General features: G+C 72.4%; 52 protein-coding genes and 5 tRNA genes (1 of these 57 running past the window's edge). 44 read left to right on the top strand and 13 right to left on the bottom strand.

The window, feature by feature from the left end:
• Positions 1–25 precede the first annotated feature (25 nt).
• The 3 genes from ACIQOW_RS22250 to ACIQOW_RS22240 all read right to left on the bottom strand — a co-directional run bounded on the left by ACIQOW_RS22250 (position 26) and on the right by ACIQOW_RS22240 (position 318).
• Positions 26–97: transfer RNA gene (locus tag ACIQOW_RS22250), tRNA-Val, on the bottom strand.
• A 34-nt stretch (positions 98–131) separates the two neighbouring features.
• Positions 132–205: transfer RNA gene (locus ACIQOW_RS22245), tRNA-Cys, on the bottom strand.
• Between the two features lie 40 nt (positions 206–245).
• A tRNA-Gly gene (locus tag ACIQOW_RS22240) sits at positions 246–318 on the bottom strand.
• Between the two features lie 316 nt (positions 319–634).
• Here ACIQOW_RS22240 and ACIQOW_RS22235 point away from each other — a divergent pair.
• The 3 genes from ACIQOW_RS22235 to ACIQOW_RS22225 all read left to right on the top strand — a co-directional run bounded on the left by ACIQOW_RS22235 (position 635) and on the right by ACIQOW_RS22225 (position 3,503).
• A complete protein-coding gene (locus tag ACIQOW_RS22235) occupies positions 635–1,720 on the top strand; it encodes a chorismate-binding protein (RefSeq protein WP_401087535.1) in 1,086 nt (361 codons plus the stop codon).
• A gap of 26 nt (positions 1,721–1,746) precedes the next feature.
• Entirely contained in the window at positions 1,747–2,577 is an 831-nt protein-coding gene (locus ACIQOW_RS22230; protein ID WP_401087533.1) for an aminotransferase class IV, read from the top strand.
• Positions 2,578–2,660: 83 nt separating this feature from the next.
• Entirely contained in the window at positions 2,661–3,503 is an 843-nt protein-coding gene (locus ACIQOW_RS22225) for a GNAT family N-acetyltransferase (RefSeq protein ID WP_401087532.1), read from the top strand.
• 12 nt (positions 3,504–3,515) lie between these two features.
• Here ACIQOW_RS22225 and ACIQOW_RS22220 read toward each other — a convergent pair whose 3' ends face one another.
• Positions 3,516–4,016, bottom strand: coding sequence for a DsbA family protein (locus tag ACIQOW_RS22220; RefSeq protein WP_401087530.1), 501 nt, complete (start codon positions 4,014–4,016; stop codon positions 3,516–3,518).
• A 110-nt stretch (positions 4,017–4,126) separates the two neighbouring features.
• Between ACIQOW_RS22220 and ACIQOW_RS22215 the strand changes: the two genes are divergently transcribed.
• Entirely contained in the window at positions 4,127–4,588 is a 462-nt protein-coding gene (locus ACIQOW_RS22215; protein ID WP_401087528.1) for a hypothetical protein, read from the top strand.
• A 30-nt stretch (positions 4,589–4,618) separates the two neighbouring features.
• Here ACIQOW_RS22215 and ACIQOW_RS22210 read toward each other — a convergent pair whose 3' ends face one another.
• Both ACIQOW_RS22210 and ACIQOW_RS22205 read right to left on the bottom strand, forming a co-directional pair.
• Complete coding sequence (locus ACIQOW_RS22210; protein WP_188301499.1) at positions 4,619–5,188, bottom strand: CGNR zinc finger domain-containing protein; 570 nt, start codon at positions 5,186–5,188, stop codon at positions 4,619–4,621.
• Positions 5,189–5,615: 427 nt separating this feature from the next.
• Complete coding sequence (locus tag ACIQOW_RS22205; RefSeq protein ID WP_030056266.1) at positions 5,616–6,029, bottom strand: SsgA family sporulation/cell division regulator; 414 nt, start codon at positions 6,027–6,029, stop codon at positions 5,616–5,618.
• 195 nt (positions 6,030–6,224) lie between these two features.
• Here ACIQOW_RS22205 and ACIQOW_RS22200 point away from each other — a divergent pair, with 195 nt between their 5' ends.
• The 3 genes from ACIQOW_RS22200 (at position 6,225) to ACIQOW_RS22190 (ending at position 7,124) form a co-directional block, all read left to right on the top strand.
• Positions 6,225–6,683, top strand: a complete 459-nt coding sequence (locus ACIQOW_RS22200) for a TIGR02611 family protein (protein WP_401087525.1) — start codon at positions 6,225–6,227, stop codon at positions 6,681–6,683.
• A gap of 78 nt (positions 6,684–6,761) precedes the next feature.
• A tRNA-Val gene (locus ACIQOW_RS22195) sits at positions 6,762–6,833 on the top strand.
• A 219-nt stretch (positions 6,834–7,052) separates the two neighbouring features.
• Positions 7,053–7,124: transfer RNA gene (locus tag ACIQOW_RS22190), tRNA-Val, on the top strand.
• Positions 7,125–7,201: 77 nt separating this feature from the next.
• Here ACIQOW_RS22190 and ACIQOW_RS22185 read toward each other — a convergent pair.
• Positions 7,202–7,969, bottom strand: coding sequence for an exonuclease domain-containing protein (locus ACIQOW_RS22185; protein ID WP_401087523.1), 768 nt, complete (start codon positions 7,967–7,969; stop codon positions 7,202–7,204).
• 165 nt (positions 7,970–8,134) lie between these two features.
• Here ACIQOW_RS22185 and ACIQOW_RS22180 point away from each other — a divergent pair, with 165 nt between their 5' ends.
• From ACIQOW_RS22180 to ACIQOW_RS22165, 4 genes are all read left to right on the top strand, one after another.
• The gene (locus ACIQOW_RS22180; RefSeq protein WP_401087521.1) at positions 8,135–8,689 is read left to right on the top strand and encodes a DUF4365 domain-containing protein; all 555 of its coding nucleotides are present in this window, start codon (positions 8,135–8,137) and stop codon (positions 8,687–8,689) included.
• 32 nt (positions 8,690–8,721) lie between these two features.
• Complete coding sequence (locus ACIQOW_RS22175) at positions 8,722–9,885, top strand: hypothetical protein (protein WP_401087519.1); 1,164 nt, start codon at positions 8,722–8,724, stop codon at positions 9,883–9,885.
• Positions 9,886–9,973: 88 nt separating this feature from the next.
• Positions 9,974–11,953 carry a threonine--tRNA ligase gene (gene thrS / locus ACIQOW_RS22170; protein WP_401087517.1) on the top strand — a complete coding sequence of 660 codons (1,980 nt, stop codon included), beginning with the start codon at positions 9,974–9,976 and terminating at the stop codon, positions 11,951–11,953.
• A gap of 86 nt (positions 11,954–12,039) precedes the next feature.
• Positions 12,040–12,600, top strand: coding sequence for an HIT domain-containing protein (locus tag ACIQOW_RS22165; RefSeq protein WP_224278767.1), 561 nt, complete (start codon positions 12,040–12,042; stop codon positions 12,598–12,600).
• A 75-nt stretch (positions 12,601–12,675) separates the two neighbouring features.
• Here the strand turns inward: ACIQOW_RS22165 and ACIQOW_RS22160 are convergent, their stop codons facing one another.
• A complete protein-coding gene (locus ACIQOW_RS22160) occupies positions 12,676–14,322 on the bottom strand; it encodes a hypothetical protein (protein WP_401087514.1) in 1,647 nt (548 codons plus the stop codon).
• A gap of 162 nt (positions 14,323–14,484) precedes the next feature.
• Between ACIQOW_RS22160 and ACIQOW_RS22155 the strand changes: the two genes are divergently transcribed.
• A complete protein-coding gene (locus tag ACIQOW_RS22155) occupies positions 14,485–14,949 on the top strand; it encodes a thiol-disulfide oxidoreductase DCC family protein (RefSeq protein WP_401087512.1) in 465 nt (154 codons plus the stop codon).
• Between the two features lie 4 nt (positions 14,950–14,953).
• On the opposite strand, the gene ACIQOW_RS22150 is transcribed toward ACIQOW_RS22155, so the two are convergent.
• Positions 14,954–17,002: an elongation factor G-like protein EF-G2 gene (locus tag ACIQOW_RS22150; protein WP_401087510.1), complete on the bottom strand. Its 2,049-nt coding sequence runs from the start codon at positions 17,000–17,002 to the stop codon at positions 14,954–14,956.
• A gap of 443 nt (positions 17,003–17,445) precedes the next feature.
• On the opposite strand from ACIQOW_RS22150, the gene pgsA reads away from it, so the two are divergent.
• The 16 genes from pgsA (at position 17,446) to ACIQOW_RS22070 (ending at position 33,361) form a co-directional block, all read left to right on the top strand.
• Positions 17,446–18,093, top strand: a complete 648-nt coding sequence (pgsA, locus tag ACIQOW_RS22145; RefSeq protein ID WP_401087508.1) for a phosphatidylinositol phosphate synthase — start codon at positions 17,446–17,448, stop codon at positions 18,091–18,093.
• A 16-nt stretch (positions 18,094–18,109) separates the two neighbouring features.
• Positions 18,110–19,093 (top strand): phosphatidylinositol mannoside acyltransferase, encoded by a 984-nt coding sequence (locus tag ACIQOW_RS22140; protein ID WP_401087506.1) that lies wholly within the window; start codon positions 18,110–18,112, stop codon positions 19,091–19,093.
• Between the two features lie 66 nt (positions 19,094–19,159).
• Positions 19,160–20,344 (top strand): glycosyltransferase family 4 protein, encoded by a 1,185-nt coding sequence (locus tag ACIQOW_RS22135; RefSeq protein ID WP_401087504.1) that lies wholly within the window; start codon positions 19,160–19,162, stop codon positions 20,342–20,344.
• A 95-nt stretch (positions 20,345–20,439) separates the two neighbouring features.
• Positions 20,440–20,808 carry a 5-carboxymethyl-2-hydroxymuconate Delta-isomerase gene (locus ACIQOW_RS22130; protein ID WP_401087502.1) on the top strand — a complete coding sequence of 123 codons (369 nt, stop codon included), beginning with the start codon at positions 20,440–20,442 and terminating at the stop codon, positions 20,806–20,808.
• Between the two features lie 29 nt (positions 20,809–20,837).
• Complete coding sequence (locus ACIQOW_RS22125; protein ID WP_401087501.1) at positions 20,838–21,383, top strand: hypothetical protein; 546 nt, start codon at positions 20,838–20,840, stop codon at positions 21,381–21,383.
• A gap of 128 nt (positions 21,384–21,511) precedes the next feature.
• Positions 21,512–22,423 (top strand): pyridoxal 5'-phosphate synthase lyase subunit PdxS, encoded by a 912-nt coding sequence (pdxS, locus tag ACIQOW_RS22120; protein WP_401087499.1) that lies wholly within the window; start codon positions 21,512–21,514, stop codon positions 22,421–22,423.
• Positions 22,424–22,516: 93 nt separating this feature from the next.
• Positions 22,517–23,140: a pyridoxal 5'-phosphate synthase glutaminase subunit PdxT gene (gene pdxT, locus ACIQOW_RS22115; RefSeq protein ID WP_188301513.1), complete on the top strand. Its 624-nt coding sequence runs from the start codon at positions 22,517–22,519 to the stop codon at positions 23,138–23,140.
• A gap of 98 nt (positions 23,141–23,238) precedes the next feature.
• On the top strand, positions 23,239–23,997 hold the full coding sequence (locus ACIQOW_RS22110) for a YebC/PmpR family DNA-binding transcriptional regulator (RefSeq protein WP_401087496.1): 759 nt from the start codon (positions 23,239–23,241) through the stop codon (positions 23,995–23,997).
• A gap of 151 nt (positions 23,998–24,148) precedes the next feature.
• Positions 24,149–24,715: a crossover junction endodeoxyribonuclease RuvC gene (gene ruvC, locus ACIQOW_RS22105; RefSeq protein WP_401087740.1), complete on the top strand. Its 567-nt coding sequence runs from the start codon at positions 24,149–24,151 to the stop codon at positions 24,713–24,715.
• A complete protein-coding gene (ruvA, locus tag ACIQOW_RS22100) occupies positions 24,712–25,323 on the top strand; it encodes a Holliday junction branch migration protein RuvA (protein WP_401087494.1) in 612 nt (203 codons plus the stop codon). Before ruvC ends, ruvA begins: the two co-directional genes overlap by 4 nt.
• A gap of 54 nt (positions 25,324–25,377) precedes the next feature.
• Complete coding sequence (gene ruvB / locus ACIQOW_RS22095; RefSeq protein WP_401087492.1) at positions 25,378–26,463, top strand: Holliday junction branch migration DNA helicase RuvB; 1,086 nt, start codon at positions 25,378–25,380, stop codon at positions 26,461–26,463.
• Positions 26,464–26,723: 260 nt separating this feature from the next.
• Entirely contained in the window at positions 26,724–27,140 is a 417-nt protein-coding gene (yajC, locus tag ACIQOW_RS22090; RefSeq protein ID WP_401087490.1) for a preprotein translocase subunit YajC, read from the top strand.
• 147 nt (positions 27,141–27,287) lie between these two features.
• Positions 27,288–29,063 (top strand): protein translocase subunit SecD, encoded by a 1,776-nt coding sequence (gene secD, locus ACIQOW_RS22085; protein ID WP_401087489.1) that lies wholly within the window; start codon positions 27,288–27,290, stop codon positions 29,061–29,063.
• 4 nt (positions 29,064–29,067) lie between these two features.
• Entirely contained in the window at positions 29,068–30,156 is a 1,089-nt protein-coding gene (gene secF, locus ACIQOW_RS22080) for a protein translocase subunit SecF (protein ID WP_401087487.1), read from the top strand.
• A gap of 32 nt (positions 30,157–30,188) precedes the next feature.
• A complete protein-coding gene (locus ACIQOW_RS22075) occupies positions 30,189–30,755 on the top strand; it encodes an adenine phosphoribosyltransferase (RefSeq protein ID WP_401087485.1) in 567 nt (188 codons plus the stop codon).
• A gap of 158 nt (positions 30,756–30,913) precedes the next feature.
• Positions 30,914–33,361, top strand: coding sequence for a RelA/SpoT family protein (locus ACIQOW_RS22070; RefSeq protein ID WP_401087483.1), 2,448 nt, complete (start codon positions 30,914–30,916; stop codon positions 33,359–33,361).
• A gap of 85 nt (positions 33,362–33,446) precedes the next feature.
• Here ACIQOW_RS22070 and ACIQOW_RS22065 read toward each other — a convergent pair whose 3' ends face one another.
• Both ACIQOW_RS22065 and ACIQOW_RS22060 read right to left on the bottom strand, forming a co-directional pair.
• A complete protein-coding gene (locus tag ACIQOW_RS22065) occupies positions 33,447–34,676 on the bottom strand; it encodes a DUF349 domain-containing protein (RefSeq protein WP_401087482.1) in 1,230 nt (409 codons plus the stop codon).
• Between the two features lie 265 nt (positions 34,677–34,941).
• Entirely contained in the window at positions 34,942–35,790 is an 849-nt protein-coding gene (locus ACIQOW_RS22060) for a peptidylprolyl isomerase (protein ID WP_401087480.1), read from the bottom strand.
• Positions 35,791–36,039: 249 nt separating this feature from the next.
• Here ACIQOW_RS22060 and ACIQOW_RS22055 point away from each other — a divergent pair, with 249 nt between their 5' ends.
• The 7 genes from ACIQOW_RS22055 (at position 36,040) to rpsD (ending at position 43,789) form a co-directional block, all read left to right on the top strand.
• Positions 36,040–36,747: an MBL fold metallo-hydrolase gene (locus tag ACIQOW_RS22055; RefSeq protein ID WP_188296894.1), complete on the top strand. Its 708-nt coding sequence runs from the start codon at positions 36,040–36,042 to the stop codon at positions 36,745–36,747.
• Between the two features lie 11 nt (positions 36,748–36,758).
• Positions 36,759–38,021, top strand: coding sequence for a histidine--tRNA ligase (gene hisS, locus ACIQOW_RS22050; protein ID WP_401087478.1), 1,263 nt, complete (start codon positions 36,759–36,761; stop codon positions 38,019–38,021).
• Positions 38,018–39,808 carry an aspartate--tRNA ligase gene (gene aspS, locus ACIQOW_RS22045; protein WP_401087476.1) on the top strand — a complete coding sequence of 597 codons (1,791 nt, stop codon included), beginning with the start codon at positions 38,018–38,020 and terminating at the stop codon, positions 39,806–39,808. Before hisS ends, aspS begins: the two co-directional genes overlap by 4 nt.
• Positions 39,809–39,903: 95 nt before the next feature.
• On the top strand, positions 39,904–40,410 hold the full coding sequence (locus ACIQOW_RS22040; RefSeq protein WP_188296891.1) for a GNAT family N-acetyltransferase: 507 nt from the start codon (positions 39,904–39,906) through the stop codon (positions 40,408–40,410).
• Positions 40,411–40,574: 164 nt separating this feature from the next.
• Positions 40,575–41,393 (top strand): polyphosphate kinase 2, encoded by an 819-nt coding sequence (ppk2, locus tag ACIQOW_RS22035; protein WP_401087474.1) that lies wholly within the window; start codon positions 40,575–40,577, stop codon positions 41,391–41,393.
• Between the two features lie 38 nt (positions 41,394–41,431).
• Positions 41,432–42,862 carry a replication-associated recombination protein A gene (locus tag ACIQOW_RS22030; protein ID WP_401087472.1) on the top strand — a complete coding sequence of 477 codons (1,431 nt, stop codon included), beginning with the start codon at positions 41,432–41,434 and terminating at the stop codon, positions 42,860–42,862.
• Between the two features lie 312 nt (positions 42,863–43,174).
• Entirely contained in the window at positions 43,175–43,789 is a 615-nt protein-coding gene (gene rpsD / locus ACIQOW_RS22025) for a 30S ribosomal protein S4 (protein WP_063346792.1), read from the top strand.
• 93 nt (positions 43,790–43,882) lie between these two features.
• Here rpsD and ACIQOW_RS22020 read toward each other — a convergent pair whose 3' ends face one another.
• The gene (locus ACIQOW_RS22020) at positions 43,883–44,209 is read right to left on the bottom strand and encodes a tetratricopeptide repeat protein (protein ID WP_401087470.1); all 327 of its coding nucleotides are present in this window, start codon (positions 44,207–44,209) and stop codon (positions 43,883–43,885) included.
• A gap of 49 nt (positions 44,210–44,258) precedes the next feature.
• Positions 44,259–46,487: an ATP-binding protein gene (locus ACIQOW_RS22015; protein WP_401087468.1), complete on the bottom strand. Its 2,229-nt coding sequence runs from the start codon at positions 46,485–46,487 to the stop codon at positions 44,259–44,261.
• A gap of 219 nt (positions 46,488–46,706) precedes the next feature.
• On the opposite strand from ACIQOW_RS22015, the gene ACIQOW_RS22010 reads away from it, so the two are divergent.
• The 9 genes from ACIQOW_RS22010 to ACIQOW_RS21970 form a co-directional block, all read left to right on the top strand.
• On the top strand, positions 46,707–47,186 hold the full coding sequence (locus ACIQOW_RS22010; RefSeq protein WP_188297207.1) for a DUF948 domain-containing protein: 480 nt from the start codon (positions 46,707–46,709) through the stop codon (positions 47,184–47,186).
• A gap of 4 nt (positions 47,187–47,190) precedes the next feature.
• The gene (locus ACIQOW_RS22005) at positions 47,191–47,667 is read left to right on the top strand and encodes a DUF6167 family protein (RefSeq protein ID WP_401087466.1); all 477 of its coding nucleotides are present in this window, start codon (positions 47,191–47,193) and stop codon (positions 47,665–47,667) included.
• Entirely contained in the window at positions 47,667–50,336 is a 2,670-nt protein-coding gene (gene alaS / locus ACIQOW_RS22000; protein WP_401087464.1) for an alanine--tRNA ligase, read from the top strand. Before ACIQOW_RS22005 ends, alaS begins: the two co-directional genes overlap by 1 nt.
• Entirely contained in the window at positions 50,336–50,815 is a 480-nt protein-coding gene (gene ruvX / locus ACIQOW_RS21995) for a Holliday junction resolvase RuvX (protein ID WP_401087462.1), read from the top strand. Before alaS ends, ruvX begins: the two co-directional genes overlap by 1 nt.
• Before the next feature lie 138 nt (positions 50,816–50,953).
• Positions 50,954–52,201, top strand: coding sequence for an endolytic transglycosylase MltG (gene mltG, locus ACIQOW_RS21990; RefSeq protein ID WP_401087460.1), 1,248 nt, complete (start codon positions 50,954–50,956; stop codon positions 52,199–52,201).
• Between the two features lie 188 nt (positions 52,202–52,389).
• Entirely contained in the window at positions 52,390–54,282 is a 1,893-nt protein-coding gene (gene mltG / locus ACIQOW_RS21985) for an endolytic transglycosylase MltG (RefSeq protein WP_401087458.1), read from the top strand.
• Positions 54,283–54,316: 34 nt separating this feature from the next.
• Positions 54,317–55,147 carry a shikimate dehydrogenase gene (locus ACIQOW_RS21980; protein ID WP_401087457.1) on the top strand — a complete coding sequence of 277 codons (831 nt, stop codon included), beginning with the start codon at positions 54,317–54,319 and terminating at the stop codon, positions 55,145–55,147.
• A 194-nt stretch (positions 55,148–55,341) separates the two neighbouring features.
• A complete protein-coding gene (aroC, locus tag ACIQOW_RS21975) occupies positions 55,342–56,526 on the top strand; it encodes a chorismate synthase (RefSeq protein ID WP_401087455.1) in 1,185 nt (394 codons plus the stop codon).
• Positions 56,523–56,868: the 5' portion of a shikimate kinase gene (locus ACIQOW_RS21970; protein WP_401087453.1), read on the top strand. Its footprint extends 176 nt past the window's final position; the window shows 346 of its 522 coding nt (coding positions 1–346); the start codon lies at positions 56,523–56,525; its stop codon lies off the right edge, out of view. Before aroC ends, ACIQOW_RS21970 begins: the two co-directional genes overlap by 4 nt.

Below are 56,868 nucleotides of genomic sequence, written 5' to 3'. Positions count from 1 at the left end.
GCAGCAGGCCTCGAAGGGCCTGACGTGCGCGATACTGGGATTGAACCAGTGACCCCTACCGTGTCAAGGTAGTGCTCTCCCGCTGAGCTAATCGCGCGGGGAGGCCTCCCGGGCGAACCGGGGGAACCTCTTGGAGGTGGAGACGGGATTTGAACCCGTGTACACGGCTTTGCAGGCCGTTGCCTCGCCTCTCGGCCACTCCACCAGGCAACACATGAAGAACGATCTTACACTGTTCTCCACCGAGCGGACGACGAGATTCGAACTCGCGACCATCACCTTGGCAAGGTGATGCTCTACCAACTGAGCCACGTCCGCCTGTCTCCCGGGGACCTTCACCGCTTTTCTGCGGCTGCGCTCCCTGGCGACGTGTTGAACTCTAGCGGATTCCCGGGCCAGCTAAAAATCCGTTCCCGCAGCATGCCGAGGGAATGGCCGGTGAGTGCCGTCCCGTCAGCCCTCCCGGGTCACCCGCCACCACCTGCGGCGCTCCCGGACGATCATCCGCAGGTCACCCGGCGCACACCCGCGCGACGCACACAGCTGCTCGCGCGCGGGGGCGTGAGCCGACCCCGACCCACGCCCCCCGACCTACACTTCAGGCACCGCCCCAGCGCCACCGAGCAGGAGAACCGTGTCCGGCCACCCCGACCCCCGCACCCCGCTCGCCCGCTTCGGCGGCCGCCTGGCCACCGGACTGCGTGACGTCACCTCGGACCCGGCCGCCCTGGACTCCGCCGGCCACTGGGCCGTCGCCCACGACTTCGAGGGCCGCCTCACCTGCGCCCGCTTCGACGAGGTCCGCCCGGCCCCCGCCCCGCCCTCCGGCGCCGGCTGGCGCGGGCCGGACGCCGGCAGCTGGCACAGCTCCCTCGACCGTGCCGCCTACACCGCGGGCGTACGCCGCATCCGCGAGCACATAGCCGCCGGCGAGGTCTACCAGGCCAACCTCTGCCGGGTGCTGTCCGCGCCGCTGCCCGACCCGGACCGCAGTGACATCGACGCCCTCACCGGCATGCTCGCCCGCGGCAACCCCGCCCCCTACGCCGGCACCATCCGGCTGCCCGGGCACGGCGTCGAGATCGCCACCGCCTCGCCCGAGCTCTACCTGCGCCGCGCCGGCCGCACCGTCTCCTCGGGACCGATCAAGGGCACCGGCCGCACCGAGGACGACCTCCTCGACAAGGACCACGCCGAGAACGTGATGATCGTCGACCTGGTCCGCAACGACCTCGGCCGGGTCTGCGGGACCGGCAGCGTCACCGTCCCCGACCTCTGCGCCGTCGAGAAGCACCCCGGCCTGGTCCACCTGGTCTCCACCGTCGAGGGCACCCTGCGCGAGGGCGCCGGCTGGCCCGAACTCCTCGCCGCCACCTTCCCGCCCGGCTCCGTCACCGGCGCCCCCAAGTCCAGCGCCCTGCGGATCATCGAAGCCCTGGAGACCGCCCCGCGCGGCCCGTACTGCGGAGCCGTCGGCTGGGTCGACGCCGACCGCGGCGAGGCCGAACTCGCCGTCGGCATCCGCACGTTCTGGATCGACCGGGAGGACCTCGGCGCTCCGGTCCTGCGCTTCGGCACCGGCGCCGGCATCACCTGGGGCTCCGACCCCGAGCGGGAGTGGGCCGAGACCGAGCTGAAGGCGGCCCGCCTGGTCGCGATAGCGTCGGGCAGCGAAACCGGCAGCGAACCCGGCAGCGATTTCGACCCGACCGGGGCCTGAGCCCCACCGCCTAGGAGCAGTACTCGATGCACACCAGCAGCACGAGCTGGGTCAACGGCGCCCTCGTCGACTCGGCCGATGCGGCCGTCTCCGTCCTCGACCACGGCCTCACCACCGGCGACGGCGTCTTCGAGACCCTGAAGACGGTCGACGGCCGGGCCTTCGCGGTCACCCGCCACCTCGACCGGCTCACCCGCTCCGCCCGCGGCCTCGGCCTGGCCGACCCCGACCACGACCTGGTCCGCGAGGCCTGCGCCCGGGTCCTCGCGGCCAACCCCGCGCCGCTCGGCCGGCTGCGCGTCACCTACACCGGCGGCGACAGCCCGCTGGGCTCCGAGCGCGGCACCGCCGGCCCCACCCTGGTCGTCGCCTTCGGCGCGATCGGCCGCCGCCCCGACGAGACCGCCGTCGCCGTCGTCCCCTGGCGCCGCAACGAGCACAGCGCCGTCGCGGGCCTCAAGACCACCTCGTACGCCGAGAACGTCGTCGCCCTGGCCGCCGCCCACCGGGCCGGCGCCTCCGAGGCCCTGTTCGCCAACACCGCCGGCCTGCTCTGCGAGGGCACCGGTTCCAACGTCTTCGTGGTCGTCGGCGGACGCCTGCTCACCCCCACCCTCGCCTCCGGCTGCCTGGCCGGCATCACCCGGCGGCTCGTCGTCGACTGGTGCGGCGCCGAGGAGGCCGACCTCCCGCTCGACGTGCTCCGGAGCGCCGAGGAGGTCTTCCTGACCTCCACCACCCGCGACGTCCAGGCCGTCACCCGCGTCGACGACCGCGAACTGCCCGGCACCGGCCCGGTCACCGCCAAGGCCATGGCCGTCTTCGCCGAGCGCGGCGGCGACGACCTCGACCCCTGATCCCCCTCCGGGCGGGCCCCGGCCGGGAGAGAGCGCGCCGGCCACGTGGATAACCCTCCGAGCGGCAGGGAAGGGAGCACCACATGACCACCACGCTGCGCCCCGAGGGCCCGGAGACACCCACCGCGGCCGGCGGCCGCACCAGACGCTGGCTGATCCTCTCGAACGGCCGCCAGGTGGGCGCGCTGCGCACCACTGCCGAACCGCAGGCCGACCAACTCTGGGGCGAGATATCCGAGTTGGAGATCACCGAGGGGCGAGGGCGGGGCCGGGGCACGTTCGGCGGGCTGGCTGCCGAGGAGGTGCTGCGCGACTGGGGCTGCGCCCGGGTCGACGTCGGCGTCCCCGAACGGGCCGGGACGGCCCGCGGGCTCGCCGTCGCCCTCGGCTACACCGAGCGGGCCCTGCTGATGTCCAAGCGGCTGGCCGCCGTCGCGGACCTGCCCGCCGGGGTGAGCGTGCGCCCGTTCGACCCGGCGGACTTCGACGGCTGGCTCGCCCGTTCCACGGAGGACTACCGCCGCTCGCTGGTCGAGTCCGGGCTCACCGAGGAGCAGGCCCGCGCCAGGGCCGGCGGCGGCCGGCCGGCCTCGGTCCCGCAGGGCGCCGAGACCCCCGGTGTGGTCATACGCAGGCTGTACGGCGCCGAGGGCGAAGGCCCGTACGGATCGGTCTGGGTGCAGCTGCGCCTGTACGACCTGCCGGACGGCGAACCGCTCGCCTGGGTGTGCGGCGTCGAGGTGTCCCCGGCCCACCGGGGCCGGGGACACGGACGCACGCTGATGCTGGTCGCCGAACGCGAGTGCCTGGCCGCCGGGGTCCGTAACCTCGGCCTCAACGTCTTCGCCCGCAACGAGGTCGCCGCCCGGCTCTACGCCTCGCTGGGCTACGAGGTCACCGAGCGCCGCTACGGCAAGCCGCTGTGATCCGACGTGTCGTCAGGAACCCTTCGCCGCCTCGATGGCGGCCGTGATCTCCGCGCGCAGCCCGTCCTGGCTCCGGCCACCGTCGAGGCGCCTGCCGCCGATCACGTACGTCGGCGTGCCCGTGACGCCGATCGCCTTGCCCTCGGCCTGGTCGGCGTCGACGGTCAGCATGTGCCGGCCGTCGATCAGCGCGGTGTCCACCTCGTCGACGTCGGCCCCGACCTCCCCGGCCACGTCCAGCAGCACCTGCTGTCCGCGGGTGCCCAGCTCCTCGGTGCGGGCCAGCAGCGCCTCCACGAACGGCCAGCCCAGCCCCTGCGCGAACGCCTCCTCGGCCGCTTCCGCGGCGGCGTAGGCGTGCTTGTGCTTCTCCAGCGGGAAGTGCCGCAGCTCCACGGACAGCGCGTCGCCGTACCGCGCGCGCAGCGCCCGTACGTCGTCCAGCGCGGCGTGGCAGTCCGGGCACTGGAGGTCGCACCAGAACTCGAGGCGGGGGAGGGAACCATCGATCATTCCCCCAGTGTTCCACTAGTGGGCGCCCGCTCCGGCCGGAGGTGCGCCCGAGGGCGGACCGAGAGGAAGAGACCGATGACGAGAACGACCGGACACGAAGGAGCGGCCCCGTGCTGAGCGCGGCGATCAGCTTCATCCTCACGGCGGGCGGGGTGGCCTTCGCGGGGCTGCGGGCCTACCGGCGGCGCTTCCTGTCGGCGACCCGCTGGTTCGCGGTGGCCCTGCTGCCCGCCGGGATCTACCTGACCGGACTCTTCCCGCTGGCGAGCACGATCGCACGGGAGTTCGCGGACTGGGCGACCAAGCTGGTCCTCGACCCCCGGGTGTGGACCGGTATCGCGCTGCTGGGCGTCTCGGCGGTCCTGCTGGTCACCACCCGCTGGGTGAGTCGTCGCGGCACCCCGGTGGAGGGCGCTCAGGAGCGCCCGGCGGCCGCGGCCGCGGCGCCCGAGCGTCCGGCGGTGACGCCGACGCCCAAGGCCGCCCCGAAGAAGCCGGCCGGGGGCAAGCGGGAGGACGCCCTCGGTGACTTCGCCGATGTCGAGGAGATCCTCCGCAAGCGCGGCATCTGAGCCGGCGGTCCGGCGGATCGACCCGGCGGGTCAGGCGGAGGGGACGGCCTCCGCCGACCGCTGGCGCGCCCGGTAGGCGGCGACGTGCAGCCGGTTGCCGCAGGTGCGGCTGTCGCAGTAGCGCCGGGACCGGTTCCGGGAGAGGTCCACGAAGACCCGCGCGCAGTCCGGTGCCTCGCACCGGCGCAGCCGCTCCCGCTCGCCCGCCATCAGGATCAGGGCCAGCGCCATGCCCAGCTCGGCCGCCAGGTGGTCGTCGAGCGCGGCGTGCGGCGCGAAGTAGTGGATGTGCCAGTCGTGGCCGTCGTGGTCGGTCAGCCGGGGCGTCGTCCCGGCGGCCGCGACGATCGAGTTGACCAGCTCGGCGGCCTCCGCGGTGGACTCCGTCCCGAACACCTCGCGCAGCCGGGTGCGCAGGTCGTGCACCCGGCGCAGGTCGTCCTCGGTCAGCGAGTCGATCTCGCTGATCTCCTGGCGGACCACGAAGGCGTCGAGCGCGGCGACGTCCGGCAGCCGCTCGGCGCCGCAGACGTCGGGCGCGGTGTTGAGCAGTTCCACGAGGATGCTCAGCGCGCACTCGGTGTCATGGGTGATCAGCACGGTGGGGGCTCCTCGCGCAGGGGGACTCCGGTGCCCCGCGTCCACGGTCACCCCAGACCATACCGGGCCTGGTGCCGGTAGGGCGGTGCCTTCTTTCGAATACGTGTGCGCAGTCCGGCAAGGCCTCCCAAACCGGGCACCGCCCCCGGCGCACCGGCCTCCGAACCGGCTGGGGCCGAGGCGGGTGCGGCCGCCGGAAGCCGTCGGCGCCCGGCGCCGAGGCCGGTCACCCGTTCGGATGACCGGCCTCGGCGCCGGGCGCCTGTGGTGCTGTGGACCCGTTCCGGTGGGAGCGGTCCGCCCGCCGGCCCCGAGGCCGCGTGGTGCGCGGCTGAGTCCGCTGCCGTGCCCCCGAGTAGGACGGCTGCGATGACGGCAGGAGTTACGGCCCCGCCGACGGCGGGGCGTGACCTCCTCCCGGTCGGGGTCAGCTTTCGGCGAGGATGTGGGACAGCTCCCGGTCGAGGTCGAAGTGACGGTGTTCGGTGCCGGGGGGCACCGCGGCGTCCGTCCGCTTGAGGAACGACTCAAGCGCCCGGGCCGGGGCCTCCAGCAGGGCTTCTCCTTCCGGAGAGCTCAGCGCGATGCAGACCACCCCTTGCCCGTGGCTGCGCGACGGCCACACCCGGACGTCGCCGGTACCGGTGGGTCGGTGCAGCCCCTCCGCGAGGAGATCTCGGGCGAACACCCACTCCACGGTCTCGTCGGCGCCCGTGTGGAACGTGGCGTGCACGGCGTAGGGGTCGGCGGTGTCGTAGCGCAGGCCTGCGGGGACAGGCAGTGAGGACTCGCTGGACACGATGAGGCGCAGGTGCAGCTCGCAGCTGACCGTGGTGTTCATAAGCGCCATGGCCTTTCGCTCAGTGTGCGCTCGGGGAATCGCACGTCGGCGAACGGACCATCCCACCCCCACGACCGATGTAAACCCCTCTGTCCCGATTCGGGCGCGAGTCGTACCCCTTACGGCGCATTGCGGAATCGCCTCGGGGCAGCCGGGCCGGGCATTACCCGGGTACTTCTTGGTTAGTTTCCTGGCATGACTGTGCGAAACGACAAGGCGGGCGGGAACACGGGAACGGGTGAAGCGGCCGGGGAGGTTGACGCGGCCGTCGACGGCGGCAGGGCGGTCGGTTCGCGGGCCCCGGCCTTCGTCCGCCGCTCGCGGACGCTGCACCGGGCCTGGCAGGTGGCGATCTTCCTGGCCGGGCTCGCCGTGGTCGTGCTCGGACTGGTCATGCTGCCACTGCCCGGCCCCGGCTGGCTGGTGATCTTCCTCGGCATGGGGGTCTGGGCCACCGAGTTCGGCTGGGCCCAGCTGGCCCTGCGCCGGACCCGCCGCAAGGTCGCCGAGGCCGCCCAGCGGGCCATGGACCCGCGGGTGCGCCGCCGCAACCTCACCCTCACCGTGATCGGCCTGGCCGCGATCGCCGGGGCGGGCGGCTGGTACTTCGCCCGCTACGGCCTGGCCGTCCCCTGGTGGCCGGACGGGAGCTGACCTGCCCGGGCGCGCGGCCGAGGGCGGCGACGGTGTTCGGAGCACCCCCCGGGATGCGGTAATGTTTTCCCTGCACCCGGGCGATTAGCTCAGCGGGAGAGCACTTCGTTCACACCGAAGGGGTCACTGGTTCGATCCCAGTATCGCCCACCGGAATGCATTGTGATATGTGAGGCCCAGTCGATTATCGGCTGGGCCTCACATGTATTTCCGGAATCCGCCCGAAGAGCCGTCGGTAATCGGCTGAGGCACAGTCACCTTCCGCGCGGAGCGGGAGTTCTGCGGAGGCGTCGGCGGTGCCCGGAAGTACCCGGAACGGACGAGTTGTACGACCACCCGTGAATGGTGCTAGAGTTCATCTCGTTGCCCGGGCGATTAGCTCAGCGGGAGAGCACTTCGTTCACACCGAAGGGGTCACTGGTTCGATCCCAGTATCGCCCACCGGACAGCACGCAGGCCCTGACCAGGAAACCGGTCAGGGCCTGCGGCGCGTTCGGGACCGAATGCCGGGCCGGCCGCTACGCCGCCGCCTCGCAGCCGTGCTCGGGCTCCAGCCGGCGCCCGCAGCCGCACCGGGCCGGCCGCAGCGGCCAGGACGGGTCCACCCGCTCCGGCGTCCCCGAGCGGTCGAACCAGCGCTGCAGCCCTCGGGCCTGCGCCGCGTGCCAGACCGCCTGCCGCAGGTGCAGCTCCGCCGCCGTCAGCCCGCCGATCGCGGCCGGGTAACGGGTGCCCATCCGCCGGGTCAGCTCCAGTGCCGCCGTCGCGTCCGCCGCCGCGTCGTGCGCTCCGGCCAGCTCCACGCCGTAGTGGGCGCACAGGTCGGTCAGCGTCCGGCGGCCCTTGCGGTAGCGGTCCACGTGCTTGTCCAGCACCCGCGGATCCAGCACCACCAGCCCGGCCGCGGCCAGCCCGTCGGTCAGCGTCAGGCCGTGGTGACGGCGCGACTCCCGGTCCAGCAGCGTCAGGTCGTAGGGCGCGTTCATCACCACCACCGGACGCCCGGCCAGCGCCTCGGCCGCCAGCGCGCGGACGACCTCCGCCACCACCGTGCGGGCCGGGCGGCCGTGGGCGCGCACCTGCTCGTCGGTGATGCCGTGCACCGCGCGGGCGCCGTCCGGGATCGGCACGCCCGGATCGGCGAGCCAGGTGGTGGTCCGCACCGCTGCGCCCGGCGCGAGCTGGACGACCAGGGCGGCCGAGACGATCCGGTCGTGCTCCACGTCCACGCCGGTGGTCTCGGTGTCGAAGGAGGCGAGCGGGCCGGTGTACCAGAGCTGCTGCATGACTGCCCCTCAGACGAGCGTTGCGCCCGGTTGATACCCGGTCCTGACGCTCCTTCAACCCGTTTGGCCCAAGCCCGACCGGGGATCCTGCCCATGACCGTCCCGTTCGAATCGACTGGCCCGCCCGGACCGGGACGGGCCCGGAACCGGGGGAGGCCACGGGCGATGGCACTGACCCAGCCGCAGCCCGAGGGGGCGGCGGCCGTCCTGCGGGGGAACCTCGCGGTGACCGCCTGCATGGAGACCCTGCAGGTCGGCTACCTGCACGCGGTCGCCGCCGCGGCCGGCTGCTCGCTCTCCCAGCCGTTCCCGGACAACGGCATCGACTGGCACGTCAGCCACGGCTCCCGGACGCACGAGGTGGACGACGAGGTCACCGTCAAGATCCAGCTCAAGGCCACCCAGCAGGTCGCGCCCGACCCGGCCGGGCCGTTCTTCAGCTTCACCCTGGACAACGACCACCTGCGCAAGCTCGCCCGGCCCAGGGTCGCCGTGCCGCGGATCCTGGTCGTGATGCTGCTGCCGCGCCGGGTCGACGACTGGCTGCGGGCCCGCCCGGACGCCCTGGAGCTGCGGCACTGCTGCTACTGGATCAACCTGGCCGGCCACCCGGTCACCGGACAGCGGCGTACCAACGTCAGGGTGCCCACCGGCGAGGTCTTCGACGACCGCGCGCTGTGCGCCATCATGGCCAGGGTCGGCGCGGGCGGCAGCCCGTGACGGCCCGGCCCCGGCAGGGAGGAAGCGGACCCATGACACCGCCGTACGGACCGGGCGAGCCGGCCAGGCCCCTGCCCGATCCGGCCGCCGTCGACCCGACGGTGCTGGCCACCCTGCTCGCCCGGCACGGCTGGGTCCGCCGCGGCGGACCCGCCGCCCGGTACGGACGCTGGACCCCGCCCGACGACGAGCCAGGCACCAGCCTGCTCGTGCCGGCCGGGGACGGCTTCGACGACGCCGTCGAGCTCCTCACCGACGCCGTCACCGCGCTCTCCCGCTCCCGCACCCCCTCCGCCCGCTCGATCCTGCTCGCCCTCGCCGTCCCCGGCGACGAGCTGCGCTGGCAGCGGGAACCGTCCGGCCCCGCCGGGGCCGCTCCCTGGGACGAGGCCGAGCGGCTGCGCCGGGCGGCGCGCGGGATGCTCGCCGCCGGCGCCAAGGCCTCCCGGGCGACGGCCGGCTACTTCGGCGCCCGGCTGGACGGCCTGGCCGGGGACTTCCTGGACCGCGTCCTGCTCGTCGAACAGGGCGCCACCCTCACCGCGTACACCCCCGCCCCGGAGGGCCGGGCCGCCGTCACCACCCTGGTCCGCGCCCTGGAGGCACTGCGCGACGCCGTCGACTACCGGCGGGTCAGCGGCGGGCCCGAGGCGCTCGGGAACGCCGTCCGGGCCGGGGTCAGCAGGGAGCTCGTCCGGTCCGTCGAGGACCTGGTGCGCGGCGCGACCGGCGCCCGGTTCGGCGTCGCCTGGTCGCCCGCCGCGGGGACGCCCGGCGGCTTCGGGGACCGCCGGATCGACCTCGACTTCTCGCCCGGCGACCTGCCCGCCCTGGCGGAGGCCGCCGACCTGCTGGAACGCAGTGAGCCCGCCGTAGCCGTCACCGTGGTCGGCGTGGTCACCCGGCTCAAGCGCGCCGACCCGACGGGCCGGGGCTCGGTACGGCTGCGGGTGCTGGCCGGCGCCGAGGTCCGCGAACTCAGGCTCCGCCTGCCCGACCCCGACTACCGGCTGGCCGCCGAGGCCCACCTCGCGGGCCTGCCGGTCCGGGTCCGCGGCCGGCTGGACCGGAACGACGGCTTCCGCCGACTGGCCGGCCCGCACGGACTGGAGTTCTGCGCCTGGGAGGAAGGGGACCGCGAGCGCCTGCTGAAGTCGCTCGGGGAGAAGGCGGAGGGAGAGCGGGGAGGGGCGTAGGTGGACGGCGGGGGCGGCGCTCTCGGTACCATCGTCACGCGCAGCGCAGTGTTGCGTCCTCTGAAATCCAGCACGTCAGGAGAGACCGGTGACGGACGTCCGGGTAATCATCAGCCGCGAACCCGATCGGGAAGAGCGCGTGGTGACGACGGGCACCACGGCCGCCGAGCTCTTCGCCGACGACCGCTCGATCATCGCCGCCCGCGTCGGCGGCCTGCTCAAGGACCTCGCGTACGCCGTCCAGGACGGCGACGAGGTCGAGCCGGTCGGGATCGGCAGCAAGGACGGCCTGGACATCCTGCGCCACTCCACCGCGCACGTCATGGCCCAGGCCGTGCAGCAGCTCTACCCCGAGGCCAAGCTGGGCATCGGCCCGCCGGTCAAGGACGGCTTCTACTACGACTTCGACGTCGAGAAGCCGTTCCACCCCGATGACCTCAAGGCCATCGAGAAGAAGATGCAGGAGATCATCAAGCGCGGGCAGAAGTTCTCCCGCCGGGTGGTCACCGACGAGGCCGCCGCCGAGGAGCTGGCCGCCGAGCCGTACAAGATCGAGCTGATCGGCCTCAAGGGCTCCGCCGCGACCGCCGGCGAGGGTGCCGACGTCGAGGTCGGCGCCGGCGAGCTCACCATCTACGACAACCTGGACGCCAAGACCGGCGACCAGTGCTGGGGCGACCTCTGCCGCGGCCCGCACCTGCCCAGCACCCGGCACATCCCGGCGTTCAAGCTGATGCGCAACGCGGCCGCCTACTGGCGCGGCAGCGAGAAGAACCCGATGTTGCAGCGCATCTACGGCACCGCCTGGCCGACCAAGGACGAGCTCAAGGCCCACCTCGACTTCCTCGTCGAGGCCGAGAAGCGCGACCACCGCAAGCTCGGCAACGAACTCGACCTCTTCTCCATCCCGGAGGAGATCGGCTCCGGCCTCGCCGTCTTCCACCCCAAGGGCGGCATCATCCGCCGGGCCATGGAGGACTACTCGCGCAAGCGGCACGAGGAGGAGGGCTACGAGTTCGTCTACACCCCGCACGCCACCAAGGGGAAGCTCTTCGAGAAGAGCGGCCACCTCGACTGGTACGCGGACGGTATGTACCCGCCCATGCAGCTCGACGAGGGCGTGGACTACTACCTCAAGCCGATGAACTGCCCGATGCACAACCTGATCTTCGACGCGCGCGGCCGCTCGTACCGTGAACTGCCGCTGCGCCTCTTCGAGTTCGGGACGGTGTACCGCTACGAGAAGTCCGGCGTGGTGCACGGCCTGACCCGGGCCCGCGGCTTCACGCAGGACGACGCGCACATCTACTGCACCCGCGAGCAGATGGCGGAGGAGCTCGACTCCACGCTGACCTTCGTGCTCAACCTGCTCCGCGACTACGGTCTGACCGACTTCTACCTGGAGCTGTCGACCAAGGACCCGGTGAAGTACGTCGGCAGCGACGAGACCTGGGAGGAGGCCACCGCCGTCCTGGCGAGCGTGGCCGAGAAGCAGGGCCTCCCGCTGGTGCCGGACCCGGGCGGCGCGGCCTTCTACGGCCCGAAGATCTCGGTGCAGGCGCGCGACGCCATCGGCCGGACGTGGCAGATGAGCACGATCCAGCTGGACTTCAACCTGCCCGAGCGCTTCGACCTGGAGTACACGGCGGCGGACGGCTCGCGTCAGCGTCCGGTCATGATCCACCGTGCGCTCTTCGGTTCGATCGAGCGGTTCTTCGCGGTGCTGCTGGAGCACTACGCGGGCGCCATGCCGCCGTGGCTGGCCCCGGTCACCGTGACCGGCATCCCGATCACCGACGAGCACGTGCCGTACCTGCTGGAGGTCGCGGCCAAGCTCAGGAAGCACGGGATCCGGGTCGAGGTGGACACCTCGGACGACCGCATGCAGAAGAAGATCAGGAACGCCCAGAAGACCAAGGTGCCGTTCATGCTGATCGCGGGCAACGACGACGTCGAGGCGGGCGCGGTGTCGTTCCGCTACCGCAACGGTGAGCAGAAGAACGGCGTGCCGGTCGACGAGGCCGTCGCCGAGATCGTGGACGCGGTGAAGAACCGGATCCAGGTGTGACGTAGCCCCCGCCCCGGCGGGGACCGCGCGGGGCAGCCTCTCGAAGAGTCTGCCCCGCGCGGCTTTGCAAGCACCGTCGGGCGAATATGCTGATCAGCATGACGACTGAGCCGGAACTTCAGCGGGGCGTCGGCGAGCCGGACGGCTTCCGCCGCCTGTGGACCCCTCATCGGATGGCCTACATCCAGGGTGAGAACAAGCCCACCGGTCCGGCTCCGGACGACGGTTGTCCCTTCTGCTCGATCCCGTCGCTGAGCGACGAGGACGGGCTGGTCATCGCCCGGGGGAGCGCCGTGTTCGCGGTGCTGAACCTGTACCCGTACAACGGCGGGCACCTGATGGTGGTGCCGTACCGGCACGTGGCCGACTACACCGACCTGGACGAGGCCGAGACGGCCGAGCTGGCGGACTTCACCAAGAAGGCCATGACGGCGCTGCGGGCGGCCTCCGGGGCGCACGGGTTCAACATCGGGATGAACCAGGGCGCGGCGGCCGGGGCCGGGATCGCGGCGCACCTGCACCAGCACGTGGTGCCGCGCTGGGGCGGGGACACCAACTTCATGCCGGTGGTCGGCCATACCAAGGTGCTGCCGCAGCTGCTGGCGGACACCCGGAAGATGCTGGCCGAGGCCTGGCCGCAGGGCTGACCCGGAGCACGCCGGGAGTACGGGGGAGGGCCCCGCCGAGGATCTCGGCGGGGCCCTCCCGTGCCGTTCGGGACATCAGCCGGCGCTGAACTCGTCCACGTTGTACGGGCGGGGGCTCTGCGCCTCGGACTTGATGATCGAGGTGCGGTTCTTGAAGAAGCGGTCGGCGTCCAGGTCGTGCTCCTGGAGGAACTCCAGGGTGGCGGCGTGGACCGCGGCGAGCACCGGGACGGCGGCGTTCTGGGCGTTGTCGACCATGGAGCGGTTCTCCCAGGCCCGGCCGGCCCAGATGTGCCGCAGCCCGAAGGGCTCGGGCAGGCCGAGCCCGCCGCCAAGCCAGCCGAGCAGGCCGGGCATCCGGTAGAAGGGGGCGCGGACGGCCTGGCGGACGACCTCGTCGTTGTCGATCAGGCGGAGCTTGACCGTGCGCTCCTCCCAGAACCTCACGGTCTTGGAGACCGACTTCTCCTTGTCCTTGGGCTTGTCGAAGAAGACGCCCTTGACCGGGCCGAGCGCGTAGCCGGACACCGTGATGTTCAGGACGTTGGCGAGCAGCGTCACGGTGACGGTGAAGGTGAGGACCAGCTTGCCGTCGTGGGTGATGAACTGGGTGGCGAGGTAGTGCCGGGGGCCGCCGGAGAAGGTCTGCTTGTCGGCGACGCTCTGCACGGCGAAGTCGCGCATCCGGTCGCCGTCCATGTCGGCGTTGCCGGGGCGGCTGATCTCGTCGGCGCCCTCGCCGATGTCGAAGACCACCCACTGCTTGATGGCGACGTTGGGCATGCCGCTGTTGGCGACGTGGCTGACGCCGAGCCCCTTGAGGTGGGCGGAGATCCGGCGGATCAGGTCCCAGGGGTGGAAGGCGCGGAAGTCGGCGTGGCCCTCGGCGGGGTGGAGCGTGTCGGCGAGGCGCCACTCGCCCCAGCGGCGGCCGGCACCGAGGATGCCCTTGGGACCGGCGTAGTGGTGGATGTTGGTCTCCTGCTCGGCGTCCAGGCGGCCGAGCTGGTCGCGCAGGTCGTTGGCCTTCTTGTCGAGGTCGTCGCGGGGGACGGCCTTGGCGACGGAGGCGGCCACGACGCTGCCCTCGACCAGCGCCTGCCAGCGGGTGCGCAGGTCCTTGGCGAAGCGCTCGACGATCCGGCGGGCGAGGTACCAGCCGATGATCGGGGCGAGCATGGTGATCCGCAGGTAGATCCCGAGGACGCCCGAGGCCGGCGGGCGCAGCGCGAAGAGGATCGCGAGGCCGGCCGTCAGGAGGAGCACGATGCCGCCGTAGACGTCCGCGTACTTCGGGCTGTCCCGCTTGAGCCAGGCGCGCAGCTGGAAGGCGCCGAGCCAGACCAGGGTGCCGGGCAGGAAGAGCAGCCCGGTGACCACGGAGACGACGCTGAGCCGGCGGTCGCGGGTGGTGCGCAGTTCCTCGGCGGCCAGGCAGTGCTCGACGACCTGGCGGGTGTCGACCCCGAAGGCCGGGACGAGGGGCTTGCGGCCGCCGCCCAGCGCGCGGGAGATCAGTGCCTTGCTGAACGCCTCGCCGAGGTTGGGGCGGAAGAGCGCGAAGCGGCCCTTCTTCTCCTTGGCGTCGGTGACGGCGTTGACGAAGCCCCCGATCTCGCCGTCGCGGTAGGCGGTCGAGGAGAGCCCCTGGGTGATGGCGGTCTGCGGACCGGCGTCGGTCCTGGGTATCTGCGCACCCGGGGTCATGTCGAGTGTGGTCACGGTGGCGTCCCCTCCTCCCCTTGTCAGCGGCAGGTTACCGTGCCGTGGCACCCCTGCGCGGATGATCGTCTGAAGTACCGTCACCGGAGGCCTGAGGGGCATGATGCCCAGCTTCGGACGGGTCGATACCCGTCGCGGTGCGCTTGGTGGCGGTGGGGCAGGATGGAGGGTGGAAGTACGGAGAGGGGAGCGGTCGTGAAGGATCCGGTGCTGGTCTTCGACGGGGACTGCGCGTTCTGCTCGTCCTGCGTGCGCTGGGCGGAGCGGTACCTGCGGCAGACGCTGGCGTCCGGGGGCTGGGAGGCGGTGGCGTTCCAGTGGGCGGACCTCTCGGGGCTGGACGGGCACGCGGGTGCCCGGGGTGAGGTCTCGGCGGAGCGGGCGGAGCGGGAGGTGCTCTGGGTGACGCCGTCCGGGCGGGTGTACGGGGGCGCGCAGGCGGTCGCGCGGTTGCTGATGCGCTCCGGCGGGGCGTGGGCGTACCTGGGCGCGGTGTTGACGGCGGCGCCGGTGCGTCCGCTGGCGGGGCTCGCCTACCGCTGGGTGGCGCGCAACCGGCACCGGCTGCCGGGGGGTACGGCGGCCTGCGCGCTGCCGGCCCGCAAGCCCGCCGTCCGGCCGGAGTAGCGCCTCAGTCGGTGTAGCGCTCGGCGAGGGCGGCGGGCATGGGTTCGTGGCGCAGGTAGGCGCGGGAGAACTCGGCGGTGCCGTGGGTGAGCGAGCGCAGGTCGGTCGGGTAGCGGACGAGTTCGAGTTCGGGGACCTCGGCGCGCAGCAGGGTGAGGCCGGCGGAGCCGGTCTCGGTGCCGAGGACGCGGCCGCGGCGGGCCGAGAGGTCGCCGAGGACGGCGCCGAGGTACTCGTCGGGCAGCAGGACGCTGACGGCGGCGACGGGTTCGAGCAGCCGGATGACGGCGTGACCGGCGGCGTCGCGCAGGGCGAGTGCGGCGGCGTTCTGGAAGGACGCGTCGGAGGAGTCGACGGAGTGCGCCTTGCCGTCGGTGAGGGTGACCCGGACGTCGACGAGCGGGTACCCGGTGGTGACGCCCTTGGCGAGCTGGGCGCGGACGCCCTTCTCGACGGAGGGGATGAAGTGCTTGGGGACGGAGCCGCCGACGACGTGTTCCCGGAACTCGAAGCCGGAGCCGGCCGGGAGCGGTTCGACCTCCAGGTCGCAGATGGCGTACTGGCCGTGGCCGCCGGACTGCTTGACGAGGCGGCCGTGCCCTGCGGCGGCGCTGCCGAAGGTCTCGCGCAGGGCGACCCGGGGCTCGACGGTGTCGACGTGGACGCCGTGGCGGGTGCGGAGGCGGTCGAGGACGACCTCGGCGTGGGCCTCGCCGGTGCACCAGAGGACGAGCTGGTGGGTGTCGGGGTTCTGTTCCAGGCGGAGCGCCGGGTCCTCGGCGGTGAGCCGGGCGAGGGCCTGGGAGAGCTTGTCGTCGTCGGCCTTGCTGTGGGCTTCGACGGCGATCGGGAGCAGGGGCTCGGGGAGGGGCCAGCCGTCGAGGGCGACGGGGTGGCCGGGGTCGTGGACGGTGTCGCCGGCCCGGGCGGTGGTGAGTTTGGCGGCGCAGACGAGGTCACCGGCGACGGCGTGCGGGACGGGGCGCTGGAGCTTGCCGAAGGGGCTGGTGAGGCCGGTGACCCGTTCGTCGCCGTTCTGGTCGGCGGTGTGGGCGGGGCCGGCGAGGTGGATCCTGCTGTCCGGGCGCAGGGTGCCGGCGTACAGGCGCAGCAGGCTGATCCGGCCGACGTAGGCGTCGCCGGTGACGCGGACGACCTGGGCGGCGAGCGGGGCGTCGGGGTCGCACGCGGGGCCGGGGCGGGTGCGTTCGGTGGGGTCGGGGAAGGTGTGGGCGATCAGGTCGAGGAGTTCGGTGGCGCCGAGGCCGTTGTCGCTGGTGGGGACGGCGGGGTGGAGGGCGCAGGCGAGGACTTCGCGGCGCAGTCCGGCTTCGAGGGAGTCGGTGTCGAGGGGGTCGCCGGAGAGGTAGCGCTCCATGAGGGTGTCGTCCTGGCCGGAGATGGCCTCGACGAGGCTGTCGTGGGCGGGGGCGGTGTCCGGCAGGGGTTCGGCGTCGCCGTAGGTGTCGCCGGTGAGGAGGTCGACGCTGCCGTCGGGGTGTCCGTCGTGGAGGACGGGCAGGAAGAGCGGGCGGAGGGTGTCCGGGCCCAGTTCGAAGGCGTCGTGGCAGGCGGCGAGGATGTCGTCGAAGCCGGTGCGGGCGAGGTCGAGCTTGGCGACGGCGATGGCGCGGGGGATGCCCTCGGCGGCGCACTCGCGCCACAGGGCGCGGGTGGGGGCGGTGACCGGGTCGGGGGCGGAGACGACGAACACGGCGGCGTCGGCGGCGTGCAGGGCGGCGCGCAGGTCGGCGGCGAAGTCGGGGTGGCCGGGCGGGTCGATCAGGTTGATCTTGACGCCCTTCCATTCGAGGGGGAGGAGCGCGAGCTGGACGGAGCGCTGCTGCTGGTGCTCGATGTCCTCGTGGTCGGAGACGGTGGTGCCGTCGGTGACGCGGCCGGCTCGGCCGGTGGCGCCGGCGGCGTGGGCGAGGGATTCGGCGAGGGTGGTCTTCCCCACACCGCTGGAACCGATGAGGACGACGTTGCGCAGGTCCTTCGGGCCGGTGACGGCGGGTGCCTGGCCGGCTCGTGCCGTGCTGCGGTCGGGCATCGGGGTCTCCTCCCGTGGCGCCGAGGCTGTCCTTGGCAGTCTAGGCGTGCCGCGCGGATGAGGCCGGATGAGGCTGCGGCGTTGGGGTGCGTGCATCGCAAGGCGGAGGTGGGGGCACCTCCCGGCCGAAGGCTGGGGGCGGAGTCACTGCGGAGCATTGGCGACTGACGACAACGCGGCGAGGTGCGTGCCCCAACGCCGCGGACCCGAGCTGATCCGCGCGGCACGCCTGAGGTCGGGTGTCGCGGTGGCGCGTGTCGTACGGCCGGTCGGTGACCGTACGTGTGCGTGCCGTGGCGGGGTGCCGTCCGGCGGTGCGTGCGCCGGAGCGTGTCCCAGGCGTGGCTACGATGGGAGCGCCGGGCGGGCTGATCCGTCCGGTCGTCTGTCGTGTGTGCTGCGCCAGTCGGGTACCCGGGAGATTCGGAGCGGCTGGGAAGGCCATGCTCAACAAATACGCGCGTGCCTTCTTCACACGTGTTCTGACCCCGTTCGCCGCGTTCCTGATCCGTCTGGGCGTGAGTCCGGACGCGGTGACGCTGATCGGTACCGCCGGTTCGGTGGCCGGTGCGCTGGTGTTCTTCCCGCGTGGGGAGTTCTTCTGGGGCACCATCACGATCACGCTGTTCATCTTCTCGGACCTGGTGGACGGCAACATGGCCCGCCAGCTGGGCCGCAGCTCCAAGTGGGGGGCGTTCCTCGACTCCACCCTGGACCGGGTCGCGGACGCCGCGATCTTCGGCGGCCTGGCGATGTGGTACGCCGGGAAGGGCGACAACGACCTGCTGTGCGCGGTGGCGATCTTCTGCCTGGCGAGCGGCCTGGTGGTCTCGTACACCAAGGCGCGGGCGGAGAGCCAGGGGCTGCCGTGTGACGTGTCGGGGCTGGTGGAGCGGGCCGAGCGGCTGGTGGCCGGCCTGGTGGCGGCCGGGGTCTCGGGTCTGCACAAGTTCGGTGTGCCGTACGTGGAGTGGCTGCTGCCGGTCGCGCTGTGGCTGGTGGCGGCGGGCAGCCTGGTGACGGTGTTCCAGCGGATGCTGACCGTGCGCCGGGAGGCGTTCGAGGCCGACCGAGCGGCGGCCGGGAGCTGATGGGGGGCGTCCTGCGGTGACGGACCGACTGGTGTACTGGGCGTACGCGCTGGGGTGGGGGCTGCTGAAGCACCTGCCGGAGCGGGCGGCCCGGGGGCTGTTCGATCGGCTGGCGGACTACGCGTGGCGCAGGCGCGGCAAGCGGGTGCTCCAGCTGGAGGCGAACCTGCGCCGGGTCCGTCCGGAGCTGGACGAGGCCGGGATGCGGGAGCTGTCCCGGGCCGGGATGCGCTCGTACCTGCGGTACTGGATGGAGTCGTTCCGGCTGCCGGTGTGGAGCCGGGAGCGGGTGGCCAGGGACGTCCGGGTGGAGGGCTTCGAGAACCTGCGGGCGCAGCTGGACGCCGGCCGCGGCGCGTTGATAGCGCTGCCGCACATGGGCAACTGGGACCTCGCGGGCACCTGGGTGGCACAGAAGGGCTACCCGTTCACGACGGTCGCGGAGCGGTTGAAGCCGGAGCGGCTGTTCGACCGGTTCGTGGAGTTCCGGGAGGGCCAGGGCATGGAGGTCCTGGCGCTGACCGGTGGGTCGGTGAACGTGATCGGCACGTTGGCGCGGCGGCTGCGCGAGGGCCGGATGGTCTGCCTGGTGGGGGACCGGGACCTGTCGGAGGCGGGCATCGAGGTGTCGTTCTTCGGTGAGCGGACCCGGATGCCGGCCGGTCCCGCGGCGCTGTGCCAGCGGACCGGGGCGGCGCTGATGCCGGTGACGCTCTGGTACGACGGCCCGGTGCTGCGCGGGATGATCCACCCCGAGGTGCCGGTGCCGGAGGAGGGCGACCGCAAGGAGCGCACCCGGGCGATGACCCAGGCGATGGCGGAGGTGTGGGAGCAGGGCATCCGCGAGCACCCGCAGGACTGGCACATGCTGCAGAAGTTCTGGCTGGCCGACCTGCCGGTCCGTGAGACGGTGAAGGCGGCGCCCGCGGAGCGTGCGGAGGCAGCCCCCGGGCACGGGCAGGCGGCTCCCGAACCCGCGGCCGAGGCCTCCGGGGCCTAGGGCCGGTGACCCGGGGCCCGTTCGGAGCCCGCCCGCACGACTTGTCCGAAGGAGCTTGAGGAACCCGTGAAGATCGGCATCGTCTGCCCGTACGACTGGGACGTCCCCGGTGGGGTGCAGTTCCACATCCGGGACCTGGCCGAGCACCTGATCAGCCTGGGGCACGAGGTGTCGGTGCTGGCGCCGGCCGAGGACGACGAGGCGCTGCCGCCGTACGTGGTCCCGGCGGGGCGGTCGGTGGCGGTGCCGTACAACGGGTCGGTGGCGCGGCTGAGCTTCGGGATCCTGTCGGCGGCGCGGGTGCGGCGGTGGCTGCACGACGGGCGCTTCGACATCCTGCACGTGCACGAGCCGGCCGCGCCGAGCCTGTCGATGCTCGCCGCGTGGTCGGCCACCGGGCCGATGGTGGGGACCTTCCACACCTCCAATCCGCGCTCGCGGGTGATGATCGCGGCCTCGCCGATCCTCCAGCCGGGCCTGGAGAAGATGCGGGCCAGGATCGCGGTGTCGGAGTACGCCCGGCGGACCCTCGTGGAGCACCTGGGCGGGGACGCGGTGGTGATCCCGAACGGCGTGGACGTCGGGTTCTTCGCGGGGGCCGAGCCGGACGAGCGCTGGATGGGCCACGCGGCGAAGGGGGAGCCGGGCACGATCGGCTTCATCGGCCGGATCAACGAGCCGCGCAAGGGCCTGCCGACACTGCTGGCGGCGCTGCCGGGGATCCTGGCGGAGCGCCCCGGGGTGCGGCTGCTGGTGGCGGGCAAGGGCGACGAGGAGGAGGCGGTCTCCGGTCTGGCGCCCGAGGTGCGCCGCCAGGTGGAGTTCCTCGGCATGGTGAGCGACCGGGAGAAGGCCAGGCTGCTGCGCAGCGTGGACCTGTACGTGGCGCCGAACACCGGTGGCGAGAGCTTCGGGATCATCCTGGTCGAGGCGATGTCGGCGGGTGCGCCGGTGCTGGCGAGCGATCTGGACGCGTTCAAGCAGGTGCTGGACGGTGGCGAGGCGGGCGAGCTGTTCCCGGTGGAGGACGCGGACGCGCTGGCCCGTACGGCGCTGCGGCTGCTGGGTGACCCGGTGCGGCTGGGGGAGCTGCGGGAGGCGGCCTCGCGGCACGTGCGGCGGTTCGACTGGTCGACGGTCGGCGCGGACATCCTCTCGGTGTACGAGACGGTGACGGCCGGCGAGGCGGCGGTGGTCGAGGAGGACGTCCGCAACGGGTGGCGCGGCCGGTTCGGCCTGGCCAGGGACTGATCCCCCCGGCGGCGGCCTCCGGGGGCCTGCGAGGTCAGGCGGCCGGCCGGGTTAGGGTCGGGCGACCGTACCGCTTCACCGCATGGGGGCCTCCGATGCCGCAGATTTCCGTCGACTACTCGGCCCGGCTGGCCGGCACCTTCGACCGCAGGGGCCTGGGCCTGGCGATCAACGAGCTGGCGGAGAGGACCATCGGCGCGAAGCCGGACTCCTGCCGGACGGTGTTCCGGCAGAGCGAGATGCTGCTGGTCGGCACCGGCGGGATCGCCGACGACGCCCAGGTGTACGTCGAGTTCCAGCTCTTCCCGGGCCGTACGCCGGAGGCGAAGGCGGCGCTGAGCGAGGGCGTGCTGGCGCTGCTGGCCGAGTACGTCCGGCCGGAGCCGGGGACCCGGCTGTTCACGGCGGTGAACATCGCGGACATCGACCGGGAGAGCTACCGGAACGCGACCGCCCGGGGCTGAACCGGTGACACCCGGTAACGTAGCGGCTCGTGACTACCTGGATCTGGGCCGGCGTGGCCGTGGTGCTGTTCGGCATGTACCTGAGTTGGACGGCAGGGCGCCTGGACCGGCTGCACGCCCGGATCGACGCCGCGCGGGCGGCGCTGGACGCGCAGCTGGTCCGCCGGGCCTCGGTGGCGATGGAGCTGGCGACGTCCTCGCTGCTGGATCCGGCGGCCTCGCTGCTGCTGCTGGACGCGGCACACGCGGCCCGGCAGGCCGAGGACGAACAGCGCGAGGTGGCGGAGAGCCAGCTGAGCCTGGCGCTGCGGGCGGTGTTCGAGGAGCCGGAGCAGGTGGCGGCGCTGGTGGCCGAGCCGGGCGGCGAGGACACGGTTCGTGATCTGACGGCCGCGGCGCGGCGGGTGCCGATGGCCCGCCGGTTCCACAACGACGCGGTCCGGGCGGCGCGGGCGGTGCGGGAGCACCGGCTGGTGCGTTACTTCCGGCTGGCGGGGAAGGCGCCGTTCCCGTTGGCGTTCGAGATGGACGATGCTCCGCCGCCCGCTCTTACGCCCGAGGGATCGCCTGCTTAGGGTGTCCCCCGGATACGGCCCGTTTGTCGTGTCCCGTCGTCCTGGCTGGACTTGGTGGCGCATGGAGGCGCGATCGGGTCTGCCTACCATAGGGCGATAGCACTGGTTCATTTCGAGTGAGGTCTCACGTGTCCACCACCCCCACCACCGCAGACCAGCCGCAGATCGGCACCGCCCGGGTCAAGCGGGGCATGGCCGAGCAGCTCAAGGGCGGTGTGATCATGGACGTGGTCAACGCCGAGCAGGCCAAGATCGCCGAGGATGCCGGAGCGGTGGCCGTCATGGCCCTGGAGCGGGTTCCGGCGGACATCCGCAAGGACGGCGGCGTGGCCCGCATGTCCGACCCGAACATGATCGAGGAGATCATCGAGGCGGTCTCCATCCCGGTGATGGCCAAGTCCCGCATCGGTCACTTCGTCGAGGCCCAGGTGCTCCAGTCGCTGGGTGTCGACTACATCGACGAGTCCGAGGTGCTGACCCCGGCCGACGAGGTCAACCACTCGGACAAGTGGGCGTTCACCACCCCCTTCGTCTGCGGCGCCACCAACCTGGGCGAGGCCCTGCGCCGCATCGCCGAGGGCGCGGCCATGATCCGCTCGAAGGGCGAGGCCGGCACCGGCAACGTCGTCGAGGCGGTCCGCCACCTGCGCCAGATCAAGAACGAGATCGGCAAGCTGCGCGTCCTGGACAACAACGAGCTGTTCGCCGCGGCCAAGGAGCTGCGCGCCCCGTACGAGCTCGTCAAGGAGGTCGCCGAGCTCGGCAAGCTGCCGGTGGTGCTGTTCTCCGCCGGTGGCGTGGCCACCCCGGCCGACGCCGCGCTGATGCGCCAGCTGGGTGCCGAGGGCGTCTTCGTCGGCTCCGGCATCTTCAAGTCGGGCGACCCGGCCAAGCGCGCGGCCGCCATCGTGAAGGCCACCACCTTCTTCGACGACCCGAAGATCATCGCGGACGCCTCCCGCAACCTGGGCGAGGCCATGGTCGGCATCAACTGCGACACCCTGCCGGAGACCGAGCGCTACGCCAACCGCGGCTGGTAGTCACCACCCCCTGAGCCGGCCCGCCGCAGCGCTTCGGCGCGCGGCGGGCCGCGCCACGTAGTCCGTCGTAACGATCGATTGAGGTTGAAGACCGTGAGCACTCCTGTCATCGGCGTCCTCGCCCTCCAGGGCGACGTCCGAGAGCACCTGGTGGCGCTGGCCGAGGCCGACGCGCTCGCCCGTCCGGTGCGCCGCGCCGAGGAGCTGGCCGAGGTCGACGCGCTGGTGATCCCCGGCGGGGAGTCCACCACGATGTCCAAGCTGGCGCTGCTGTTCGGCGTGATGGACCCGGTGCGCGAGCGGGTCGCGGCCGGGATGCCGGTCTACGGCACCTGCGCGGGCATGATCATGCTGGCGGACAAGATCCTGGACGGCCGCGACGACCAGGAGACCGTCGGCGGCATCGACATGACGGTGCGCCGCAACGCCTTCGGCCGCCAGAACGAGTCCTTCGAGTCCGGGGTCGAGTTCGCGGGCCTGGACGAGGAGCCGGTGCACGGCGTCTTCATCCGCGCCCCCTGGGTCGAGGCGGTCGGCGCCGGCGTCAAGGTGCTGGCCGAGCTGCCCGCCGCGGACGGCCCGGAGAGCCGGATCGTCGCGGTGCGTCAGGGAAACCTGCTGGCCACCTCGTTCCACCCGGAGCTGACCGGCGACCACCGGGTGCACGCGTACTTCGTGCGGATGGTCGAGGAGCACCTCGCCGGGGCCGCGCACTGACCGTGTCGGCCGCGCGCTGACTGTGTGCGCCCCACCGGTGACGACACCGGTAAGATCTCATCTGTTCATTTCCCTTTGGCGACGTAAAGGAGCTGGCGATGTCCGGCCACTCTAAGTGGGCTACCACCAAGCACAAGAAGGCCGTGATCGACGCCAAGCGCGGCAAGCTCTTCGCCAAGATGATCAAGAACATCGAGGTGGCTGCGCGCACCGGCGGTCCCGACCCGCAGGGAAACCCGACCCTCTACGACGCCATCCAGAAGGCGAAGAAGAGCTCGGTCCCGATCGACAACATCAACCGCGCCGTCAAGCGCGGTGGCGGCCTGGAGGCCGGCGGCGCCGACTACCAGACCATCATGTACGAGGGCTACGGCCCGAACGGCGTCGCGGTTCTGATCGAGTGCCTCACCGACAACCGCAACCGCGCCGCCTCCGACGTGCGCGTCGCGATGACCCGCAACGGCGGCTCGATGGCAGACCCGGGCTCGGTGTCGTACCTGTTCAACCGCAAGGGCGTCGTCGTCGTCCCCAAGTCCGACGGCGTGGACGAGGACAAGCTCTTCGAGGTCGTCCTGGACCAGGAGCCGGAGGAGATCAACGACCTCGGCGACTCGTTCGAGATCGTCTCCGAGGCCTCGAAGATGGTCGCCGTGCGCACCGCGCTGGTCGACGCCGGCGTCGACTACGACTCGGCCGAGGCGAACTTCCTCCCCAGCATGCAGGTCGAGCTGGACGTCGACGGCGCCCGCAAGATCCTCAAGCTGATCGACGCGCTGGAGGACAGCGACGACGTGCAGAACGTCTTCGCCAACTTCGACATCTCCGACGAGGTCGGCGCGCAGCTCGACGCCGAGTGACACGCCTTCGGTCGATCGACGGCGAGTGACCGTTCTCACTGCCCGGCCCGGTGGTCCCTGGACCACCGGGCCGGTGTCGTCGGTGGGGTTGTCGGACCCGGGCGGTAGCCTGCGGAGGTCCTTCGTGGCGAGCAGCAGGGAGACGGGACGAGTGGTACGGGTACTGGGCGTGGACCCGGGGCTGACCAGGTGCGGGGTCGGCGTGGTCGAGGGCGCGCCGGGCCGGCCGCTGCGGATGGCCGGGGTCGGCGTGGTGCGCACCCCCGCCGACGCCGGGATCGGGCAGCGGCTGCTGCTGGTCGAGCAGGGCATCGAGGCCTGGCTGGACGAGCACCGGCCCGACCTGGTCGCCGTCGAGCGGGTCTTCGCCCAGCACAACGTGCGCACCGTGATGGGCACCGCCCAGGCCAGCGCGGTCGCGATGCTCTGCGCCACCCGGCGCGGCATCCCCGTCACCCTGCACACCCCCAGTGAGGTCAAGGCCGCCGTCACCGGCTCGGGCCGGGCCGACAAGGCGCAGGTCACCGCCATGGTGCAGCGCCTGCTGCGGCTGGACGCACCGCCCAAGCCCGCCGACGCCGCCGACGCGCTGGCGCTGGCCATCTGCCACATCTGGCGCGGCGGGGCCACCAACCGGCTGGAGGCCGCGGTGCAGGCCGCCCGCACCACCTCCCGCACCAGCCCCCGTACCACTTCCGTGAGAGGCACCGTCCGATGATCGCCTTCGTGCAGGGGCCCGTGGCGGCCATCTCCTCCGGGCTCGCGGTGGTCGAGGTCGGCGGGGTCGGCATGGCCGTGCAGTGCACCCCGAACACCCTGGCCGGGCTGCGGCTGGGGGAGCCCGCCCGGCTGGCCACCTCGCTGGTGGTCAGGGAGGACTCGCTGACCCTGTTCGGCTTCGCGGACGACGACGAGCGCGCCGTGTTCGAAATCCTCCAGGCCGCGCCCGGCGTCGGCCCCAAGCTGGCGCAGGCGATCCTCGGCGTGCACAGCCCCGACGCGCTGCGCGCGGCGATCGCGGGCGGCGACGAGAAGGCACTGGTCGCCGTGCCGGGCATCGGCAAGGCGAAGGCGGCCAAGCTGCTGCTGGAGTACAAGGACAAGCTCGGCGCCCCGCACGGCGCCGTCCCGGCGCAGAAGCCGATCGCCGCCGGCCCGGCACCGTGGAGCGAGCAACTGCACTCCGCGCTGACCGGTCTCGGCTACGCCCCGCGCGAGGCGGACGAGGCGGTCGCCGCCGTCACCCCGGAGGCCGAGGCCCAGGCGGCGCCGGACGTCGGCGCCCTGCTCAGGCTCGCCCTGCGCGGCCTCAACCGCGCCCGCTGACCCATCTGACGATCTGTCCCTTTGTCGACACCGGAGACTCTGGAGCCCGCGACGATGTACGACCCGGAACCCGCCGACCGGCTGGTCACGGCTGCCGCCGACGGTGAGGACCAGGCGGTGGAGGCGGCGCTGCGCCCCAAGCTGCTGGACGAGTTCATCGGCCAGGAGCGGGTGCGCGAGCAGCTGTCGCTGGTGCTCCAGGCCGCCCGCAAGCGCGGCAGCGCGCCCGACCACGTGCTGCTGAGCGGGCCGCCCGGACTCGGCAAGACCACCCTCTCCATGATCATCGCCGCCGAGCTGGGCGCGCCGATCCGGATCACCTCGGGCCCGGCCATCCAGCACGCGGGGGACCTCGCGGCGATCCTCTCCTCGCTCACCGAGGGTGAGGTGCTCTTCCTCGACGAGATCCACCGGATGTCCCGGCCGGCCGAGGAGATGCTCTACATGGCGATGGAGGACTTCAGGGTCGACGTGATCGTCGGCAAGGGGCCGGGCGCCACCGCCATCCCGCTGGAGCTGCCGCCCTTCACCCTGGTCGGTGCCACCACCAGGGCCGGCCTGCTGCCGCCCCCGCTGCGCGACCGCTTCGGCTTCACCGGGCACATGGAGTTCTACGCCCCGGCCGAGCTCCAGCGGGTGGTGCACCGCTCGGCCGCGCTGCTGGACGTGGAGATAGACCCGGCCGGCGCGGCCGAGATCGCCGGGCGCTCGCGCGGCACGCCGCGCATCGCCAACCGGCTGCTGCGCCGGGTCCGGGACTACGCCCAGGTCAGGCACGACGGGGTGGTCACCGTGGAGATCGCCGCCCAGGCGCTGGACGTCTACGAGGTGGACGCCCGCGGTCTGGACCGGCTGGACCGCGCGGTGCTGGGCGCGCTGCTGCGGCTGTTCGGCGGCGGCCCGGTCGGTTTGTCGACACTCGCGGTCGCCGTGGGGGAGGAGTCCGAGACGGTCGAGGAGGTCGCCGAGCCGTTCCTGGTCCGCGAGGGCCTGCTCGCCAGGACCCCGCGCGGTCGGATCGCCACCGCCGCCGCCTGGCAGCACCTCGGCCTGACTCCACCGGCGCAGACCCACCCGGTCCAGACCACTCGGGGAGGCGTCCCGGCCCAGTCGGAGCTGTTCCCGGCAGACGAGAGTTGACCGCCATCGGCTGAACGGGTGACTCGGCCCGGTCGGTTCCCGCCCGGTGCTTCCCTGTCGGCACAGGGAGGAGCCCGGAACGAGGTCCGGGGAATCCGTGCAGGAGGAGGCTCGCCACTTTCGGCGGCATGATGCGATGCTTGGCGTTGTCCGATCGATTCGGGGTCGCCTAGACTCCGCCGGACCGCCCCTCTCACCTGACGGGCCGACCAATACCACACAGGCCGCCGGCCGGCGGCCCGTAAAGGACCCTGGCTGCAGTGAACCTCATCATCCTTCTCCTCCCGATCATCGCGATCGTGCTCATGTTCCGGTCGCAGAAGAAGCGCCAGCAGCAGCAGCAGCAGATGCAGACCTCGCTGGAGCCCGGGGCGGGGGTGCGCACCATCGGCGGCCTGTATGCCCAGGTGAAGGCGGTCAACGAGGAGACCATCGAGCTGGAGATCGCGCCCGGCGTGGTCACCCACTTCACCAAGAGCGCCATCGCGGCCGTCCTGGACCCCCAGGAGTACGACGCGATCATCAACGGCCGCCCCGCGGATGACGAGCTGCCCGAGCCGGAGGCCGAGGAGGCCGAGCCGGCCGACGCCGAGCCGGCCGAGGACAAGCCGCTGACGCTCACCAAGGACAGCGCCGCGAAGGGCGATGCCGAGGGCGGGGCTCCCGCGAGCAAGTAGTACGGCCGGGCAACCCGCCCGGCCGCGCGGCGCAGTGCCGCGAGCCCACAGGATCTCAGGGCCGCACAACCGCCGTACCCCCGTCCTGCCATGCGCAGGCCGGGGGTACGGCCGGGGAAGTGGCATGGACAGGGAGAAACGAGCAAGGTGGCAACACCCAAGTCGCGCCCGCGCGACGGCTACCCAGGGCGGGCGCTGGCCCTCATCCTGGTCGTCACCGTCGGACTGGTCGCCCTCATGTTCGGGACGGGCACCACCAAGCCCCGGCTCGGGATCGACCTCGCCGGTGGCACCAGCATCACGCTGACCGCGAAGTCGACCGATCCCAAGGCGCTCAGCAAGTCCAACATGGACACCGCCGTCGGGATCATCGAGCGTCGCGTCAACGGGATGGGTGTCTCGGAGGCGGAGGTCCAGACCCAGGGCTCGGACACGATCATCGTGAACATCCCCAAGGGCGGCGACCGGCAGAACGCGGCGGACCAGGTCGGTACCACCGCGAAGCTGTTCTTCCGTCCGGTCCTGGCCGTGGCGCCCAGCGGCGTCACCGCTCCGGAGCCCACCGGCACCCCGTCCGCCGGCGCCACCGGCACCCCCGCGGCGACCCCGTCCGCCGGCGCCACGACCGGTACCCCGTCCGCGAGCGCCACCAAGCAGGGCCGCGCCGAGAGCGAGGCGCTGGCCGCCGAGGGCTCCAGCCCGTCCGCCGCCGCGAGCGCCGCGCCGTCCGCCCCCGGCAGCGCGGCCCCGACGGCCCCGGCCACCCCGCCGAGCGCCGCCGACCTCACCGCCGCGATGACCCAGGGCACCGTGCCGCCCGAGCTCACCGCCGCGTTCGCCGCCCTGGACTGCTCCAAGCCCGAGGTCCGCGCCGCCCAGACCGGCGCCGATGACAAGGCCGTCGTCGCCTGCTCCCAGAAGGACGAGAAGGGCTACTACGAGAAGCTCGCCCTCGGCCCCGTGGCCGTGAAGGGCTCGGACGTCGAGAAGGCCCAGGCCGGCATCGACACCCAGACCGGCGCCGGCTGGCAGGTCCAGCTCCAGTTCAACGGTGCCGGCACCGACGCCTTCTCCAAGGTCACCGGCCAGCTGGCCAGCCAGGCCCCGCCGACCAACCAGTTCGCCATCGTGCTGGACAACCAGGTCGTCTCCCACCCGCAGGTCAACGGACCGATCCCGGGCGGCAGCGCGGTCATCACCGGCCAGTTCAAGCAGGCCGAGGCGCAGGACCTCGCCAACGTGCTGGGCTACGGCGCGCTGCCGCTGGAGTTCAGCAAGAGCGACATCACCACCGTCTCCCCAGCGCTCGGCAGCGACCAGCTCAAGGCCGGCCTGGTCGCCGGCCTGATCGGCATGGTGCTGGTGGTCGCCTACTCGCTGATCTACTACCGCGGCCTCGGCCTGGTCTCGATCGCCGGTCTGCTCGTCTCGGCGGCCCTGACCTACTCGATCATGAGCCTGCTCGGCAACGCGATCGGCTTCGCGCTGAACCTGCCGGCGGTCTGCGGTGCGATCGTCGCGATCGGCATCACCGCCGACTCCTTCATCGTGTACTTCGAGCGCATCCGCGACGAGGTCCGCGAGGGCGCCCCGCTGCGCCCGGCGGTCCAGCGGGCCTGGCCGCGCGCCCGGCGCACCATCCTGGTCTCGGACTTCGTGTCCTTCCTCTGTGCCGCCGTGCTCTACGTGGTCTCGGTCGGCAAGGTCCAGGGCTTCGCGTTCACCCTGGGTCTGACCACGGCGCTCGACGTCGTGGTGATCTTCCTCTTCACCAAGCCGATGATCACGCTGCTGGCCCGCCGGAAGTTCTTCCTGGAAGGCCACCCGTGGTCCGGTCTGGACCCGAAGCGGCTGGGCGCCCGCCCGCCGCTGCGCAGCAGCCGTCGCCGTAGCCCCTCCTCTTCCGCCGTGAAGGAGGCCTGACACCGTGTCACGCTTCTCCAACCTGGGTCACCGGCTCTACCAGGGTGAAGTCAGCTTCGACTTCGTCGGACGCCGCAAGCTCTGGTACTCCATCTCCGGCGTGATCGTCCTGGTCGCGGCGATCGGTCTGGCCATGGGCCTGCACCTGGGCATCGAGTTCAAGGGCGGCTCGGTCTACACCGTGTCCAAGCCCGGCCTGACGGTCTCCCAGGCGCAGGACACCGCTGACGGGGTCGTCGCCTCGCACCCGCTGGTGCAGTCGACCGACAACGGCAAGATCCGCATCCAGGTCAGCACCGAGGAGACGAAGAGCTCGGACCAGATCCGCTCCGAGCTCTCGCAGAAGCTCGGCGTGCCGCTGGACACCGTCGAGGCCCAGGTGATCGGCCCCAGCTGGGGCAAGCAGATCTCCCAGAAGGCGCTCACCGGTCTGATCGTCTTCATGGTCCTGGTGACGGTCTACCTGGCGATCGCCTTCGAGTGGCGGATGGCGGTGTCCGCCCTGGTCGCCCTCATCCACGACCTCCTGATCACCATCGGGGTGTACGCCCTGGTGGGCTTCGAGGTCACCCCGGGTACGGTGATCGGCTTCCTGACCATCCTCGGGTACTCGCTCTACGACACGGTCGTCGTCTTCGACACCGTGAAGGAGAACACCAAGGACCTCACCAAGCAGAACCGGCGCACCTACAGCGAGGCCGCCAACGCGGGCCTCAACCAGACCCTGGTGCGCTCGCTCAACACCACCGTGGTGGCGCTGCTGCCGGTCGCCGCGCTGCTGTTCATCGGCGGCGGCTTCCTGGGCGCCGGCACCCTGAACGACATCTCGCTCGCGCTGTTCATCGGTCTCGCGGCCGGTGCCTACTCCTCGATCTGCGTCGCCACCCCGCTGCTGGCGCAGCTCAAGGAGGAGCAGCCGGAGATGAAGGCGCTGCGCAAGCGGGTCCTCCAGCACCGGGCCGCGGCCGCCAAGGCCGAGGCCGCCACCGGGGCGGACGAGGACCTGACGGGCGAGGAGCAGCCCGCGGGTATGGTCGGACAGCGCGGCTCGGCCGGCACGCGTGCCAAGGGCCGTCCGTCCACCAAGCGCTGAGCCCGACCACGACCGCGAGGCACCACCAGACCGTGAAGGACACCACCGTGACCACCGCCGACACCGCACTGGCCGAGCTGCTGAACAGCCGGATCCGGGACGTCCGGGACTACCCGAAGCCGGGCGTGCTGTTCAAGGACATCGCGCCGCTGCTCGCCGACGCCGAGGCCTTCGGCGCCCTCACCAGGGCGCTGGCGGACCGGGCGAAGGAACTCGGTGCGACCAAGGTGGTGGGCCTGGAGGCGCGCGGCTTCGTGCTGGCGGCCCCGGCGGCCTTCGCGGCCGGGCTCGGCTTCGTGCCGATCCGCAAGCAGGGCAAGCTGCCCGGCGAGGTGTTCCGGCGCTCGTACGAGCTGGAGTACGGCTCGGCGACGCTGGAGGTGCAGTGCGACGCCTTCGCGCCCGGTGAGCGGGTGCTGGTGGTGGACGACGTGCTGGCCACCGGCGGCACCATCGGTGCCTCGCTGGACCTGGTGAAGGAGGCCGGGGCCGAGCTGGCGGGCGTCGTGGTGCTGATGGAGCTGGGCTTCCTGGACGGCCGCGAGCGGCTGGCCGGGCACCTCGACGGCGCTCCGCTGGAGACGCTGGTCACGGTCTGAGGGACCTGTCGGGAGGACGGCGGTCGGAACATCCGACCGCCGTCCTCCCGTTTCCTGGCCCGGCCGGATGAACACCGGGGCGCCCGGCTCGGTACCATGAAGATTCATCCCCTCCCGGTTGTACCCGACCGTTCGGGTCTCGGCAGGGGCCGGCCCCGGTGCCCCAGGAGTTGTCCTTGCCCGACGAGGTTGTGCCCACGGCCCCAGCGGCCGCCCCCGAAGACCGTCCCACGCCCTCGGGGGCCACCCCGGTACGCCCGGCGCCGACCTCCTCGCGTTCGCTCGGCCCCTCCGGCCGCGGCTCCACCGGCGGCATGCGGGCACGGCTGGCCCGCCTCGGCGGCCAGCGCACCAGCGTGCTCAACCCCGTCCTGGAGCCGCTGTTCCGCTCGATCCGGGCCAACGACCCCAAGGCCGACCCGGCGCTGCTGCGGGACATCGAGCGCGCCTACGCGGTGGCCGAGAAGTGGCACCGCGGGCAGAAGCGCAAGAGCGGCGACCCGTACATCACCCACCCGCTGGCCGTCGCGACGATCCTGGCCGAGCTCGGCATGGACGCCGCGACGCTGATGGCCGGGCTGCTGCACGACACCGTGGAGGACACCGACTACGGCCTGGAGACCCTGCGCAAGGACTTCGGCGACTCGGTGGCCCTGCTGGTGGACGGCGTCACCAAGCTGGACCGGGTCAAGTTCGGCGAGGCCGCGCAGGCCGAGACCGTCCGCAAGATGGTCGTGGCGATGGCCAAGGACCCGCGGGTCCTGGTGATCAAGCTGGCCGACCGGCTGCACAACATGCGCACGATGCGCTACCTCAAGCGGGAGAAGCAGGAGAAGAAGGCCCGCGAGACGCTGGAGATCTACGCCCCGCTGGCGCACCGGCTGGGCATGAACACCATCAAGTGGGAGCTGGAGGACCTCGCCTTCGCGATCCTCTACCCCAAGATGTACGACGAGATCGTCCGGCTGGTCGCCGAGCGCGCCCCCAAGCGGGACGAGTACCTGGCGACCGTCATCGACCAGGTCCAGGCGGACCTGCGGGGCGCCCGGATCACCGCCTCCGTCACCGGCCGGCCGAAGCACTACTACTCGGTCTACCAGAAGATGATCGTCCGGGGCCGGGACTTCGCCGAGATCTACGACCTGGTGGGCATCCGGGTCCTGGTCGACACCGTCCGCGACTGCTACGCGGCGCTGGGCACCATCCACGCGCGGTGGAACCCGGTGCCGGGGCGGTTCAAGGACTACATCGCGATGCCCAAGTTCAACATGTACCAGTCGCTGCACACCACGGTGATCGGCCCCGGGGGCAAGCCGGTCGAGCTCCAGATCCGCACCTTCGACATGCACCGGCGGGCCGAGTACGGCATCGCCGCGCACTGGAAGTACAAGCAGCGCGCTGTCGCCGGGGCCTCCAAGGTCCGCACCGACACCCCGACCCAGGTCCGCAAGGACGACAAGGCCGGCGCCGTCAACGAGATGGCCTGGCTGCGGCAGCTGCTGGACTGGCAGAAGGAGACCGCGGACCCGGGCGAGTTCCTGGAGTCGCTCCGCTTCGACCTGGCCAGCAACGAGGTCTTCGTCTTCACCCCCAAGGGCGACGTGATAGCCCTGCCGGCCGGGGCGACCCCGGTCGACTTCGCCTTCGCGGTGCACACCGAGGTCGGCTACCGGACGATAGGCGCCAGGGTCAACGGGCGGCTGGTGCCGCTGGAGTCGACCCTGGAGAACGGCGACACCGTCGAGGTCTTCACCTCCAAGGCGGAGAACGCGGGACCGTCCAGGGACTGGCTGGGCTTCGTCAAGTCACCCCGCGCCCGCAACAAGATCCGCGCCTGGTTCTCCAAGGAGCGCCGCGAGGAGGCGATCGAGCACGGCAAGGAGGCGATCGTCCGGGCGATGCGCAAGCAGGGCCTGCCGATCCAGCGGATCCTGACCGGCGACTCGCTGGTCACCCTGGCCCACGAGATGCGCTACCCCGACATCTCCTCGCTCTACGCGGCGATCGGCGAGGGCCACGTCGCCGCGCCGAACATCGTGCAGAAGCTGGTCCAGGCGCTCGGCGGCGAGGAGGGCGCGACCGAGGACCTGGCGGAGACCGCCACCCCGACCCACGACAACCGCCGCGCGGTGCGCCGCCGGGCCAAGGGCGACCCCGGCGTGATCGTCAAGGGCGTCGAGGACGTCTGGGTCAAGCTCTCCCGCTGCTGCACCCCGGTGCCGGGCGACCCGATCGTCGGCTTCGTGACCCGCGGCAACGGCGTCTCGGTGCACCGCGCCGACTGCGTCAACGTGGAGGCGCTGAACCAGCAGCCGGAGCGGATGATCGACGTCGAGTGGGCGGCCACCCAGTCCTCGGTCTTCCTGGTGGCCATCCAGGTCGAGGCGCTGGACCGCTCCAGGCTGCTCTCGGACGTCACCCGGGTGCTCTCCGACCAGCACGTCAACATCCTGTCGGCGGCGGTGCAGACCTCCAGGGACCGGGTGGCGATGAGCCGCTTCACCTTCGAGATGGGCGACCCGAAGCACCTCGGCCACGTGCTCAAGGCGGTGCGCGGCGTCGAGGGCGTGTACGACGTCTACCGGGTCACCTCCGCCCGCAAGTAGCCGGGCTCTCCGCCCGCGACGGGTACGCGCGAAAGGCCCCCGGGATCGCTCCCGGGGGCCTTCGTCGTCCAGCGCGCCGAGGCGATCAGCCGCTGAACTCCTCCTGGCTCCTCTGCGCCTGCTCCAGCAGCGTCCGCACACCGGACAGCTCGGACTCCAGCTTGGCGATCCTGGAGGCGTTGCCGGCCGCGCGGGCCTTGTCCAGGTCGGCCTGGATCTTGTCGGCCTTCGCCTCGAACAGGCCCACCATGCCGGCCGCGCGGGCCTTGGCCTCCGGGTTCGAGCGCTTCCACTCGGCGTCCTCGGCCTCGCGGATGGCCCGCTCGACCGTGTTCAGCCGGCCGTCCAGCTTCGGACGGACCTCGCGCGGCACGTGCCCGATCGCCTCCCAGCGCTCGTTGACCTCGCGCAGCGCGGCCTTGGCGGCCTTGAGGTCGGTGAACGGCAGGATCGCCTCGGCCTCGGCGGCCAGCGCCTCCTTGAGCTTCTGGTTCTCCACCTGCTCGGCGTCCCGCTCGCTGAACACCGCGGAGCGGGCCTGGAAGAAGACGTCCTGGGCACCGCGGAACCGCGCCCACAGCTCGTCCTCGATGTCCCGCTGGGCCCGGCCGGCGGCCTTCCAGCGCGCCATCAGGTCGCGGTAGGCGGCCGCGGTGCTGCCCCAGTCCGTGGACGAGGACAGCGCCTCGGCCTCGGTGACCAGCGACTCCTTGGTCTGCCGGGCCTTCTCGCGCTCGGCGTCCAGGGTGGCGAAGTGCGCCTTGCGGTGCTTGGAGAAGACCGAGCGGGCGTGCGAGAAGCGGTGCCACAGTTCGTCGTCGCTCTTGCGGTCCAGCCGCGGCAGGCCCTTCCAGGTGTCCACCAGGGCGCGCAGCCGGTCCCCGGCCTCCCGCCACTGGGTGGACTCGGCGAGCTGCTCGGCCTCGGTGACCAGGGCTTCCTTGGCCGAGCGGGCCTCGTCCTGGGCCTTGGCGCGGGCGGCCTTGCGCTCCTCACGCCGGCTCTCGATCTCGCCGGTGAGCGTGTCCAGCCGCTTGGCCAGGGACTCCAGGTCACCGACCGCGTGCCCCTCGACCACCTGGGCGCGCAGGTGCTCCAGCGCGGCCTGGGCGTCCTTGGCGGCCAGGTCGGTGGTGCGCACCCGCTTCTCCAGCAGGCCGATCTCCACCTCGATGCCCTGGTACTTGCGCTCGAAGTAGGCGAGGGCCTCCTCGGGCGAGCCGGCCTGCCAGGAACCGACGACGCGTTCACCGTCGGCCGTCCTGACGTAGACCGTGCCCTGCTCGTCCACACGGCCCCACGGGTCGCTGCTCATAGCGCGTCCTCCACATGACGTCGCGCCCGCGCCGGGGCGGCGCGCGTCCGTCGTCCACAGTTGATGTGCGACGGACCGAAAGAGTCCGCCGTCCCCGTCCGCCGTGCCTTGCTGCCGAGGGTGACGGCTAGGCGGGTCCGGGCACCCTATACAACGCCAACATAGGCGACCGGGACCGGTGCTGTCCGCATCCGGGCCGGGCGATTTCGGGCCGGGGCCGTGCCGGGGCGGCGCGCCGGCCGCTCACGGACGACCCCGGGGTCGGTCAACCCTTCGCCACCGTAACGGAGTTGAAGGTGACGTCGGCCATCGGGTGGCCGTCAGGGGCGCCCTCCAGGGTGCCCGCGGCGGCGATCTTCTGCACCACGTCCAGACCGCCGGTGATCTTGCCGAACGGGGTGTAGTTCGGCGGCAGCTTGGTGTCCTTGTAGACCAGGAAGAACTGACTCCCGTTGGTGCCGGCGCCGGAGTTGGCCATCGCCACGGTGCCGGCCGGGTAGGTGGCGCCGGTCAGGTTCTCGTCCGCGAACTTGTAGCCGGGGCCGCCGGTGCCGCCGGGGACGGTCGCGCTGGCGGTCGGGTCGCCGCACTGGAGCACGAAGATGCCGTCGGTGGTGAGCCGGTGGCACTTGGTGTGGTCGAAGTACTGCTCGCCGGCCAGGAAGGCGAAGGAGTTCACGGTGTGCGGGGCCTTGGCAGCGTCCAGCGCCACCGTCACCTTGCCGCAGTTGGTGTCCAGCGTCATGGCGTACGAACCGCTCGGGTCGATCGTCATGGCCGGCTCGGCCTGCCACTGCTTGCCGTTGGGCGCGCCCGGCGCCGGGGCGGCGCAGCCCTCGACCGGCTTGCGGGTCGGGGTGGTGGGCTCGTCGGTGGAGGTCGGCGCCGCCTGGGGGGTGTTCGCGGCCGAGGCCTTCTTGTCGCCCTTGTCGTCCGAGCTGAACGCGCCGGTGGCGATCAGCGTGCCGCCGCCGGCCAGCACCACCACGGCGAGCGAGGCGCCCAGGATCGTGTTGCGGCGCTTGCGCGCGGCCGCGGCCGCGACCCGGCGTTCCATCTGGCGCTCGTACTTGTCGCGGGCGAGCTGCCGCCGCCGCTGTTCGCTGCTGACCACGGGCCGTGTCTCCTACGCATGTGCGGGAAAAGTGGACGGATTCCGGAGCGGATCATCGCATCCCTCGGCGGCCAAGTGTAGGGACCGGGCCTGTAAGAACGCGGTGAACCTGTCAGGCGGCGCCGCTCCGCCACCCTTGTCTGGTTCGCAACCGGACCCGGAGCGCCGGTAGGCTGCACCTGAATCATCACTGGCCGCATCACCACTGGTAGGCGCCGCAGCCGACCGCCGCACACCCGAAGGACGCGCGTGTTCATCGCCGGATTCCCCGCTGGAGCCTGGGGCACCAACTGCTACCTGGTCGCTCCCGCGGCGGGCGAGGAGTGCATCATCGTCGATCCGGGCCACCAGGCGGCGCACGGCGTCGAGGAACTGCTCCGCGAGCACCGGCTGAAGCCCGTCGCCGTGCTGCTCACCCACGGCCACATCGACCACGTGGCCTCGGTGGTCCCGGTCTGCGGCGCCCGCGGCGTCCCGGCCTGGATCCACCCCGAGGACCGGTACATGATGTCCGACCCGGAGAAGGCGCTCGGCCGCTCCCTGGGCACCCAGCTGATGGGCGAGCTCACCGTCGGTGAGCCCGACGACGTGCGCGAGCTGACCGACGGCAGCGTGCTGGAGCTGGCCGGCCTGAGCCTCACCGTGGACCACGCCCCGGGCCATACCAAGGGGTCGGTGACCTTCCGGACGCCCGGTGCCGAGGACCTCCCCCCGGTGCTGTTCTCGGGCGACCTGCTGTTCGCCGGCTCCATCGGGCGTACCGACCTCCCGGGCGGGGACAGCGGAGCGATCATGGACTCGCTGGCCCGGGTGTGCCTGCCCCTCGACGACTCCACCGTGGTCCTCTCCGGCCACGGCGGTCAGACCACCATCGGCCGCGAGCGCGCCACCAACCCCTACCTCCGACAGGCAGCGGGGGCGGCCGGCGCCCCGGCTTTCCCGCGACGAGGAATGTGACGGAAGAGAAGTTGAGCACCTTCACCGCCCCCAAGGGCACCTACGACCTGCTGCCCCCCAGCTCCGCGACCTTCCTGGCGATCCGCGAGCGCATCGCCGCGCCCGCCCGCCGGGCCGGCTACGGCTACGTCGAGACCCCGGTCTTCGAGGACGTGAAGCTGTTCTCCCGCGGCGTCGGCGAGTCCACCGACATCGTCACCAAGGAGATGTACAACCTCACCACCAAGGGCGGCGACGAGCTCGCGCTGCGCCCCGAGGGCACCGCCTCGGTGCTGCGCGCCGCGCTCCAGGCCAACCTGCACAAGCAGGGCAACCTGCCGGTCAAGCTCTGGTACTCCGGCTCGTACTACCGCTACGAGCGCGCGCAGAAGGGCCGCTACCGCCAGTTCTCGCAGGTCGGCGCGGAGGCGATCGGCGCGGAGGACCCGGCGCTGGACGCCGAGCTGATCATCCTGGCCGACGACGCCTTCCGCTCGCTGGGCCTGAGCGACTACTCGCTGCTGCTCAACAGCCTGGGCGACCGGCAGTGCCGCCCGGTCTACCGTGCCGCGCTGATCGAGTTCCTCTCCGGGCTGGACCTGGACGAGGAGACCCGCCGCCGCGCCGGGATCAACCCGCTGCGCGTCCTCGACGACAAGCGCGAGTCGGTGCAGGCCCAGCTGGTCGGCGCGCCGATGCTGCGCGACTACCTGTGCGAGGACTGCAAGGCGTACGACGAGAAGGTCCGCGAGCTGCTCACCGCGGCGGGCGTGGCCTTCGTGGACGACCCCAAGCTGGTGCGCGGCCTGGACTACTACACCCGCACCACCTTCGAGTTCGTGCACAACGGCCTGGGCGCGCAGTCCGCGATCGGCGGCGGCGGCCGCTACGACGGCCTGTCCGAGATGATCGGCGGCCCGGAACTGCCGTCCGTCGGCTGGGCGCTCGGCGTGGACCGCACCTTCCTCGCGCTGGAGGCCGAGGGCGTCACCCTCGACCTGCCGGCCGCCACCTCCGTCTACGCCGTCGCGCTCGGCGAGGAGGCCAAGAACGTCCTGTTCGCCAAGGTGGTCGAGCTGCGCCGGGCCGGCGTGGCCACCGACCTCGCCTTCGGCGTCAAGAGCATCAAGAACGCCATGAAGTCCGCCGACCGGTCCGGCGCCCGCTTCGCCCTGATCGCCGGGGACCGGGACCTCGCCGAAGGCGTCGTCCAGCTCAAGGACCTCACCACCGGCGAGCAGTCCCCCGTCGCCCTCGACGCACTCGTCACCACCCTGAAGGAGAAGCAGCTGTGATCCGCACGCACGACGCGGGCACGCTCCGCCCGGAGCACGCAGGCACCACCGTCACCCTGGCCGGCTGGGTCGCCCGCCGCCGCGACCACGGCGGCGTCGCCTTCATCGACCTGCGCGACGCCTCCGGCACCGTGCAGATCGTGGTCCGCGACCTCGACTCGGTCCACGGCCTGCGCGCCGAGTACTGCGTCAAGGTCGTCGGCGACGTCCGGGTCCGCCCCGAGGGCAACGAGAACCCGGACATCCCGACCGGCGCGGTCGAGGTCGTCGTCAGCGCGATCGAGGTGCTCTCCGAGGCCGCCCCGCTGCCCTTCCCGGTCGCCGAGTACGAGCCGGGCACGGTCAACGAGGAGGTCCGGCTGCGCTACCGCTACCTGGACCTGCGCCGCGAGGGCCCGGCCAAGGGCCTGCGCCTGCGCTCCAAGGTCAACAACATCATCCGCCGGGTGATGGAGGAGAACGACTACCTCGACATCGAGACGCCGTACCTCACCCGCTCCACCCCCGAGGGCGCCCGCGACTTCCTCGTCCCGGTCCGCCTCCAGCCCGGCCACTGGTACGCCCTGCCGCAGTCGCCCCAGCTGTTCAAGCAGCTGCTGATGGTGGCCGGCATGGAGCGCTACTACCAGATCGCCCGTTGCTTCCGCGACGAGGACTTCCGCGCCGACCGGCAGCCGGAGTTCACCCAGCTGGACATCGAGGCCTCGTTCGTCGACCAGGAGGACGTCCTGGCCCTCGGCGAGAAGATCGTCGGCTCCGTCTGGCGCGAGGTGCACGGCTACGAGATCCCGAACCCGCTGCCGCGGATGACCTACGCGGACGCCATGGGCCGCTACGGCTCGGACAAGCCGGACGTCCGCTTCGGCCAGGAACTCACCGACCTGACCGAGTACTTCAAGGGCACCGGGTTCCGCGTCTTCCAGGCCCCGTACGTCGGCGCCGTGGTCATGCCCGGCGGCGCCTCGCAGCCGCGCAAGCAGCTGGACGCCTGGCAGGACTGGGCCAAGGCGCGCGGCGCCAAGGGCCTGGCGTACGTCCTCATCGACGCCGAGACCGGCGAGCTGCGCGGCCCGGTCGCCAAGAACCTCTCCGCGGAGCACCTGGCCGGCCTCGCCGCCGCCGCGGGTGCCAAGAACGGCGACGCGGTCTTCTTCGCGGCCGGCAAGGAGCGCCCCTCGCAGGAGCTGCTCGGCGCCGCCCGACTGGAGATCGGCCGCCGCTGCGAGCTGATCGACGAGTCGAAGTGGGCCTTCCTCTGGGTGGTCGACTTCCCGATGTTCGAGCCGATCGAGGACGACAAGGGCCAGTTCCAGGGCTGGCACGCGGTGCACCACCCGTTCACCGCCCCGACCGCGGAGTCGCTGGCCACCTTCGACACCGACCCGGGCTCGGCCCTCTCCAACGCCTACGACCTGGTCCTGAACGGCTCGGAGCTGGGCGGCGGTTCGATCCGTATCCACCAGCGCGACGTGCAGAAGCGGGCGTTCGACGCGATCGGCCTCTCCGAGGAGGAGGCGGCCTCGCAGTTCGGCTTCCTGCTGGACGCCTTCAACTACGGCCCGCCGCCGCACGGCGGTGTCGCCTTCGGCCTGGACCGCATCGTCACGCTGCTGGGCGGGTACGACACCATCCGCGACGTCATCGCCTTCCCGAAGACGTCCACCGGTGGCGACCCGCTGACCGGTGCCCCGACCCCGATCACCCCGGCGCAGCGCCGCGAGGCCGGCGTGGACGCCAAGCCCAAGGTTCGCGAGGACGTCAAGCCCGAGGCGCAGCCCAAGGCCTGACGCCGCGTCATCCGCTAACCTGCAACGGCCCCGGACGGCTCACCCGCCGTCCGGGGCCGGTCCACAACGGTGTGTGACACAGGGAGGGTTGACTCATGCAGGTCACAACGAGAGTCGAATGTCCGGAGGACGCCCCGGCGACCAGACGCGTCCACATGGCCGCGTTCCCCGGTCCTGACGAGGCGGACCTGGTGGACGCGCTGCGCCGCGACCCCGCCTGGCTGCCCGGGCTGTCCGTGGTCGCCACGGACGGCACCGGTCTGGTGATCGGGCACGCGCTGCTGACCCGGCTGCGGGTCGGCGACGGCAAGGCGCTGGCGCTCGCGCCGGTCGCGGTGGCGCCCGAGTGGCAGCGCCGCGGCGTCGGCGAGCTGGTCGTCCGGGCCGTGCTGGAGGCGGCCGAGGACGCGGGCGAGAAGCTCGTGGTCGTCCTCGGAGATCCGGAGTACTACGAGCGGTTCGGCTTCGCGCCGGCCGGACGGCACGAGGTCACCGGCCCGTTCGAGGTGCCGGAGGCCTACTTCCAGGCGCTGCCGCTGACGGCGTACGACGGCGGCCCGCGCGGGCTCTGCCGCTACCCCGAGCCCTTCGTCTCGGTCTGAGGCGCGTCCTGGGAAAACCCCGGGCGCCTCTTCCTCGGGGGCCTCTCCCCAGGGCCGGTCCACAAGACCGGCCCCGGTCGCCACGGCCACGCCGATCTGCGGATTCGGCCGTCGGCGCCTACGGTGAGTGCTCATCAGCATTCAGCCGGACGGAGGACCCGAGGGTGACGAGGCAGCAGCGGACCGAGAAGCCGGAGAAGCTGGCGAGGAAGCCGTACGAGCGGGAGCTGCTGCGGCTCCAGCAGGAGCTGGTGAAGCTCCAGGAGTGGGTGCGGGTCGAGGGTGCCAGGCTGGTGGTGGTCTTCGAGGGCCGCGACGCCGCCGGCAAGGGCGGGGCGATCAAGCGGGTCACGGAGTACCTGAACCCCCGCATCGCCAGGGTCGCGGCGCTGCCCACGCCGACCGAGCGGCAGAAGACCCAGTGGTACTTCCAGCGGTACGTCGAGCACCTGCCGGCCGCGGGGGAGATCGTGCTGTTCGACCGCAGCTGGTACAACCGCGCCGGCGTCGAGCGCGTGATGGGCTTCTGCAGCGACGAGGAGTACTGGCAGTTCCTGCACCAGTGCCCGACCTTCGAGCGGATGCTGAGCGAGTCCGGCACCCTGCTGCGCAAGTACTGGTTCTCGGTGAGCGACACGGAGCAGGAGCGGCGCTTCCGGGGGCGGCTGGAGGACCCGATGAAGCGCTGGAAGCTCTCCCCGATGGACGTCGAGTCGATCACCCGCTGGGAGGACTACTCGCGGGCCAAGGACGAGATGTTCATCCACACGGACACCCCGGACTCGCCCTGGCACGTGGTGGAGAGCGACGACAAGCGCCGGGCCAGGATCAACATGATCGCCCACCTGCTGTCCACCGTGTCGTACCACGAGATCAAGGCCCCGCAGATCGAGCTGCCGCCCCGCCCCGAGTCGCACGGCTACCAGCGTCCCCCGCGCGACCTCCAGCGGTACGTCCCCGACCACGCCGCCGGCCTGGCGTAGCGAACCGGGCTGTCGTGGCCCTCGCATAGGCTTCCGGTGTGGACGAACCGGACCTCTTCACCGCCGCAGCCGAGGAACTCCAGACCAGGGAGCCGGGCCGGGCGCCCCTGGCCGTACGGATGCGCCCGCGCACCCTGGACGAGGTGGCCGGGCAGCGGCAGCTGCTGAAGCAGGGCTCGCCGCTGCGCCGGCTGGTCGCGGGCTCGCGCGGCCCGGCGGCGACCAGCTCGGTGATCCTCTGGGGGCCGCCCGGCACCGGCAAGACCACCCTGGCGCACGTGATCAGCCAGGCGGTCGAGGGCCGCTTCGTGGAGCTGTCCGCGATCACCGCAGGGGTCAAGGAGGTCCGGGCGGTGATCGACGGCGCCCGGCGGGCGGTCGGGATGTCGGGCCGGGAGACGGTGCTCTTCCTGGACGAGATCCACCGTTTCTCCAAGGCCCAGCAGGACTCGCTGCTGCCGGCCGTGGAGAACCGCTGGGTCACCCTGATCGCGGCGACCACCGAGAACCCGTACTTCTCGGTGATCTCCCCGCTGCTGTCCCGCTCGCTGCTGCTCACCCTGGAGTCGCTCACCGACGAGGACATCCGCGCGCTGCTGCGCCGTGCGGTGGCCGACGAGCGCGGTCTGGAGGGCGCGCTGGAGCTGACCGCGGAGGCCGAGGACCACCTGGTGCGGCTGGCCGGCGGGGACGCCCGGCGGGCGCTCACCACGCTGGAGGCGGCGGCCGGGGCGGCGCTGGAGAAGGGCGAGCCCGGCATCACGCTGGCCACCACCGAGACGGCCGTCAACCAGGCGGCGGTGCGCTACGACAAGGACGGCGACCAGCACTACGACGTGGCCAGCGCGCTGATCAAGTCGATCCGCGGCAGCGACGTGGACGCCACCCTGCACTACCTGGCGCGGATGATCGAGGCGGGGGAGGACCCGCGCTTCATCGCCCGCCGGCTGATGATCTCGGCCAGCGAGGACGTCGGCCTGGCGGACCCGACGGCCCTCCAGACGGCGGTGGCGGCGGCCCAGGCGGTGGCCCTGATCGGCTTCCCCGAGGCCCGGATCATCCTCTCCCAGGCGGCCATCGCGCTGGCCCTGGCGCCCAAGTCCAACGCCGCCTACCTGGCGATCGACGCGGCGCTGGCGGACGTCCGGCAGGGCCTGGCCGGCGCGGTCCCCGCGCACCTGCGGGACGCCCACTACGGCGGCGCCGGCAAGCTCGGCCACGGCAAGGGCTACCGGTACCCGCACGACCTGCCGGAGGGCATCGCCGCCCAGCAGTACGCGCCGGACACGGTGCACGGCAGGGAGTACTACCAGCCGACCAGGCGCGGCGGCGAGGCCAGGTACGCGGACGTGGTGGAGTGGACGCGCGGCCGGCTGCGGGGCGAGCGCCGGGTGGAGAAGAAGGCCGAGCGGAAGCCGGAGAAGCCGGACGGGACGGCCGAGGCGAAGCCCGGGGAAAAGGGCGAGTGATCCACCGGTATACTCGGTCGGAGTGCCATGTCCCGGGACGGCGGCGGGGGAGACCCCACCGACCGGCCGCACCAGCGGGGCACCGGCCGTAGGCCTCCCCAGGGAGGCCCGCACCAGGAGCGTCGCGCACCGTTTTCGGTGTCGCGGGCTGCCCAGGATCCTGGGCCGGCCCGTGTGACCAGCACTTCCGTGCCCGGCTCCGGAGAGCGGCTGATCCCATCGCGCAGGCGGCGGGGTTTTCTCCGGGTCGCGACATGCGACCTCCGTCAACACCTGGTGAAGCCGTATCCGTAAGCAAGGAAGGTTTGGTTCATGGCGAACCAGAAGCGTCCCAAGGTCAAGATCGCGCGTGCCCTCGGTGTGCCGCTGACCCCGAAGTCCGTCAAGTACTTCGAGGCCCGCCCGTACCCGCCCGGCCAGCACGGCCGTGGCCGCAAGCAGAACTCGGACTACAAGGTCCGTCTGCTCGAGAAGCAGCGTCTGCGCGCCCAGTACGACCTGAGCGAGAAGCAGATGGCGCGCGCGTTCGACCGCGCGAAGAAGGCCGAGGGCAAGACCGGTGAGGCGCTCGTCGCCGAGCTGGAGACCCGTCTGGACTCGCTGGTGCTGCGTTCGGGCATCGCCCGCACCATCTACCAGGCCCGTCAGATGGTCGTCCACGGCCACATCGAGGTCAACGGCGGCAAGGTCAACAAGCCGTCGTACCAGATGAAGCCGGGCTTCGTGGTCACCGTCCGCGAGCGCAGCAAGGAGAAGGTCCCCTTCCAGGTCGCCCGCGAGGGTGGCTACGCGGGTGAGGGCCAGACCCCGAAGTACCTCGAGGTCAACCTGAAGGCCCTGGCCTTCCGCCTGGACCGTGCGCCGCAGCGCAAGGAGGTCCCGGTGATCTGTGACGAGCAGCTGGTCGTCGAGTACTACTCGCGCTGACCCGGCTTCGCTCTTCGCGAGACCACCAGCGAGCCCCCGTCGCCCTTCGAGGCGGCGGGGGCTCGCCCCTTTTCCGTTCGGTCCGGTGCGCCGCTACCGGCTCTCGCCGGTCATCGCGGCGGCCAGTCGCAGGTGCGGGCGGGCCTCCTCGGCGCGGCCCTGGCGCTCCAGGACGCGGCCGAGCATCAGCCGGGCGTAGTCCTCGGCCGGGTCGGCCTCCAGGACGCGGAGCAGCTCGGACTCGGCGCGGCGCAGCTGGGCGGAGTGGTAGTAGCTGCGGGCCAGCAGCAGCCGGACGGAGAGGTTGGCCGGCTCTTCGGCCAGCACGCCTTCGAGCATGCGGGCCGCGTCGGCGTACGCCTTGGAATCGAAGTAGAACTTCGCCATGCGGTACTCGTCAGCGGCGTTGTGGACGGCCATGGTGCTCCTTCCGGGGTGGATCCTTGCCTGCTCAAGCAATCGGCAAGTTTCAACTATTCCGGGCCGTCGCGGACGTCGGAGCCGGCGGCACCGAGCGGGGCCCCGCCGTCAGCTCCCGGCCGTCCGCCGGGCCCCCGCCGTCGAGCGCCCGGGTGACCGCCGCGTCCAGGTCCAGCAGGGCGCCGGCCTCGTAGCACGTCTCGAACTCCTCGGTGGTCAGCCCGGCCCTGGCCCGCTCGGCGCACTCCTGGTGCGGGCCGAAGAAGTTCCGCGAGCCCAGGAACGGGTTGCCGACCGCGCGCCAGATCCGGTGCGCGGCCCCCTGCAGCAGCCGGGCCTCGCGCAGGTCGCCGGCATCGCCGGGGCCGCTCGGCTCGGTCTCCAGCAGCGCCAGCAGGTCGATGCCCAGCACGATGCCCAGCAGGTCGTGGAAGAGGTGGTTCAGCCGGACGCACTCCCTGGCCAGCATCCGGGCGGGCTGCACGGCGCCGTCCAGCCAGTGCGAGTACGCCGTGGCGTAGAGCGCGTACGCGTAGGCCCACTGCTCGCCGTGCTCCTCGCACAGCTCCCTGGCCTGGCCGAACCAGAGTTCGGCGCTGTCCAGGTCGCCCTGGAACAGGTAGGCCAGGCCCAGCTCCAGCATGGCCATCACCACGTTGCTGTTGAGCTCGCCGATGGTCCGGTAGTGCCAGAGCGCCTCCTCGAACAGCTCGGCGGCCCGGTCGGGGTCGTCGCCGACCAGGGCGACGCAGCCCTGGCGGTGGACGGCGTGGGCCAGTGCCCGGTCGTCGCCGGTGTCCAGGGCCTGGCGGCGGCACTCCTCCAGCGCCGGGCGGGCGCTGCCGAGGTCGCCCTGGAGGGTGGCCAGGTACCCGGTCACCCAGAGCGCCCTGGCCCTGGCCTCGGTGGGCTCGCGGTCCAGGGCGAGCGCGCGGTCCAGCCAGTGCCGGCCCTCGCCGAGGTGGCCGCAGCCGACCCAGTAGAACCAGAGCGTGCCGGCCAGCAGCAGGGCGATCTGCTCCTCGCCGGGCTCGGCGAGGCAGAACTCCAGTGCCGCGCGGAGGTTGGTGTGGGCGAGTCCGGTGCGCTCGGCGGTCTCGGCCTGGCGGGGGCCGAACCACTCGACCTCGCCCCAGGTGGCCAGGCCCAGGTACCAGTCCCGGTGGCGGCGCAGCAGCCGCTGCTCCTCGCCCGCGGCGCGCAGCCACTGGCCGCCGTACTCGCGCAGGGTGTCCAGCAGCCGGAAGCGCACGCCGAAGGGGCCGTCCTCGCGCAGCACCACGGACCCGGCGACCAGCTCGTCGAGCAGGTCGAGGACCTCCTCGGGCTCGATGCCCTCGCCGGCGCAGACGTACTCGGCGGCCTCCAGGTCGAAACCGCCGACGAAGGCCGACAGGCGGGCCCAGAGTAAACGTTCCTGCACGGTGCACAGCTCATGGCTCCAGCCGATCGTCGTGCGCAGTGCCCGGTGCCTCGGCAGGGCCGTCCTGGAGCCGCCGGTGAGCAGCCGGAAGCGGTCGTCCAACCGGGCCGTGATCTGCTCCACCGAGAGCGCGCGCAGCCGGCCCGCGGCCAGCTCCACGGCCAGCGGGAGGCCGTCCAGCCGGCGGCAGAGCTGGGTGACCGCCTCCGCGTTGGCCTCCGTGACCTCGAAGGCCGGCAGCACCGCCCTGGCCCGCTCGGCGAACAGCCGCACCGCGTCCGGCAGCGCGCCCGGCCGCGCCGGGCAGGCAGGCCCGGGGCCGACCGGCAGCGGGGCCAGGGCCAGCAGGTGCTCGCCCGAGGCCCGCAGGGCGGTGCGGCTGGTGGCCAGCAGCCGCAGGCCCGGCAGCGCCCGCAGCAGCGCGTCGGCCAGCTCGGCGCAGGCCTCCACCAGGTGCTCGCAGCCGTCCAGGACCAGCAGCAGGCGCCGGCCCTCCAGCCGCTCGGCCAGGACGTCCAGCGGCGGACGGGCGGTGCCTTCGGCCAGGCGCAGCGCCTCCAGGACGGCGTGGCCGAGCAGCAGCGAGTCCTGCACCGGGGTCACGTCCACCAGCCAGGCGCCGTCCGGGAACGGGCCGGCCGCCAGCACCGCCGCGCGCAGGGCGAGCCGGCTCTTGCCCACGCCGCCGGGCCCGGTGACGGTCACCAGCCGGGCCGAGGCCAGCAGGCCGGCCAGTTCGGCCAGCTCGTCCTGCCGCCCGACGAACCCGGTCACCTCGGCCGGCAGCCGTCCCGGCTCCGGCTCGGGCGGCCCCGCCGCGGGCTCGCCCGCCCGTGCTCTCCGGTCCCCGGCCAAGGGCTGCTCCCCGTGCTTCCAGGCCGGACCGTCGCGGTCCGGGCGTGCGTCGGGCCGTACGGGCGACGGCCTGCACGGCAGAACGAGGTGACCGGCCGGTAGGTTACGCGCGCGGATCGCACACCCGACCGGATCGCCGGGAAACAACCCGGTCCGGAAACCGGGCCCGGGCGCGATAGGGTTCCCCTGGAGAACAGCAAGGCGAGGGAGCGCGCAAAGGTGTCCGTGGGAGAGCTGGCCGGATTGCTCGTCGCCGTGTTCTGGGCGGTCCTGGTCACCCTGCTCGCCGTGGTGCTGGTCCGCCTCTCGCGGGTGCTCAAGGAGGCCACCGTCCTGGTCTCCGCGGTCACCGAGCAGGCCGTCCCGCTGCTGACCGACGCGGGCGCCGCGGTGCGCAGCGCCAACGAGCAGCTGGAGCGGGTCGACGAGATCACCGCCAACGTGCAGGACGCCGCCGCCAACGCCAACGCGCTCTCCTCCACCGTGGCCGCCACCCTGGGCGGACCGCTGGTGAAGGTCGCCGCCTTCAGCTACGGCGTGCGCAAGGCCGTCGCCCGGCAGCAGGGCGGTCTGTCGTCGGTGCCCGGGCAGGCCGGCGAGCGCGAGGAGCTGGCCCGGCTGATCCGGGCCGAGGTGCGCGCCGCGACCGCGCCCAGGAGCGGCCTGTTCTCCCGGGTCCGGCGCGCGGTGAGGGGCTGACGGCATGGTGCGACGCATCTTCTGGATGGCGGTCGGCGCCGGCGCCACCGTCTGGGCCATGAACAAGGCCAACGAGGCCGTGCACCGGCTCACCCCGGACAGCCTCTCCGGCACCGCCGCCCGCGGTGCGCTGCACCTGGGCGACCTGGCCAAGCAGTTCGCCCAGGACGTGAAGGCCGGCATGGCCGAGCGCGAGGAGCAGCTGAAGGACGACCTCGGGCTGCACGGCACCGCCGTGACGGAGCCCCGCGGCTCCCGCCCGTTGCCCGCCGCCCCGCACGGGCGGCGCTCCGCGCTGCCCCCCTCGGCGGAGCGGTACCGAGCTATCCCGGCGGTGCCCGGTCGCCCGGCCGCCGCCCTGCCTCCGTCCCGTACCCGCGCCGGATCCGACGGCGCCCGCACCACCCCCGAGACCACTGAAGAAACGCCCCGCCGCGCGCTGCCGCCGCGGGGCGGCATCCCGAACCGGAAGGACCACTAATGGAGTCGGCTGAGATCCGCCGCCGCTGGCTGCGCTTCTTCGAGGAGCGCGGCCACACCGTCGTTCCGTCGGCGTCCCTGGTCGCCGACGACCCCACCCTGCTGCTCGTCAACGCCGGCATGGTGCCGTTCAAGCCCTACTTCCTGGGCGAGGTCAAGCCGCAGTTCTCGCGCGCCACCAGCGTCCAGAAGTGCGTGCGCACGCTGGACATCGAGGAGGTCGGGAAGACCACCCGGCACGGCTCCTTCTTCCAGATGTGCGGCAACTTCTCCTTCGGTGACTACTTCAAGGAAGGAGCCATCAAGTTCGCCTGGGAGCTGCTCACCTCTCCCGTCGCGGACGGCGGCTACGGCCTGGAGAAGGAGAAGCTCTGGATCACCGTCTACAAGGACGACGACGAGGCCGAGCAGATCTGGCGTGACGTCATCGGCGTCCCCTCCGAGCGCATCCAGCGCCTGGGCATGAAGGACAACTTCTGGTCGATGGGCGTCCCCGGCCCGTGCGGCCCGTGCTCGGAGATCAACTACGACCGCGGCCCCGCGTACGGCGAGGAGGGCGGCCCGGCCGTCAACGGCGAGCGCTACCTGGAGATCTGGAACCTGGTCTTCATGCAGTACGAGCGCGGCCACGGCGACGGCAAGGACGGCTTCGAGATCCTCGGCGACCTGCCGAGCAAGAACATCGACACCGGCCTCGGCCTGGAGCGTCTCGCCGCCATCCTCCAGGACGTCGACAACCTCTTCGAGATCGACACCAGCCGGATGATCCTCGACCGCGCCGCCGAGCTCACCGGCCACGCCTACGGTGCCGACCACAAGTCGGACGTCTCGCTGCGCGTGGTCACCGACCACATCCGCACCGCGCTGATGCTGGTGGGCGACGGCGTCTCCCCGGGCAACGAGGGCCGCGGCTACGTGCTGCGCCGCATCCTGCGCCGTGCCATCCGCAACATGCGGCTGCTGGGCGCCACCGAGCCGGTGGCCAAGGAACTCATCGACGTCGCGATCAAGGCGATGGCCCCGCAGTACCCGGAGCTGGAGTCCGACCGCAAGCGCGTCGAGACGGTCGTCGTCGGCGAGGAGGCGGCCTTCCTCCAGACCCTGAAGGCCGGCACCAACCTGCTGGACGTCGCGGTCACCGAGACCAAGCAGTCCGGCGGCGCGGTGCTCTCCGGCGAGCAGGCGTTCAAGCTGCACGACACCTACGGCTTCCCGATCGACCTCACCCTGGAGATGGCCGAGGAGCAGGGCCTCCAGGTGGACGAGGCGGGCTTCCGCCGGCTGATGCAGGAGCAGCGGGACCGCGCCAAGGCGGACGCCAAGGCCAAGAAGATGGGCCACGCCGACGTCGCGGCGTACCGCGAGGTCGCCGACAGGTCCGGCGCCAGCGTCTTCACCGGCTACACCCTCACCGAGGGCGAGGCCACCGTGGTCGGCCTGCTGGTGAACGGCGTCCCGTCGCCGGCCGCCTCCGAGGGGGACGAGGTCGAGATCATCCTCGACCGGACCCCGTTCTACGCCGAGGGCGGCGGCCAGCTCGCCGACCAGGGCCGGATCCGGCTGGAGTCCGGCGCGGTGGTGGAGATCCGCGACGTGCAGAAGCCCGTCCCCGGTGTCGTCGTGCACTCCGGCGGGGTGCTGTTCGGCGAGGTCGTGCTGGGCGCCTCGGCGTACGCCACGATCGACACCGAGCGCCGCCGGGCGATCGCCCGCGCCCACTCGGCCACCCACCTGACCCACCAGGCGCTGCGTGACGCGCTCGGCCCGACGGCCGCCCAGGCCGGCTCCGAGAACGCCCCCGGCCGCTTCCGCTTCGACTTCGGCTCGCCCGCCGCCGTGCCCGGCAGCGTGCTGACCGACGTGGAGCAGAAGATCAACGACGTGCTGGGCCGCGAGCTGGAGGTCAGCGCCGAGGTCATGACGATGGACCAGGCCCGCAAGGCCGGCGCCATCGCGATGTTCGGCGAGAAGTACGGCGACGAGGTGCGGGTCGTCACCATCGGCGACTTCTCCAAGGAGCTGTGCGGCGGCACCCACGTCGGCAACACCGCCCAGCTGGGCCTGGTGAAGCTGCTCGGCGAGTCGTCGATCGGCTCCGGCGTGCGCCGCGTCGAGGCGCTGGTCGGCACCGACGCGTACAACTTCCTGGCCCGTGAGCACACCGTGGTCGCCCAGCTCACCGAGCTGGTCAAGGGCCGTCCGGAGGAGCTGCCGGAGAAGATCTCCGGCATGCTCGCCAAGCTCAAGGACGCCGAGAAGGAGATCGAGCGCTTCCGCGCCGAGAAGGTGCTGGCCGCCGCGGCGGGCCTGGCCGACTCGGCCGAGGACGTGCACGGCATCGCCGTGGTCGCCGCGCAGGTCGCCGACGGCGTGGGCGCGGACGAGCTGCGCAAGCTGGTCCTGGACGTGCGCGGCCGCCTCGGCGCGCGCCCGGCCGTGGTCGCCGCCTTCACCGTGGCGAACGACCGTCCGCTGACCGTGATCGCCACCAACGAGGACGCCCGCGGCCGCGGCATCAAGGCCGGCGAGCTGGTCCGGGTCGCCGCCAAGACCCTCGGCGGCGGCGGTGGCGGCAAGGACGACGTCGCCCAGGGCGGCGGCTCCGACGCGGCCGCGGTCGGCGAGGCCATCGCCGCGGTGCGCGGCCTGGTCGCGGAGCGCGCCAGCTGATGGAGCAGGAGGAGAGGCCCTTCCGGCGGGGGCGGCGGATCGCCGTCGACGTCGGGGACGCCCGGATCGGGGTCGCGTCCTGCGACCCCGACGGGGTGCTCGCCACGCCCGTGGAGACCGTCCCGGCCGGAGTGAAGTCGCAGGCCAGGATCGCCGCCATCGTCGACGAGTACGGCGCGATGGAGGTGATCGTCGGGCTGCCGCGCTCGCTCAGCGGCAAGGAGGGCCCGGCGGCGGAGAAGGTCAGGGCGTACGCGGCGCGGCTGGCCAACCGGCTCTACCCGGTGCCGGTGCGGCTGGTCGACGAGCGGATGTCGACCGTCACCGCGACCCACGGGCTGCGCGCGTCGGGGGTCAAGGCGAAGAAGGGCCGCTCGGTGGTCGACCAGGCCGCCGCGGTGGTGATCCTCCAGACCGCCCTTGAGTCCGAACGGGTGAGCGGACGCCCGCCCGGTGAGAGCGTCGAGACGGCCGGCTGACCGGTCTGATCTAACGTCCCGAAGAGGGGTCCGTGCGGACGCGTCCGCACGGACCCCTTTTTCGTTCGTTTCCATGTCCGTTTTGGATTGATTCGCGTCGATCCTGAACGCTCTGGGACCGCCGAGGGGACGCGAGCCATGACCGACCAGGACTTTCATCCGGGGCTCACGCCCGGGCACCTGGGTGCGCCGGTGCTGGAACCGGAGGGCCGCCCGCCGGGCGCGCCCCGTCCGCGCTTCGATGCGCCCGATCCGCACCGACGGCGTAACGGGCTGGCCTGCGGGCTCACCGCGCTGGCGCTGATCGCGGTCTTCGGCGGGATCGGGCTGACCGGGTACACCTGGGTCCAGTCGCAGCGCAAACCCCCGGTCGCCGCCGACTTCGCCGGGCAGGGCACCGGCAGCGTCCAGGTCTCGGTGCCGGAGGGCGCCGGCCTCGCCCAGATCGCGTCCGCGCTGGTGCGCAACGGGGTGGTGGCCAGCTCGCTCGCCTTCACCCGGGCCGCGAAGGGCAGCGCGGCGGCCGCCGGGCGGATCCAGCCGGGGACGTACACGCTCAGGCAGAAGATGTCGGCCGCGGCGGCGCTGGCGATCCTGATCGACCCGGCCAACGCCAACGGCCTGACCATCCCCGAGGGCTGGCGCGGCTACCAGATCTACGCGGCCATCGACAAGAAGCTGGACCTGCCCGAGGGCACCGCCCAGAAGACCGCCCAGGAACAGGGCGCGGACCTCGGCCTGCCGGACTTCACCAACGGCAGCCCCGAGGGCTACCTGTTCCCGGCGACGTACAGCGTCACCGAGGGCACCACCGCCTTCGACCTGCTGAAGCAGATGGTGGACCGGGCCGGGAAGGAGTTCAGCCGGGACGACGCCACCGTGGTCGCGCAGAACCTCGGGCAGAGCGAGTACGGGCTGGTCACCGTGGCCAGCATGGTCCAGGGCGAGGCCGACAACACCGAGGACATGGGCAAGGTCGCCAGGGTGATCTACAACCGGCTGGCCAAGGGCATGCCCCTGCAACTGGACTCCACCATCAACTACGCGCTCGGCCGTTCGACCCTGAACACCTCGGTGACCGACACCAGGCTCGACTCCCCGTACAACACCTACCTGCACGCCGGGCTGCCGCCGAGCCCGATCTCCAACCCGGGGCGGCAGGCGATCATGGCGGCGCTGGACCCGACGCCGGGGGACTGGCTGTACTTCGTCACCGTGAAGCCGGGGGACACCCGTTTCACCGACAGCTTCGACGTGCAGCAACGCAACGTGGCGGAGTTCAACGCCAACCGGGCGGCGGCCAAGCCGAGCGCCCCTGGCTCGGGGTCCCCGTCGGCGCCGGGCGGGTCCGGCGCACCGTCCGGCGCCGGTGCGGCGACCCCGTGACGGTGGTGTGTGCCGTCGGTGAGGTCGCTCACTGACGGTGCGTCCGCCCGGCCGGGGGTGAGGCTGCGGTACGGTAACGTCTCCCTCCAGGCGCTGCGCTAGCACGCCGGTTCGAGAATCAGCCGGGACGGCGTCGTCCCGGACGGCCGGTTCGATCCTCCGGCCGTCACCGTCGGTTAAGGGGATCGATGACCGATCTGGGTGGGGGCTACGGCCCCCAGGGCGAGCCGTGGCACCCCGGTGATCCCGGGTACGACGGCCGGCAGCCGGTCCCCGGCCAGCAGGACGGCCAGTGGCAGCAGCAGTACCCGCAGCAGGGCCAGCAGGTCCAGCAGCCGTACGGGGACGTGCAGCAGGGGTACGCGCAGCAGCAGCCCCAGCAGCAGATGGCGCCGCAGATGCAGCAGCAGATGATGGCGCAGCAGGGCTACCCCCAGCAGCAGCCCCAGCAGCAGATGGCGCCGCAGCAGGGCTTCCCCGGTGGGCAGCAGGGGTACCCGCAGCAGATGCAGCAGCAGGGCTACGCCCAGCAGGGGTTCATGCAGGGCCGGCAGCCCCAGCACCCGATGCAGCAGGGCTACCCGCAGCAGGTGCCCCAGCAGCAGGCGCCGGCGCAGCAGCAGGGGATGCCCCAGCTCGGAATGCCCCAACAGGGGATGTCGCAGCAGGGGATGCCGCAGCAGGCCGCGCAGCCCCAGCAGCAGGTGGCCCAACAGCAGCAGGCGCGGCAACAGCAGCAGGCCCGGCCGCAGCCGGCTCCCGCCCCGGCCGCGGGCCCCGGCCCGGACGGGATCGACTGGGAGGCCGAGGCCGCCGCGCTGGAGGCCGGCACCGGCCCGGTCGGCGGAGCGCGCGAGGACGCCGCGGACGAGTGGGACGGCCACGAGGACGGCCGCCACGAGGACGGCGGGTACCTGGAGGAGCAGCCCGAGGCGGGCTTCCTCGGGGACCGGGACGACTCCCGCGAGGCCCAGAAGAAGCGCAAGGAGAAGGGCAAGAAGTCGGGCCGCCGCAACGGCGGCGCCTGCCTGCTGGTCGCGATGGTGCTGCTCGGCGCCATGGGCGGGGCCGGCTGGTGGGGCTACGGCTTCTACCAGGACCACTTCGGCCCGGCGCCGGACTTCACCGGCGAGGGCACCGGCTCCGTCCAGGTCGAGGTCAAGAAGGGCGCGGTCGGCGGGCAGATCGGCCTGGTGCTGAAGAACGCCGGCGTGGTCAAGAGCGTCGACGCCTTCACCGGCGCCTGCAACGCCGAGCCCAAGTGCGGCACCATCCAGTACGGCTACTACGGGCTGAAGAAGGAGATGCCGGCCGCCGCCGCGCTCAAGGAGCTGCTAGCCCAGGCGGGCGGTGCGGCGATCGTGGTCCCGGAGGGCAAGAACTCCACCGAGATCTACACCCTGATCGACACCAAGCTGAAGCTCCAGCAGGGCACCACGGCGGGCGTCGCCAAGGCCCAGGTCAACGACCTCGGCCTGCCGCCGTACGCGAACGGCAACCCGGAGGGCTTCCTCTGGCCGACCCGCTACAACATCGCCGAGGGCATGAAGCCCGAGGACCTGCTCAAGCAGATGGTGAAGAACGCCACCGAGAAGTACGCCAACCTGGACTCCCAGGCCGCCTCGGTGGGCCTGAAGACGGGCTACGAGGTGCTCATCGAGGCGAGCATCCTCCAGCGCGAGGGCAACAACGCGGCGGACTTCGCCAAGATGGCCAAGACCATCCAGAACCGGCTGGCCGCCGGCGGCGAGATCAACCACCGGCTCGGCATGGACACCACGCTCCAGTACTCGTTGAACCGCAAGGAACTCAACAAGAAGGACATGGACGACGCGTCCAACAAGTACAACACCTACATCAACCAGGGCCTGCCGCCGACGCCGATCGCCAACCCCGGCGACGACGCGCTCAACGCGGTGCTGCACCCGGCGGACGGCAAGTGGCTGTACTTCATCGCGATGTCCCCGACCGAGACCAGGTTCGCGGAGACGAGCAAGGAGCACTACGCCAACGTCAAGGAGTACTGCACGGCGGCCGGGCAGAACTTCGACGAGGCCCGTGGCCACTGCACCACCAAGTAGCGACGGCCGGAAGACAGTTCGTGGAGAGGCAGCCTTGACCAGCAAGCACCGGGCGGCCGTACTCGGCTCGCCGATCGCCCACTCGCTCTCGCCGGACCTGCACCGGGCCGCCTTCGCGGCGCTCGGGCTGGACGGCTGGCGCTACGACCGCTTCGAGGTCGACGAGGCCGGGCTGCCGGGGTTCGTCGCCGCCCTGGACGAGGCCGAGTGGGCGGGGCTGTCGCTCACCATGCCGCTGAAGCGGGCGATCGTCCCGCTGCTCGACGAGGTCAGCGCGACGGCCCGCTCGGTGGACGCGGTGAACACCGTGGTCTTCACCGCCGACGGCCGGCGCACCGGGGACAACACCGACGTCCCCGGGCTGGTCAACGCGCTGCGCGAGCGCGGGATCACCGAGGTGCCCGAGGCGGCCGTGCTGGGCGCCGGGGCCACCGCCTCCTCGGCGCTGGCCGCGCTGGCCCAGGTGTGCACCGGCGAGGTGACGGTCTACGTGCGCAGCGCCGAGCGGGCCAGGGAGATGGCCGAGCTGGGCGAGCGGCTGGGCGTGGCCGTCCGGACCGCCGACTGGGAGCGTGGGGCCGGGGCGCTGGCCGGGCCGCTGACCGTCTCCACCACGCCGGCCGGCGCCACCGACGTCTTCGCCGACGCGCTGCCCGCCGGGCCGGGCGCGCTGTTCGACGTGCTGTACCACCCGTGGCCGACGGCGCTGGCCGCCGCCGTGGCCGGGCGCGGGGCGACCGTCCTGGGCGGGCTGGACCTGCTGGTGCACCAGGCGGTGCTGCAGAGCGAGGCCTTCACCGGGCGGGCCCCCGGGCCGCTGGCGGCGATGCGCGAGGCGGGGGAGAAGGCGCTCGCCGGGCGCTGAGCCGGGCGGCCCGGCCGTAGGGCCGGGGGTCGGGCCCGTCCTGCGACCGGTTTCCCGGCCGGATGGTGGCCGGTCGCCGTCCGTCACGCGGACTGTGCCGCCGGGTGCTCCTGGGGCATGAAAGGATTCAGCCACAAGGCACGCCCGGGCGGCCCCGGCGGTGCCGAGGCCGGTCCGCTGATGAAGGAGCTCCGTTGGGTACGTTGCGCTGGCTCACCGCGGGGGAGTCGCACGGCCCCGCACTCGTCGCGACGCTGGAAGGCCTGCCCGCCGGTGTACCGGTCACCACCGACCTGGTGGCCGACGCGCTGGCGCGCCGCCGGCTCGGTTACGGTCGCGGGGCGCGGATGAAGTTCGAGCAGGACCAGGTGACCTTCCTCGGCGGCGTCCGGCACGGCCTGACCATGGGCAGCCCGGTCGCGGTCATGGTCGGCAACACCGAGTGGCCGAAGTGGGAGCAGGTCATGTCGGCCGACCCGGTCGACCCCGAGGTGCTGGCGGGCCTGGCCCGCAACGAGGCGCTCACCCGCCCCCGGCCCGGCCACGCCGACCTGGCCGGCATGCAGAAGTACTCGATCGACGAGGCCAGGCCGATCCTGGAGCGCGCCAGCGCCCGGGAGACGGCCGCCCGGGTCGCGCTGGGCGCCGTCGCCCGCTCGTACCTGCGGGAGGTGGCCGGGATCGAGATCGTCAGCCACGTGGTCGAGCTGGCCGCCGCCAAGGCGCCGGCCGGCGTGGTCCCGCTGCCCTCGGACGAGGCCGCGCTGGACGCCGACCCGGTGCGCTGCCTGGACGCCGACGCCTCGAAGGCGATGGTCGCCGAGATCGACCAGGCCCACAAGGACGGCGACACCCTGGGCGGCGTGGTCGAGGTGCTGGCGTACGGCGTGCCGGTGGGCCTCGGCTCGCACGTGCACTGGGACCGCCGGCTGGACGCGCGGCTGGCCGCCGCGCTGATGGGCATCCAGGCGATCAAGGGCGTCGAGGTCGGCGACGGCTTCGAGCTGGCCCGGGTGCCGGGCTCGCAGGCGCACGACGAGATCGTCCCGACCGCCGAGGGCGTCAAGCGCACCTCCGGCCGCTCCGGCGGCACCGAGGGCGGCCTGTCCACCGGCGAGGTGCTGCGGGTGCGCGCCGCGATGAAGCCGATCGCCACCGTGCCGCGGGCGCTCCAGACCCTGGACGTGCGCACCGGTGAGCCGGCCAAGGCGCACCACCAGCGCTCGGACGTCTGCGCGGTGCCGGCCGCCGGCATCGTCGCGGAGGCGATGGTCGCGCTGGTGCTGGCGGACGCGGTCAGCGAGAAGTTCGGCGGCGACAACGTCAGCGAGACCCGTCGCAACGTGCAGGGCTACCTCGACAACCTGATCATCCGATGACCTCTCCCGTCATCGTGCTGGTCGGCCCGCCCGGCAGTGGCAAGTCCACCGTCGGACGGGTCCTGGCCGAGCGCCTGGGCGTCGGCTTCCGGGACACCGACGCCGACATCGAGGCGACGGCCGGCAAGCCGATCCCGGACATCTTCGTCGACGAGGGCGAGCCGCACTTCCGCGCGCTGGAGGCGGCGGCCGTGCGCGCCGCCGCCGAGGGGCACGACGGGATCCTGGCGCTCGGCGGCGGCGCGGTGCTGGCCGAGGCCACCCGCGCGCTGCTGCGCGAGCTGCCGGTGGTCCTGCTGGAGGTCCCGCTCGCCGACGCGGTCAAGCGGGTCGGCCTGGACG

The sequence above is a fragment of the Kitasatospora sp. NPDC091335 genome (assembly GCF_044757205.1).
Taxonomy (GTDB): domain Bacteria; phylum Actinomycetota; class Actinomycetes; order Streptomycetales; family Streptomycetaceae; genus Kitasatospora.
This window is presented reverse-complemented; position numbering and strand designations above follow the sequence as displayed.

Excerpts from the sequence above, each read along its gene's own strand:
- ruvB (WP_401087492.1), top strand. The coding sequence starts at position 25,378 with ATGTACGACCCGGAACCCGCCGACCGGCTGGTCACGGCTGCCGCCGAC.
- mltG (WP_401087460.1), top strand. The coding sequence starts at position 50,954 with ATGACCGACCAGGACTTTCATCCGGGGCTCACGCCCGGGCACCTGGGT.
- ACIQOW_RS22230 (WP_401087533.1), top strand. The coding sequence starts at position 1,747 with ATGCACACCAGCAGCACGAGCTGGGTCAACGGCGCCCTCGTCGACTCG.
- alaS (WP_401087464.1), top strand. The coding sequence starts at position 47,667 with ATGGAGTCGGCTGAGATCCGCCGCCGCTGGCTGCGCTTCTTCGAGGAG.
- pgsA (WP_401087508.1), top strand. The coding sequence starts at position 17,446 with ATGCTCAACAAATACGCGCGTGCCTTCTTCACACGTGTTCTGACCCCG.
- ACIQOW_RS22205 (WP_030056266.1), bottom strand. The coding sequence starts at position 6,029 with ATGAACACCACGGTCAGCTGCGAGCTGCACCTGCGCCTCATCGTGTCC.
- ruvX (WP_401087462.1), top strand. The coding sequence starts at position 50,336 with ATGGAGCAGGAGGAGAGGCCCTTCCGGCGGGGGCGGCGGATCGCCGTC.
- ACIQOW_RS22130 (WP_401087502.1), top strand. The coding sequence starts at position 20,440 with ATGCCGCAGATTTCCGTCGACTACTCGGCCCGGCTGGCCGGCACCTTC.
- ACIQOW_RS22020 (WP_401087470.1), bottom strand. The coding sequence starts at position 44,209 with ATGGCCGTCCACAACGCCGCTGACGAGTACCGCATGGCGAAGTTCTAC.
- ACIQOW_RS22200 (WP_401087525.1), top strand. The coding sequence starts at position 6,225 with ATGACTGTGCGAAACGACAAGGCGGGCGGGAACACGGGAACGGGTGAA.
- ACIQOW_RS22180 (WP_401087521.1), top strand. The coding sequence starts at position 8,135 with ATGGCACTGACCCAGCCGCAGCCCGAGGGGGCGGCGGCCGTCCTGCGG.
- ACIQOW_RS22110 (WP_401087496.1), top strand. The coding sequence starts at position 23,239 with ATGTCCGGCCACTCTAAGTGGGCTACCACCAAGCACAAGAAGGCCGTG.
- ACIQOW_RS22040 (WP_188296891.1), top strand. The coding sequence starts at position 39,904 with ATGCAGGTCACAACGAGAGTCGAATGTCCGGAGGACGCCCCGGCGACC.
- ACIQOW_RS22065 (WP_401087482.1), bottom strand. The coding sequence starts at position 34,676 with ATGAGCAGCGACCCGTGGGGCCGTGTGGACGAGCAGGGCACGGTCTAC.
- rpsD (WP_063346792.1), top strand. The coding sequence starts at position 43,175 with ATGGCGAACCAGAAGCGTCCCAAGGTCAAGATCGCGCGTGCCCTCGGT.
- ACIQOW_RS22005 (WP_401087466.1), top strand. The coding sequence starts at position 47,191 with ATGGTGCGACGCATCTTCTGGATGGCGGTCGGCGCCGGCGCCACCGTC.
- ACIQOW_RS22155 (WP_401087512.1), top strand. The coding sequence starts at position 14,485 with ATGGAGGGTGGAAGTACGGAGAGGGGAGCGGTCGTGAAGGATCCGGTG.
- ACIQOW_RS22225 (WP_401087532.1), top strand. The coding sequence starts at position 2,661 with ATGACCACCACGCTGCGCCCCGAGGGCCCGGAGACACCCACCGCGGCC.
- ACIQOW_RS22150 (WP_401087510.1), bottom strand. The coding sequence starts at position 17,002 with ATGCCCGACCGCAGCACGGCACGAGCCGGCCAGGCACCCGCCGTCACC.
- ACIQOW_RS22220 (WP_401087530.1), bottom strand. The coding sequence starts at position 4,016 with ATGATCGATGGTTCCCTCCCCCGCCTCGAGTTCTGGTGCGACCTCCAG.
- ACIQOW_RS22185 (WP_401087523.1), bottom strand. The coding sequence starts at position 7,969 with ATGCAGCAGCTCTGGTACACCGGCCCGCTCGCCTCCTTCGACACCGAG.
- mltG (WP_401087458.1), top strand. The coding sequence starts at position 52,390 with ATGACCGATCTGGGTGGGGGCTACGGCCCCCAGGGCGAGCCGTGGCAC.
- ACIQOW_RS22165 (WP_224278767.1), top strand. The coding sequence starts at position 12,040 with ATGCTGATCAGCATGACGACTGAGCCGGAACTTCAGCGGGGCGTCGGC.
- ruvA (WP_401087494.1), top strand. The coding sequence starts at position 24,712 with ATGATCGCCTTCGTGCAGGGGCCCGTGGCGGCCATCTCCTCCGGGCTC.
- ACIQOW_RS22175 (WP_401087519.1), top strand. The coding sequence starts at position 8,722 with ATGACACCGCCGTACGGACCGGGCGAGCCGGCCAGGCCCCTGCCCGAT.